Source organism: Microcoleus sp. C2D2 (assembly GCF_036702495.1).
Taxonomy (GTDB): Bacteria; Cyanobacteriota; Cyanobacteriia; order Cyanobacteriales; family Microcoleaceae; genus Microcoleus.
On record NZ_JAUBTO010000055.1, the window covers coordinates 1 to 46,212 of the forward strand.

Genomic DNA, 46,212 nt, shown 5'->3' on the forward strand with positions numbered 1-46,212 from the left:
CTCTCCCCAGAGTTGTCAAGCGTTTTGCGAAAATATTTTAAAGTTTTTTTTGAAGCCATACACTGTAAGGGTTTCGGCCTGTCAGCACTGCTTGGGCCTCCGCTGGCTGATTCCTCTTTAGGGCAAGGGGCTGCTTCTTGACCCCCCAATAGGGTTTTTGGCCGGGGTCTCTGGCGCCAATCGGTAGAATATTTGCACATATAGATGTTCTATATAGAGATGGTCTATATAGTGGATATGATCTATATATGTGTTCGATCGCCCGCTCATGAAAAAACCTGCTCCTCGCCCTAGTGCCTTGTTCGTTACCTGCGCTTCACTGCTGATGGCTTGCACTCAGACGAACACTCCCCAGACATCGACTACAGTATCTCCAGGTACTTCGCCATCTCCGGCAACTTCGCCACAGGGTTCGGCTGGGGGGAACTCTACCGCTATTCCCGTTGGGGTTGGGGTGGCGCAAACTAGCAATGTGGCTTTGCTCGGTCAGGAACAGGTGGCTGGGGCGAAAATTGCTGAGAAGTATTTCAACGATAAGGGCGGTGTGGATGGGACGCCGATTAAACTGGTGTTCCAAGATACGGGTGGAGATGAACAAGGGGCGATCAATGCCTTCAATACTCTGATCAATCAGGATAAGGTGGTGGGTATTGTGGGCCCTACTCTCTCGCAGCAGGCTTTTAGTGCCGATCCGATCGCCGATCGCGCAAAAATTCCCGTACTCGCACCATCCAACACCGCTAAAGGCATTCCCCAGATTGGCGATTATGTGGCCAGAGTCTCGGCGCCTGTCGCCGTGGTAGCACCTAATGCGGTTAAGGCTGCCCTGAAGCAAAATCCCAATATTAAGAAAGTAGCCGTGTTTTTTGCTCAGAATGATGCTTTTAGCAAATCTGAGACTGAAACTTTTCAGACAACGGTTAAAGATATGGGACTGGAATTGGCAACGGTTCAAAAATTCTTGACTACTGATACAGATTTCCAATCTCAAGCCACTAATGGGATAAATGTCAAGCCCGATTTGATAATTATTTCTGGGTTGGCCGCAGATGGAGGCAATTTAATTAAGCAGTTGCGGGAGTTGGGCTACAAAGGCGTTATCATTGGGGGCAACGGTCTGAATACTTCCAATGTATTTTCGGTTTGCAAGGCTCTTTGCGAGGGGGTTTTAATTGCCCAAGCATACAGCCCGGAATATCAGAATGAGATTAATAAGGCTTTTCGTGATGCTTATCGCGCTCAATTTAAGAAGGAACCGCCTCAGTTTAGCGCTCAAGCTTTTACTGGCGTACAAGTTTTTGTTGAGTCATTAAAAGAAATTAATGCTAAGTCGAAGGTTAGCCAAAAGCCTTTGGCAGAATTGCGTACAGATTTGAATCAGCAGTTGTTGAGTGGAAAATACGATACGCCTCTGGGGGAAATTTCTTTTACGCCGGAAGGTGAAATCAATCAGAAAGAGTTTTATGTGGCAAAGATAAAAATGGATGCTGATGGAAATAACGGTAAATTTGAGTTTTTGAAATGAAGTCAGAACACGGATTTTGACACGGATACACGGATGAGTTATTGAGTGTGACTCTGAAGCCACCCCCCTGCCCCCAAGGGGGGAAGTCAGAAGTCAGAGTAAAAATTGTATGTTTTTTGTTGTTGAATGATTTCGGTGTGAGGCTCAATTCTTAACTGGTGATGGACTTAACTCTGTTTCTGCAACAATTTTTGAATGGTTTGTCGATCGGCAGCGTGTATGCTATTTTTGCCCTGGGATACACCCTAGTGTTTTCTATTCTCGGAATTATTAATTTTGCTCACGGTGCAGTGTTTACTTTGGGTGCTTATTTCACTTATGCGCTGATGGGCGGTGCTTTTGGTTTTAACGGGTTGTTGGCTAATGCGAGAATTCCCGTACAGTTTCCTTTTGCTGTGGCACTAATTTTGGGCAGTACGCTGGCTGGTTTGGTGGGAGTAATTGTTGAAAGAGTTGCTTTTTTGCCTTTGCGCCGCAGACACTCAGATCCTCTGCTGACGGTGGTTTCTAGTTTGGGGGCGGCGGTGGCGATCGCCAATATCATTCAGTATCTTGTCGGTGCAGAGATTTACACTTTTCCTACTAATAGTTACGGGAATTTGCCTGCAGCTATTAACTTTGGTACGGCGGATAAACAGATTCCTATTCGCACTGTTCAAATAGTGATTTTTGGCGTAGCTATTGCGATTGTTAGTCTTCTAACTTACTTAATAAATTTTACTAAATTTGGCAAAGCAATGCAGGCGGTGGCTGAAGATGCTACTACTTCTAGTCTGTTGGGTATTGATACTGACAGATATATTGTTTTGACGTTTTTTGTGAGCAGTTTTCTGGCTGGTTTGGCGGGGAGTTTGGTGGGTTCTAGTGTTAGTATTGCTGGGCCGTATTTTGGGATTGCTTTTGGTTTGAAGGGTTTGGCGGTGATTGTGCTGGGTGGGTTGGGGAGTATTCCTGGGGCTGTTTTGGGTGGGTTTATAATTGGTTTGGTGGAGGCTTTTGTGCCTGGTGATTTTTCGGCTTATAAGGATGCTGTTGCTTTTGGCATATTGTTTATGATGCTATTGGTTAGACCGCAGGGTTTGTTTGGACGGCGTTTAATTCAGAAGGTGTAAGTTCGTTGCCCGGTTGATAATTCGGTGATTGAAATCAAATCGCTTAAAAGTCAAACTTTCGTCCCAGGAGAGGGGGACTGAGAAATAGAAGCGTTTGAGTCAAAAGGTGTAAGAGGTTTCGGATATTGAAATCGCTTATTGTCAAACTCTCGTCCCAGCAGAGGCGGACTAAGAAATAAAGAAAGTTATGACTGCATTTTTTACTACTTATGGGTTTCTGATTGTCTCGATGTTGCTGGGTGCAATGTTGGGAATGTCGCTGTATTTGCCTTTAATGACTGGACAGTTATCTCTGGCTAGCCCTGGTTTTTATGCTTTGGGTGGGTATATTGCGGCGATTTTGTCTACAACGGTGTTTCAACAGACAGAAGGTTTGTTTCCTCTGCCATTGCTGTTATTAGAGATGATAATTGCAGGGATTGTTTCGGGGTTGCTGGGGATTTTGGTGGGAATTCCGGCGCTGCGGTTAAGCGGGATTTATTTGGCAATCGCAACTATTGCTTTTGTGGAAATTTTGCGGGTTTTATCGCTAAATTTAGATATCACTGGCGGGGCTGTGGGCATTTTTGGGATTCCGCAACCGTTTGCGACGCCGATCGAATATTTGTGGATTGTACTACCTTTACTGTTGGTAAGTATGGCGATTGTCTACCGGCTGGAACGGATTCGGGTGGGGCGCGCTTTTGCTGCGATCCGCGCTGATGAGTTGGCGGCTGATGCGATCGGCATTAACCCAACTTTTTATAAGGTTTTGGCTTTCACGTTAGGTGCTGTTTTAGCTGGGGTTGTGGGTGCAGTTAGTGCCCATTTTCTGAATACTTGGAACGCCCGTCAAGGTACTTTTGATGCTAGTATTATTTACTTGACTTCTGTGTTGATTGGTGGTAGCCGAACTTTTTTGGGAGCAGTTTTGGGTGGGATGGTGTTTACTGCTTTACCGGAGGTTTTGAGGGGAATGGCGACTATTCAGGGATTGCCGGTTTGGTTGGCGCAATTTCTGCGGGATGGACGTTTAATTATTTTTGGATTGCTGATTGTGTTGGGGACGATATTTTTTCCGCAAGGTTTGGTGACGCCGGAGTTGTTGAAGAGGTTTAAAAAGGGCGATCGTACTTCTGTTTAAAATTTGATTTTTGCTTATGATGGCTACCAGTCACCTGTTTAACGTCTAGACCAAAAGTGCGATCGCCCGATCGGTGAAAAAAGATAAAGGGCGATCGCCAACTTTATGACTTAAAATAGAAGAAACAGTTTGAGTTTGAAATTTTTAATGCTATGTCTTACAGCGATTTCACTTCATTTGAGAAATTGATTCCTTTGGGAATTAGTCAGATTATAACTGTTGAGAAATTGGTTGATTTTGAGCCAATCGCTCCCAGCGCATTCTTGACTGAAGCCTTAAAGCGATTTGCACCGCTTGCTATTGCCATCAACACCGAAAAAGCTCGCTCTGAATATTTAATTGCTCCCATTTTAAGCGAAATTGTCACCTTTAACCCTCATGTTTCCTTATTTTCTGGTAAAAACTTTACAGCCGATCCCAGTTTGGGTTTGAATGGATTTGTTGATTTTTTACTCACTGCTAACTCTGACAAGCTGGCAATTAAGGCTCCTATTGTTACGGTAATTGAAGCTAAAAATGAAAATATTAATGAGGGTTTAGCACAATGTATTGCTACTATGTATGCGGCTTTTTTAGTCAACCGACGCGACCCTAAAATTGGTGATAAAACGGTTTACGGATCGGTTACTACAGGCCAAGTTTGGCGATTTTTGTCACTGACACCCAATCTGGAAATTGCTATAGATCTCAAAGACCGCTATCTTACTCCGATCGATGAACTTCTTGGTCTATTGAATGCTCTTCTAACACCTTAAGGGCGATCGGAACTGGTGTGATTTACCTTGGAGTCTGACCTAAAACTGTGAATTGATTCACAACGAACTAGCAAGAGTTATACAAACCTACTCTGAAGTAGAAATAAACCTCCGATCACAACATTGTAAAAACTAATTTACAGGCAAAACCTTCTTCTGTCAGTTCTTGACCTGGTTTCCAGTCGTAACTAATGGGATAATATCCTTCAAAAAAGTCAACATAATCATCGCTTTTGGCTTGAAGGATATAACTAACAGCAGTTGCCAAATCTGCCGAGCCTTGGGCAATTAAATTTGTAGTAGCTATTGTTACACCTCCGGTCGCTAAAGAAATAAGATTTAAGAGATTACTCAATTGACTATTTTTCACGGTGTTGGCAACCTCAGTCATTGTTTTGCCAAAATCGGATGTCTGTCTGTCACTTTCCCAAATCTGCATTCGCACATTGATCCCTCCAACAATTTTTCTTGAACCTAGCAAGTTAATTCCTACTCCTCCAAAAGTTCTTTCTTCTGAAACTTTTACAGAAAAAATACATTTTTGAGGATCGAAATTTCCCTTTGAATCAGGTGAAGGATATAAAACAGGAGGTTCACCACTCAAATCCCATACCCAAGCAACGAAATAAATATCGTTTTCAAACAGCTCGCCGACTCTTTTAGTAAATAGTTTTTCAATAAACCCTTCAAAATCCTTCTTCAAGGTAATTGATTTTAAAGCAAGTCCCCGTTGTTCATTGATTGATTCCGGGATCACCAGAGTAGGAGGTTGAATACTACGGTTTGCTTGCCGAACAAGCCTTACGTTATTTAGCCGACGGAGAGAGCCTGCATTAGCCATGTGTGCTATTGCATCTTCTTTAAAAGTTACAGAAAGATCGCCAAATGAACCCCGCTGAAGGATAGCCGCCATATTTCCTCCTTGTTTAACGCCTTACAAACAAATAAAGTGAGGATTACCCACCCTGCTGCTAACTAGCAATTGCAATTCATTTATACTTCACATATTCCCCTGTAACTTTGACCTTTGACCAACCTCGACCGACCCAACCTATTCCCTTTGGACTCCGTGCATACGTCCGAATCTTGATTGTTTGTGGAAACTTAATCCCTGTTCCTGATATGAGTTCGACAAAATTTTCATAAATTATCTCGTGCGTATTTTCCGATCCGTTGTCGGAAAGCCATTCCACCTTTACCTCATTTTGCTTAATTACGTGGTCAGCAGGAGCAGTGTTGGAAGTCCAATCAGACCAAGCATCATGCCTGGTGCCATCGAAATCAGTTTCTCTAGTAGACACTTCAGAGACAATTTCAAAACCAGCCATTGTCAGCTTCTCCTTTGTAACCTAAATAAAAATTGAATAACCCAAACTCGATCGCTCTGTAGGCGAAAAAAATGAGTTACATTACAGAAACTCAACTAAGATAATTTAGAAGTGGGATCGCAACTCGCCAAATAGTACAGTAAATATCTATCGCTAACTCCTGATGAGTCGGATTCGATCCACAGCAGCTTCTTCTAGCAAAGCTGCGTTTTATCCTTTTCCGTATCATAGACCGATCGCTCAAAACTGAAAAGAGAAAAAAGACGGAAAAAGACGGGTATTTCTAAAATTGGGATGTAAGGCGGATAAAGACGGATAAAGACGGATGAAGTCGGCTATACTAACTATAGTTCTCTGACAATCCTACTGATGGAAGCTGCCGACATTTTGAAATTTGTAGATGAAGTAGTCTGCGCGAAGACAGGCAAACGTCTAAATGACTTGCAGCGCGGAATTATCGAGGGAATACTGAAGCGACAAAAGTATTCTGATATTGCAAATACTTATGGTTGTACGGCGGGTCATGCTAAGGATGTAGGTTACGAGCTTTTGCATATGTTATCTGATGTTTTCGGCGAACCAGTGGATAAACGTAATCTTAAATCGGTCCTAAAACGGCAATCAACTATAAAGATTGCTTTAAATAATAGTAATAATATTGAGGGTAATAGCAACACCATTAACTATATCAATGGTTGCTCAGAACTACCCACTCCTACTCCAGATAAAAGTCAGCCTGCGACTCCTGACTACCTGGATGGCACTAATCAAGTTAAAATTGAAATGGTTGGTAAATTACGACAGTGGGGATTAAAGGATGAGCAAATTGCAGAGGTGTTAGGGTTAGCCTTGGAGGTCGTGAAGCAGATGGATTGAAAAAAATGAGTTTATTAAAAGTGTAGTAAGGGTTCATCAGCTCAATTGTTGTACGCTAACCGCATCTGTATTTCTGTAAGGAATTTCTGCTACCCCTTTTAAGTATGCTTTTAGCTGCTGTTTATCTGAGTGTGTCATTTTCTTGATATCATCCTTTTTTTACAATTTTACTAGATTTTTCATTTGAGCCATTTTTTCAGGGATTTGCCAAACTGAGATGCACCCTTTTTGGATTTTTGGATATTCGATCGCTCTTCTCAATGCAATCACTAACTTGGACCCATTGAGAAGAGCTTTGTATTGTTTTCAGGAAGCAGATAGAAAATGCTTAACCTTGATTTACTGCGCTGGGTTCCATGAACATAGTTTCCCAAATATGGCCATCTAAATCCTGAAAGCCATGACTATACATAAATCCGTAGTCTTGCGGTTCATTGTAGGTCGTTCCGCCAGCAGCAACTGCGTTGCGAATCATTTTATCCACTTCTTCTCTGCTCTGGGAAGACAAGCACACCAGCACTTCTGTACTCTTGGTGGCATCGCAAATTGGGTTGGGTGTAAATTCCTTGAACTTGGCTTCTGTCAAGAGCATGACGAAGATGTCTTCGCTCACAACCATACAAGTGGCCGTTTCGTCAGTAAATTGGGCGTTAAAACTGAATCCAAGTTTAGTAAAAAATTCGACAGACCGATCGAGATTTTTGACGGGTAAATTCACGAAAATTTTAGTAGCCATGTTTTCTCCTTTTTAACTTCGATCGCAAGGTGAAACATTAACGATTTTTCGCTAATGTTTGAATTGAAGGGTAAGACCTGTGAGCAAACTTGAAAGAGTTAGGTAGCTGGCTGGACATTAATCATCCACGGTGTGCCAAATCGATCGACAAGCATTCCAAAACGGGTAGACCAGAAGGTCTCTTGGAATGGCATCTTTACCGTTCCGTTTTCTGCCAATTTTTGAAAGATCCGCTCCGCTTCGACCCGATCGTCAAATTGAAGATTCACAGAGAATCCCTGTGGTTTTTTAAAGCCATCGGGTGGAGTGTCAGAACCCATCAATACCATTCCACCAACAGTTAAGTTGGCGTGCATGATTCGATCGCGCTGTTCGGAGGGAATTTCCTCAGACATGGGCGCATCCCCATAGGTCATCATCCCGTCGATTTTGCCACCTAAACACTGTTCGTAGAATTTAAATGCAGCTTTGCATTCACCGTCAAAAAAGAGATAAATATTCGATTGCATCATGTACTCCTTTGGTTAATAGTCGATCGAGCAATCTATTCACGGGAAATGATGTGGCTGCCGGACGAAAAGTTAGGCAGTATTTATGCCCTCAAGAACGCTTGAGTTGTTCTGCCCCCGCCCGAATGCGTTCTTCCTGTTCCCTGAGTTCGGGCGTCAAGCATTCGCCGAAGTCCTCTGCTGCAAAGATCGGGCGAATTTCGATCTCGGATTCTCCTGGCATCGGGTTGGGGCAGCGTTTGACCCAGGCGATGGCTTCCTCCATCGACTGCACTTGCCAGATCCAGTATCCGGCAATCAGTTCTTTTGTCTCTGTGAACGGCCCGTCAATCACGCTCCGATTTGTGCCTGAAAACGTCACCCGCGCTCCTTTTGAGCTGGGATGTAGCCCTTCGCCAGCGAGCATAATTCCCGCCTTGACCAATGCTTCGTTGTACTGCCCCATTTCCGTCAGAAGCTGTTCGCTGGGCATGACGCCTGCCTCTGAGTCTTGGGTAGCTTTGACTAGAACTATGACTTTCATCGTGAAATCTCCTTTTGTTTATGGTTGTTGAGCTGGGCTAAGGTGCGATCGAGAAAACGGCTTTAGACGTTTCTGGATCGAAGGGGACAGAGCAATGCTCGTGCACAATCTGCCATCTGCCCTGCTTCCGCTGGCACGCAGAGGTGATTCGCATCCACATCTGCGCCGCTGGGTGATCTTTTGGCATCCCTGTGAAGTGAAAAAGCCAGTGCGCGATCGCTACATCACCGCTAACGGTGAGGCTGAGGTCTCGCATCTCAATCCCGAAGGAGTCTGGGAAGCAAGGCAGGCACGCCTCCCACGTCCGTCGAAATTCATCTGCACCTTTGGTTTGGAACGGCGGTATTGCATCGAAAATAATCACATCTTGGGCGTAGTGCGCCATGATGCGATCGAGGTCTTTGGCGCAGATGGCACTGGCCGTATCTGCGATGATTTGTCGAATCAGGGCTTCGTCTTGTGTTTTGGTGGTTTCAGTTGTCACAGTCATCGTGGTTTCTCCTTCTTGATGTCGATTGGTTTTCCGGGCGCAGATTGAAAACTGCTAACCCTTGCTCTACCATCTAGTCGAATAGAGGTGCGCGCGATCGACAAGTTGAACATTTTTTCTGGAAAAGTTTGTCCGTGCGGATGTGAAAGTTTGCGTTGAGCGGTATTGACGGCAACTACTGGTCTGATGGCAAGCCCGACAGTTCCACGATCGGGCGAATTTCAACCGTACCTTTACTGGCGCTTGGTATGCGTGCTGCGATCGCGATCGCTTCGTCAAGATCCTTGGCATCGATCAGAAAGTAGCCGCCGAGTTGTTCGCGCGTCTCCGCAAACGGCCCATCGGTGACAAGTTTTTTGCCGTCACGCACTCGAATACTGGTTGCTGTGGCGATCGAGTGTAGCGGCGAAGCACCCAAATATTGACCGTTCGCTTGCAGTTCTTGGGTTAGCTGCAAAGACTTTGCGTAGCATTGCTGCAGCTCGCTTTCAGTCCAGGCATTTTCGTCGCTGTAAATCAGCAATATGTATTTCATCGTTACTCCAAAATTCGATCTGAGATAGTCGCCTTCATTTAGTAGTCGTGCGGCGAGGCTGCAAATCGACAGCAAAGCAAAAATTTTTTTCAGCCTAACTCGCGAAGGCGTTTTTCGAGAAAACGACGCTCTGGTTCCTGTTTCACGATCGCCAGCGCCTTTTGGTAGGATTCTCTGGCATCAGCGGTTCTGCCCAGCCGCCGACACAAATCGGCTCGCGCGGAGTGTGCCAGATGGTAGTCTGCCAAATCGCCACGCGCTAATATTTGGTCGATCGATTGCAGTCCCGCTAAGGGGCCATCGCGCATTGCCACTGCCACCGCTCGATTTAAGGCAACAACCGGCGACGGCTCTAATTGCACGAGCAGGTCGTATAAGCCCACAATCTGCGCCCAGTCCGTTGCAGCAGCACTCTGGGCCTCGGAATGCACCGCTGAGATCGCAGCCTGAAGCGTGTACGAACCAAACCGTCCTGATGATAGCGATTGCTGCACCAGTAACCTGCCTTCAGAAATTTGTGCTTGATTCCAGAGCGATCGATCTTGGTCTTCTAGAAGGATGAGGTCGCCTGTGGAGGAAGTGCGTGCGGTGCGCCGCGATTCTTGCAGCAGCATCAGCGCCAGGAGTCCAATCACCTCGGAGTCTGGCAACAGTTCTATTACCAGCCGTCCCAAACGGATCGCTTCGTCAGCGAGATCGGCCCGCGTCAGCGATCTGCCAGATGAGGCCGCGTACCCTTCGTTAAACACCAGGTAGATCGTTTGAAGCACGGTGTCCAATCGATCGGGCAAATCGGTTTTCGACGGCACTTGATAAGGAATCCGTGCGTCGCGGATCTTCGCCTTGGCCCGCACGATCCGCTGCGCCAACGTGGGGGGAGCAATCAGGAAGGCGCTGGCAATTTCCTCGGTACTGAGTCCGCAGACTTCCCGCAGCGTCAACGCCACCTGAGCTTCTGGCGACAGGGCCGGGTGACAGCAAGTGAAAATCAAGCGCAGGCGATCGTCCTCAACGTCCTCGTCATCCTCGATTGTGGTGTCACTCGGATCGAGTTGTTGAGCGAGTTCTGCCAAGTGCGTATCAAAGCGGGCGCGACGGCGGATGGTGTCGATCGCTTTAAAGCGACCCACTGAAACAAGCCACGATCGCGGGTTAGCGGGAATGCCGTCACGGGGCCATTGCGCTAGGGCCACAGCGAAGGCTTCGTGCATCGCCTCTTGGGCGCGATCGAAGTCGCCGAGCAAGCGGATCAGGGTGGCTAAAACGCGGCGCGACTCGGACCGGTACACAGCTTCCACCTGCTGACGGATTTGATTGGCTGCTGTCTCATTCATAAACCCTTCACAAAACAAAAATATATTATCGGCCGTGCCGCAGAGTACGGTGCTCCCATTGCGCCCGTGCAATCCGCCAATCGACCTCGCTCCAACCGCGATCGGACATCCATGATGACCCTGGGCGGGTAGCAACCACCTCTGCTCCTATCCACTGGGCCAACCGAGCAATCCGGGTATTTGCACTCACGGTAGACCCGCAGATCGCCTTCAGATCGAGTTCCGTGAACCCAAAGTCGAGCAGCGCACGCCCCACCTCGATCGCGTAGGCATATCGCCCCCAATAGGCTGGCGCCAGTTCAAGACCAAAGTCCATCTCGCCAGTTTCAGACAATTTTCCCCGCAGTCCACAGCAACCGACAAGCGCGTAAGGTTCGTGTCGTTGTACGATCGCCAGTTGGTAATTGAGTCGAGGGCGATCGCCAGCCCATGCCTGAAACATCTCGAATAGACGTGCGGCACGGTCGGGACTAGACCGATCGGGTTCGTAAAATGTCTGGTTGCGCGGATCGGCTTGATACTCCAAGAATGGCGATCGGTCGGAATCTACAAAGTCACGCAGCAGAAATCTTTTGGTTACAATCTTTATCATAACTTACAACTTTAATTATGGGCAATTAAACAAACATCATATTCTGCCAAATCTTAATAGTTTTGTCACTGCTGCCGCTAGCCAAAAACCCTCCTTCCTGGCTAAAATTAACGGAATAAACAGAGTTATTATGACCTGCAATATTACAGATTTCTTGACCGTCTTTCACTCGCCAAATCTTGATAGTTTGATTGCTGCTGCTAGCCAGAATCTCGCCATCGGGACTAAAAGCAATAGAATCAACATACCAAGAATGTCCTGTGATAGTTAAAACTTCTTGCCAATCTTTGACCCACCAAATCTTAATAGTATTGTCATGGCTGCCGCTAGCCAAAAACTCTCCATTTGGACTAAAAGCTATGCAGCGAACCGAGTCTGTATGACCTGTAATTGTGCGAAGTACCTTCCCATCTTTAACTCGCCAAATTTTGACTGTTCTGTCCCAACTGCTGCTAGCAAGAGTTTCTCCATCAGGGCTAAAAGCAACAAAATAAACTAAATTGGTGTGACCCGCAAGGGTGCGAATTTCTTGCCCGTCTTTGACTCGCCAAATCTTGATTGTTTGGTCCCAACTGCTGCTAGCAATAATTTCGCCATCGGGACTGAAAGCTGCGCCGTAAACTGAGTTACTGTGACCGATCAGGGTGCGGATTTCTTGTCCATCTTTCATCCGCCAAAGTTTGACAGTTTTGTCGTGGCTGCTGCTGGCTAGCATCTGTCCATCCGGGCTGAAGGCTACTGTATAAACCGAGTTAGCGTGTCCTGGGAGGGTGACAATTTCTTGCCCGTCTTCAACTCCCCACAGCTTGATTGTTTTGTCATCGCTGCCGCTGGCTACAACTTCTCCGTTGGGGCTGAAAGCCACAGAGTAAATTAAGTTCTTGTGACCTGTGAGGGTGTGAAGACATTGCCAGTTATAGGTTTGCTGTTGGGGCTGGGCGGGAGTTTTTCCTGGTTTAACTAACTTGGAATTTGTTTGAGGAATTGCTAGATCGATCGCAACTTGGGGATTAATTTCTTTTAATACTTCAACAGCCGTTTGATAGCGGCGGTTGGTAGCATTTTCAATCATTTTGTCTAAAATTTTACCGAGTTGTTCACTCACCTGGTTGTTGGCCAAATACTGCCGCCATATCCAGGCATCTTCACCAGGATCGAACAGGTCAAAAGGGGAAACTTGAGTTAGCAAATACAAACAAGTTACGCCTAAACTGTACAAATCGCTGGTAAAAAATGCTTTGCCTCTAGCTTGTTCGGGGGCGATGTATTCGGGGCTGCCGATGCTGGTTCCTGTTTTGAGTAATGCTGTACCTGTGGCAATTTTTGCGGCGCCAAAGTCTACTAAAACTAATTGTTTGTCGGCGCGGCGGATGATGTTTCCGGGTTTGATGTCTCGGTGAATAACGTTGTGGGAATGGATGAAGTGAAGGACGGGTAATAAGCTATTGAGTAAGTCTTGAATTTGATTTTCTGTAAATGTGCCTTCTGTTTCTACAATTTGTGCTAAATTTTGCCCGTCGATAAATTCTTGGACTACATATTGTCTGCTATCTTGGATGGAATAGGCTAATAGTTCGGGAATTTGAGGGTGTTTGCCCAATTCGTCTAATCGCATTGCTTCTTGTTCAAAAAGTTCGGCTGCTTTTTTGCTGTTGCGATTGCTTGCTGATGGGATGAGTTGGATTTCTGGGGGTAAAAATTGTTTGATGACGCAGCGAGGTTTTGAGGGTTTATCTTCGTCAACGGCGAGGAATGTTCTACCAAAACCGCCTTGTCCGATCGCCTTTATAGCCCGGTAGCGATCGCGCAGCAGCAGTTTTGAACGGCAATTCCTGCAAATTTTGGCTGCGGGAGGGTTTTGTGGCTTGGAACAGTTGGGGTTTAGGCAGTAACTCATTCGATTTTAGATTTTAGATTTTAGATTTTAGATTTGGGATTTGGGATTTGGGAGTACGGATTTTAGATTTTATGTTTTTGAATATTTGCACTAGACCGTAAATATTATAGCAATCCTAAATCATTTGTGAATTTCTTACTCCCTCCCCGAACTCGCGGGGAGGGTTGGGGTGGGGTAAAAAATTTACCACTCATTTAGGAGTGCTATATACCTCTTGCCCGACTCCATAAAATTTATAGGACTTATTATCAGAGAGGTTTTACGCGCTACTTATAGGGGTAAGGTGCGCGCTAATAGCGCACCCTACATATAGAGGTTTTGCTACTCCTGAATTAACTCTTTTAAAAATTCCACATAACGGGGTTATCGTCTAAATGATCGGTGACGGTGCGCCCGATCGCGTCAATTTCTTTTAATTCCTCTTCACTCAATTTTACCTCAGCAGCTTTAGCATTTTCGGCTGCTTGTTCGCCGTCGCGCGCCCCGACAATTGCATTTGTTTGTGGCTGGGAAATCAACCAAGCTAAAGCTAAATTTCCTAAGCTTGTCTGGTGGCGATCGGCAATTGGTCTGAGTTGATTTAATGCTGTTTGCACTCGGGCGTAATTTTCTTTGATGAACAGCTTATTTTTGGCGCGGTGGTCGCCTTCTTCAAACTTGTGTTCTGGCCCGAATTTACCTGTCAATATTCCTTGAGCTAGAGATGAATAGGCAAGAATTGAGATATGATTGTCCACACAATAGGACATAGCATCTTTTTCTACCCAGCGCCAAAACAGAGAATAGGGCGGTTGCAAGCTGTCGATGCGTCCGTATTGGGCCGCTTCTTCTATTTGAACCCGGGAGAAGTTGGAAACGCCGATCGCCCGAATTTTTCCCTGTTCTTTTAACTTGTTCAGGGCGTCCATTGTTTCTGCAATTGGCACTAACTCGGAATTCCAACTGCCGGCGGGCCAGTGGATTTGGTAAAGGTCGATATAATCGGTGTTGAGGTTTTTTAGCGATCGATCGCAGGCTTCGATTAACAAATCGGGTTTCAAGTGGTTGGCGAAAACTTTGCTAGCATAAACTACTTGCGATCGCACATCTGAAAGTGCTTGACCGATAATTTGTTCCGAATGCCCTTCTCCATAGACCTCAGCCGTATCAAAGGTGGTAATACCTGCCTCAAAAGCGGCGCGCATTGCTTTGACAGTTTCAGCATCCTCAATTCCCACCCACATCCGCTTCCCAGCTTGCCAAGTCCCCATAATTATCGGGGTAATCTGAATTTCTGATGTCCCCAATTGTCGCTTTTCCATAACCTAAGTCCTCATTGAAATTTTTAGTATTCAGCCTCAAGCCATCTAATTTTAACAGAAGAAAGTTGCTGTACTTGCTTGAGACTACCGATTTTGTTACTATTGTTAAAACAAGACTAAACTCCTATGAAATCAACTACTCGCGCACTGAAAGAATGGAATGTAGCAGTTAATGCTTTGGAACAAGGCCAAACGATTGTGCTGTTGCGGAAGGGAGGAATTCGCGAACAAGCAGGACAGTTCAATGTCAATGACAAACAGGTTTTGCTGTATCCCACTTTTGAACACCAACAGCCTGATTTATTAAAACCGGATTTTGCGAGTCAGGTAAAAACTGTAGAATCTGGTTGGCATCCGGAAATTATTAGAATTGGCAGTTGGGCTGAGATTACCGATGTTTTTTTGGTAGCTTGGGAACCAGCAATTACCGCGCTGTTTCCTTACCATATTTGGAATGAAAAATTTGTCAGCGATCGCCTGAAATGGAAACAAAATCAGCCAATTTATATTTTATTGCTGCGGGCTTATCGCCTGGGAGAAACCAGAGAAATTCCGTACATTCCTGAATACGGCGGTTGCCGTTCTTGGATCGATTTGGCAGATCCTATTTCGCTGGAGGGAAGCCAAGCTGTTTTGAGTGATGGAGAGTACATTGCACGATCGAATGAAATCCGCAATCTGATCGCGAATCCTCCCAATGGTTCTGGTTTGCAGAAAGTCACAACGCTGAAGGGTTGAATTTTCCGCGCATCTAATATCAATTCCGGTTGCACCGGAATTATAGTTGACTGTTGACTGTTGACTGTTAACTGTCAGTCGAAAAACTGAATGATAGTTGAGTATTGACTGTAGATTCGATTTTACAATTCCGATACTAGCGGAGTTGATATAACTTGTTGAAAATAGATAGAATGTATCAACACTTCGGACAGTTTCAGGGCTTACGCATAAGCGCTTATTCCCGGTTTTTACGAAAATTTGCAACGAGGAACGATAAATATATAGCGATCCTAAATCATTTGTGAATTTCTTACTCCCTCCCCTTAATAAGGGGAGGGCTGGGGTGGGGTAAAAAATTTACGACTCCTGCAAGGATTGCTATAGGAAGAAACCGGGTTTGATCGGTCAGCTGGCGTAAGTCACCTAAAATGAAGCATCCAGACGCTACAGAATGGCTGGTGTGAAATCGCGATCGATCTTCAGAAAAAGGTTTGCTATCAGTCAGATTAAAATTTTATCCGCCAATTTTGTAGTGAGGAATTTAGTCATCATTAAGAGTTTTTAATGTACTTTTCGAGAGGCGCGCTTCTACGAAACCCAGCCCAAAATCCGCAGCTAATGCCATCAAAGCTGCCGGAATTGCCCCAGCCAAAAGTAACTGATTGTTGACTGTAGCAACGCCCCGAAAAATAAATACCCCCAAGCCGCCGGCACCAATTGCAGCCGCAATAGTTGCCAGTCCGATCGCAATTACTGTGGCCACTCGCACGCCCGCCAGAATCACGCCCAAGGCCAGGGGAATTTCCACTTGCCATAACAGTTGCAGATCCGTCATTCCCATGCCTATTCCGGCTTGCGTAATCGCCGGATCGACGCCGACAATACCGGTATAAGTATTGCGGATAATAGGCAGTAAAGAATACAGAGTGAGGGCGATAATTGCCGTGTTATCGCCTATTCCACCCACTACCGGCACCGGGATTAGCAAGCCAAACAAAGCTAAACTGGGAATTGTTTGCATAATATTAGCAAATCCCAAAATGGGCTTTTTCAATTTTGGTTTTCTAGTGACTAAAATTCCGAGGGGAATCCCCACACTAATAGCGATAAAAATTGCAACAGTTACTAAATATAAGTGCTCCGTCGCGCGCTGAATTATCTCAGCGCCATAGCGGTTGATAAAATTTATCATCGGGTAATTGGTTATTCGTGATTGCTGTCAATCTTATAAATCATTTTGCATTTCAGGACTTGGTTCACCAGGATAGAAGCGAGAGTCCAGAATTGCCTCTAAGCTGTAAAGGCCGTTTTGAGGAAATGTTTTGAGAGGTAAAGACTGTGCATCGTTTGATTATCAGCTTAGTTACTAAAACAATAGTATCAAACTTTTGCTAAAATCCTTCAAATCTAGCTACTTGCAAACATTCAAGAAATGCGCGAGCTTCTGGATGCTGAGATTTTAGAAAATCATCGGGCGATCCCAATTCAACCAACCGTCCGTCTTGCATCAAACCAATTCTAGAAGCTAACAAAAAAGCTTCTTGAATGCCGTGAGTCACAAAAATCACAGTTTTGCCCAGTTGCTGCTGCAATTGACCGAATTCCCGCTGCAATTCCAGACGAGTAATGGGGTCTAAAGCACCAAACGGTTCGTCCATTAACAGCACCGGAGGGTCAGCCGCCAGTGCTCTAGCGACGCCTACCCGCTGCCGCTGTCCCCCGGATAACTGATGGGGATAGCGTTTGGCGAAGTGCTGGGGATCGAGGTTGACTAATTCTAACAGTTGGCGGACGCGAGATTGAATGCGATCGCCCTCCCAGCCTTCCAATTTCGGCACTAAACCGACGTTTTGCTCGACGGTAAAATGGGGAAATAAACCGATTTCTTGAATCACATAGCCAATTTTTCGGCGCAGTTGAATTGGCTTCCACTGAGTTGTGGGTTTTCCCATGACAAGAACTTCGCCGCTGCTTGGCGTTAGTAAATTGTTAATCAATTTCATGGTAGTAGTTTTGCCACTCCCACTTCGTCCCAGCAATACTAAAACTTCTCCTTGCAGCACTTTGAAATTGAGTTTGTCTACTAAATGCCTGCGGTTCATGCGATATGTAACCTCAAGGCATTCGACAGCAAATTCATTATTGAGAGGCATTATTAGTTTCGGTGATGTTGGTTTTCAGGAACTTTAGGACTTACACGCAAGGGGCTAGAAACCCGATTTTTTTTTAGATAATTTGCTGCATAACCCAATATTTGTCATAGAAACCGGGTTTATGAGCGTAAGTCCTAAAATTCAAATCAGCGAGCATCGGGGGACAATTCCCCATCTAAAATCTAAAATCTAAAATCTAAAATCTACTTGATTTTGCCATTCTAGCAGTAAAGCTCGACATTGCAGTGCAGGCAAGTTAATTTTTTGAGCAAGTCGCGAATTCCGTCTGGGGTGACAGCATATTCAGCACCGATAAGTTCGGGGTTTACTGTTGCTGTCGGGTGCAATTCTGCAACAAAACCGTAGAGTTTTTGATTCGAGAAGGAACTGTTTATTGCCCAGCCGACGGTGTTAATCGGTTGGATGCGGGCGATCGCACTTTCTGTCACGCCTAGTTCCCTCTTGATTATAGCTAGAACTGCCGCTGCTGGCGTGACTTGGTCTGGTACGCGACCGCCGGGAAAATCGAGGGTGGCGGATGCTACGCCGGGACGATACATCGGTGTGGGAAACAGAAATTTTTTAGCTTTAATTGTCAAGATTACAACTGAATCTGCTCTTTCTACTCGCCAATATTCTAATATTTGCCCTTCGGTTGTTTCGAGATGTTCGGCGATTAGTTTTACCCAATGAGATTGGATTTCTACAAACCGATCTAGAGTTTTCCACTGGAATTTTGCAGTTTGGTTCATGTGGGACTTTTTGAAATAAATCAGATGTTTTTTGCTATAGGAGGCGATGGTTACCGAACGCAACAATAGCCGATCGACCTTTTCAGCTTTGAACCCGTTTTCTCCTCTCGATTGTAAATTTTTGCTACAACCTTACACATTCGCCTGGGAAATTCGGTAGCATACACTACATAATCAAAGTTTATCTGCGCCTTCGCCCTGCCTTATGGCAGCCCCGCCCCGGTGCAGACTCTTAGCCCAAAAGGAGTTTTTATGAAGCTGCAAACAGATATTCGTACTTGGCAATCCCAACCAATCCCCGGAAGCTTCGCCACTGTCCGCGACTGGGAAAACTTTGGCTGCGCCTATCCTGCACCCAAATTGGTTCCTTCTATTTGGGTTAAATTGTTCAATCCGCCAACCGCATTCAGCTTTGAGGAAGCGTGGCTGCTGTGTGAATGTTCGGATGAAAAGTGGCTAGCTTGGATTCCTGATTATGGCGAAATTTTACTGAGTAAAGATGAATTTTGCGCTACTAAATCCTGAATTACGCAGACAAACTTTCATAAACCGCGTGTTAAAATCCATATCCCTCGCGTTCCACGGGATATTTGGGAAAAAAGCTGGTTTCTGCGTAATTATGTCGTTTGCAGTGAGGAATGCAAGTCCTCAAAGTTAGATAAGGACTTGCATTCCTCACTACAAACCTCTTATATGAGGTCGTTCCCGCGGACATCATACAAGTTCTAATAGATATTAGACCTCTTGCAAAAATAACTTGGACGGGCAAGATGCCCATCCCACAAAAGTTATTTTTTCTTGTGGGATGGGCATCTTGCCCGTCCAATAAATTTATAAAAAGGACTTTTGCAAGAGGTCTATTGATTGAAATTTCGGTAACAAAAAGAGCAATAGGTTTTCTATTGCTCTTTTTGTTCAAAAACACTCTCTAGTTTTTTTATTCAGACACCGGAAGTTAGATCGAGTGGGGTCGATTGACCACAATATCGTCGCGGTGAGGGGTTTACTGTATCGATGCTGGCATCGGAGATATTAGTGAACCCGCCCCTACAGCAATTACGGTCAATTTAGCCGCCGTGATATTGCTGGCTTATCTGCAAACTGCACGGTTATTTGCGTTTCTAACAATCGTGCCTACTGTACCATTAATCTGAATCGGGTTCTTGGTGCTGGCTCGAATCAAGCGGGGCTGTTTTGCCAGACATTCTCTGATTGATGCTGCCCAGGAGGTGAGAGCTCCGGTGTATTCTGTACGACCCGCTGGGGCGCGAAACTGCTCGGTAATTAGGTAATCCGTGGTGATGCTAGTATCAGTAGCAACATTGGTAATAATTGGAAAATCAAAGGCTTTGGGCAAGGCTCTGTCCTGTATTCTGCCCGGTAGCGTTTGGTATTTCATCGAGCCGCCTTTGTAGTCAATACCTGCTTGAGGGCTGGTTGGAGGGCTTGTTTGAGCGAAGGCCGGAATAGGCAAGCTTGCTACCAAAACGGTGCAGACACTCCAAAATAATTTCGATTTCATCCGATTCATCTCCTCAGCTTTATGACGATTAGCACTAATTTAGGTAGGATCAAAAGACACTAGCTTTTATTGAGAAAGCGCCTGATGATATTGAGCTTTTGAGTTTGAGTTCAACGCAGCTAATTTATTACCAAACATCTTCAAAAATGTTAAAAATGGTTTGCCTGACAAGCTGTAGAATAGTTTCAGTTGAGTGAGATATTTACACATCTGAAGTTGTTACAGCATTGGAGAGTCGGTTTTACCAGGATTATTCATTTTCGATCGATGTCATTGGAACTTTATCAAATTTTGTCTCAGATATCAAGTTTTGCCGATCGGGTATCACCTTTTAACACTGGTTGGCGGCTCGATCGAGGTTTGAGTGTTGCGGGCTATAGCAGGACGAGAAAGATGCTAGAGTGCATCGATGGCCGTTTGAGTATTTTCAGGCGACAATAGACAGAGAAGGGGCTTGAAAATAGGTGATTTTGGTGGAAGATAGTAAATTTATCGACGTATCGGACATTATGGGTGTTCCCGCAGCTCCGGCGGGTTACAAATCGGGCTTTGTGGGTATTGTCGGACGCCCGAATGTCGGAAAATCAACGCTGATGAATCAGTTGGTGGGGCAGAAAATTGCAATTACTTCGCCGGTGTCTCAGACGACGCGCAACAGGCTGCGGGGCATCCTGACGACACCTGAAGCACAAATTATTTTTGTAGATACTCCCGGAATTCACAAGCCGCACCACGAATTGGGCAAGGTTTTAGTGCAGAATGCCCGCACCGCGATTAAGTCGGTGGATGTGGTGCTGTTTGTGGTGGATGGTTCGGTGGAATCGGGAGGGGGCGATCGATATATTGTCGAAATTCTCAGCAATATCGGCATTCCGGTGATTTTTGGGATGAATAAGTTGGACGAACAACCGGCGGATTGCGTGTTGATCGATCGAACTTACGAGCAAATTGTCAATCCTGAGTGGCCTGTAGTGAAATTTTCCGCTCTCACGGGCGAGGGTGTCGAGTCGCTGCAAAAATTGTTAATCGAACATTTGGAGGTTGGGCCTTATTATTATCCGCCCGATTTGGTGACTGACCAGCCGGAACGCTTTATTATGGGCGAATTGATTCGGGAACAGATTTTGCTGCTGACGCGGGAAGAAGTGCCGCATTCGGTAGCAATCGCGATCGACATTGTTCAAGAAGAAGCAAAAATTACTCGCATTCTGGCGACAATTCACGTCGAACGGGATTCCCAAAAAGGCATTTTAATCGGTAAAAGCGGCAGTATGCTCAAGTCGATCGGCAGTGCGGCCCGAGAACAGATTCAAAAGTTAATTGAAGGCAAAGTGTATTTGGAGTTATTTGTCAAGGTGCAGCCGAAGTGGCGGCAGTCGCGCACTCGTTTGGCGGAATTGGGCTATCGGGTAGAAGAATAAAACTTTATCTGTTGGCAGTTTCCCTCTCTTAATCCTGATGTGCTCAGAAGCAGATTAAAAACAAGATTGACAACTTTGCCAGATCCGCAGCCATAGGCTAAGTTTTTGCAAAGGTCGAGAACACAATGACGATAATTCCAACTATGAACTACCGAAACCACATCACGATCGAAGCAAATAAACGCGGTGGTAAGCCTTGTGTGCGCGGCTTGCGAATTACGGTTTATGAAGTGCTTGAGTACCTGGCTTCCGAGATGACCGAAGCAGAAATTCTCGAGGATTTTCCCGATTTGACGCGAGAAGATTTAAAAGCCTGCATTGCTTATGCTGCTGACCGCGAGCGTCGGTTTATTACCGCGACCTTATCCGCATGAAATTACTGTTTGATGAAAATTTGTCGCCCGAGTTGCCGAATCGTTTGAGCGATATTTTCCCAAATTCCCTTCACGTTCGAGATGTGGGAATGATATCATGTCCGGTCGAGCAACCGGGATTTTTGTAGGGGCGGGTTCACCAACAATACCTGCCAACAATCTCCCATCTCAAAAACCCGCCCCGACCGGGATATTATGGTTAATCGATCGGACATGATATGAAAGCAACGATCGACCTAATAGTTTGGGATTATGCAAAAGATATGACTGCGCACTTCTTAGTGCAAACGCAGTCAGCCTGGGAACCCTACCAATAGGGATATTTTGACAGAAATGTCTTAAGAATCCCCCTACCGACCGGGCGGGGAGTGTCAAAGGATTTCTACATACCCTTCTGTTCCATGTACGCGAATTCGTTGCCCATCTTCGATCAGTTTGGTAGCATTTTCTACTCCGACAACTGCCGGTAAGCCATATTCACGTGCAATAACTGCTCCATGGGTCATCAGTCCACCAACTTCGGTGACTAGACCTTTTATGGATACAAATAATGGTGTCCAGCTAGGGTCAGTAAACGAAGTGACTAATATATCTCCATCTTTTAAATCGGCGTCTTCCATGTTTAGGATGACACGTGCTCGTCCCTCTATAACTCCGGAAGAAACAGCCAGGCCTACAATAGCTTTGGCCGGGAGATTTTCTCGTTTATACTCACCTGCAATGATTTCACCATCAGACGTGATAACACGTGGGGGAGTTAGTTTTTCATGTAATTTGTACTCGTCTTTTCGTTTGCTGACGAGCTGGTAATCCAGTTTATTTGTGCGTACAACTTCGTGAAGTTCTTCAAAAGTGAGGTAGTAAATATCTTCTTTTTCATGAATAACATTGGCTTGTACGAGTTGTTCGGCTTCTTTCAGTAAAGCCTGCTTATAAACGAAGTAGCGACTAACTATGCCGTATTTTGGATATTCACGATAACCGGCGAAATTCCGGATCAGGTCGATCGTTCGTTTTGTTTCTTCGGCTTTTTGTTCACCATCCGGCAGTTGCTTCAATCGGTCTAATAACTCCTGTTCTCTTTTCAAAGCTTCCTGCCGCCCTTGCTCAAATCGAGCCTCGCCGGCACCAGGCTCAAAGTTTTTGATATTACTGAGAATTATGGGCACAAGTGTAGTTGGTTTTTCGCTCCAACGGGTTTTAGTAATATCGATTTCTCCAGCACAGCGCATTCCGTATCTGTTGAGAAAAGCGTAGATAGCGTCTTGGGTTTCTTTTCCACCATCAAACTTAACCAGTTCATCCAAAAAGTTATCATCTTTTACATGATGTAAATACTCAATAACTTCCGGATAAGGACGAATCACATCTGCGACATCCAGTAGTGCCAGGCCCATTTCCGAAGTAATATTGTTTGGCACAGATCGAGATAGCGTGTCTGCTGCGTTTTTCTCACCCAACCACTCGTTCATTTTTTCATTGATCCATGATGCAGCATCCATAGCAGCCATAATCACAACATGACTTTGTGGATCGAACAAGAGCTTCTTCAATTGCTGGATATCTTCCAGGATAAAATCGAATAAATCCGCTCCTGATTTCGTCTGAATGTCTTGTCTTAAAGCTTCTATCGAAGTCTGACTGCGCTCGATCAAATCAGCAGCGATGGCCGGATCGTTTTCGATTTGCGTCCGAAAACCCGAAGGCGAAATAGCCCTATTGCTCCTACTGGGACTCTGCTCTTTCGTATCATCCGGTGACGACTTTATAAAACCTTCTCTCTCTACGATGGTCGTAAGCGCGTCTTTTAACAGCGGATCGCCTTGTCCCAGGGTATTTATTACCGTTGTTCTGGTGACAGGCGAAGCCAGCATAGGGGTAACATCAACAAACAGCCTTCCGCCAGCCTCACGCATGGGCGCCCTCGTCGTTAAGAGGAAAAAAGACAACCCCAACGGTTTCATGGCGTCGGTCATCATTTGTCCGTGACCGACAGATACATAGACGTGGTTTTCCCGATCGTTCGCTTCAGGGATGGGGTATAAAGTAGTGATTGGCCGACTCTGGACAATATAAAATGTATCATCAACCAAACACCATTCGATGTCCTGGGGACAGCCGAAATGTTCTTCGATCTTTCTGCCCGTGCGCTCAAGCTGTACAATCTGCTCATCCGTCAGCGCTTGCCTGTTCTGTCTCTCAGGCTCAATTTCCTGTTCTTTCGTACCGCCATCTTTTAAGGCATAAATAGCCAGTTTCTTGGTAGATATCTTCTTATCGACAATTGTGCCGTTACACACTTTATAGTTATCGGCATTCACCAGGCCGGAGACCAAGGCCTCGCCAAGTCCGAAGCTGGCATCAATGGATAACACTTTTCTATTAGAAGTGACGGGATCGGCAGTAAACAAAATTCCTGCCACCTGCGGGAAGACCATCTTCTGAACAACCACAGACAGGTGGACTTTACGGTGGTCGAAGCCGTTTTGAAGGCGGTAAATTACTGCTCTCTCAGTAAATAGCGATGCCCAGCACTTGCTGATATGCTGATAGATTGCCTCCTTTCCGATAATGTTCAAATACGTATCCTGCTGGCCTGCAAAAGAGGCGGTCGGTAAATCCTCTGCTGTTGCGCTGGATCGTACTGCACAGGCATTTTTTTCATCAAGCCTGGAGAGGAGGCGGGCGATCTCTTCATTAATGTCTTGAGGAATGGCTATCCCTTCGATGACCCTACGAATCTCACCGCTAAGTTCACCGATTTTATCCCGGTCTTCCACTTTTAGAAGGGATAAGCGATCGAGTAATTCGTTAATCGACGGCGTTTCCCCAATGATTCTTTTAAAGGCTTCAGTAGAAATACAGTAGCCATCCGGTACGCGGATTCCTTCAATCTTGGAAAGTTCCCCCAGGTTTGCGCCTTTACCCCCAACAAGCATGATTTTTGTTTTGTCAATGTCCTGAAAACCAAGCACATAGGAACTCATATATTTCCCTCCTGTGGCAATTCCTTCTTTGATAATTTTGATGACATCCTTCGGGCTAAAACGATTTACCGGAGTATTGTACTTCAACTCGACTTTAGCCAATCAGAAAGAGGATGCGAGCAGTTGAATTAAGTGTTCGCGTTCTGCCTCAAGCAATAAAACCGGAGTGGGGTTGAGAACAAGTCGGGAAGTCGAAATCGCCTCCTCGCCCAACAACAATAGAACCCGATTCCAACAACAGTAAAGTAAACTGAAAGCAGTCCCATTCCCCCCAGTTGACGTATGCCGCGTTGGTTCAATACTGCTGGCCCATGCCAAGAAGACATTCATTACGCACTGTCGCCCACGGTACGCTTACCAAACTTAGAACGGTTAATCGCTCAACGCAACTATTTCGTCATCCATGCACCCCGGCAAGTGGGGAAAACCACCGCTATGCTGGCGTTAGCCAAACAACTCACCGAAAGCGGACAATATACAGCGGTGATGCTGTCGGTAGAAGTGGGGGCACCCTTCAGTCAAGACATTGCTGGTGCAGAAGAGGCTATTTTGGGGGCTTGGCGACGGGCGATTTCGATTCGACTTCCCCCAGAATTGCAGCCGCCTGCTTGGCCCTCGTCGGAACCGGGACAGCAAATCGGCCATGTACTCAGCCTGTGGGCACAATCTTCTCCTCGTCCTTTGGTCATTTTCATCGATGAAATTGACGCATTGCAAGACCAAGCGTTGATTTCTATCCTGCGACAACTGCGCGATGGTTATCCCAATCGCCCGAAAGCTTTTCCTCAGTCTATTGGCTTAATTGGTTTGCGGGATGTTCGCGATTACAAAGTGGCTGCGGGGGGAAGCGATCGACTCAATACATCCAGTCCGTTTAATATTAAAGTGCGATCGATTACTCTCAGAGATTTTAATGCCTCAGAAGTCGCCGAACTCTACGCGCAACATACCCAAGATACCGGACAAGTTTTTACACCTGAAGCCGTAGCCTTAGCTTTTGAACTGACTCAGGGACAACCTTGGTTAGTGAATGCTTTAGCTAAGGAAATTGTAGAAGAATTAGTAACAGATGAATCTATAGAAATTACACCAGAACATATTTTATCAGCTAAAGAAATTTTAATACAACGGCAAGATACGCATTTGGATAGTTTGGCAGAACGACTGCGAGAAAACCGAGTTAAAGCCATTATTGAGCCGATGCTAGCCGGACGAGAATTGCCAGAATCTTCTAATGACGATCGCCAATATCTCCTAGATTTGGGCTTGCTCAAACGAGATCCAGCCGGGGGTTTAGTCATCGCCAATCCGATTTATCGAGAAGTGTTGCCGCGAGTTTTGGCGCAAGGGCCGCAAGATAGTTTACCGATTATCAGTCCGAGTTGGTTGAACGATCGCGGCGAACTGATAACCGAGGCACTTCTGCAAGCGTTTCTCGCGTTTTGGCTACAGCATGGCGAACCGTTACTCAAAAGTGCTTCTTATCCCGAAATTGCACCGCATTTAGTGTTGATGGCGTTTCTGCATCGGGTGATTAATGGTGGGGGAACGTTGGAAAGGGAATATGCGATTGGACGCGACAGAATGGATTTATGTTTGCGTTATGGTGAGGTAACATTGGGAATTGAACTGAAGGTTTGGCGGACTCGGAAAGTCGATCCGTTGAGTAAAGGATTGGAACAGTTGGATGGATATTTGGCTCGATTGGGACAAGATGAAGGGTGGTTGGTGATATTCGATCGACGCGAGAATGCGCTCGAATTAGAAGAACGATTGAATACTGAAATTCATCTGACACCAATGGGGCGAACCGTTACAGTTATTCGTGCGTGAAGGAGTTCTGATGAATGTCTCGATTTTTGCGATCGCCGAAAGTGTGCGATCGACTCTAAATGCTCTCTAATCTAAAATCTAATAGAGATAGGTTTTTTCAGTGCGACGGCTTAAGTGATTGAGTCGAATCGTGTGGCGAAGTCGATCGAGAAAAGGAGATTCTGATGGGGAGTAAGAAGGGGTTGACATACATCCTCGATCTGCGGTATTATTCGACTACATCCAGTATTGTACCGCAACTGCGATACAATTATAAGTTAGGCTGCTTTAATTATCGTGAGGTCTGGTCTTCAAGTTCGTCTGCTGAGTGGCAAATCTTGAAAGCTGTAGTACACTTATCCAAAGAAATCTACAATTTCGATAATCATTAGAATACTCAATGTCAGCTCTCGATTTTAAGGAAATTCCTCAAGCCAACTTAGCTAACGGCAAACAAGATGAGTTCGAGTTGTTTGCAAGAGATTTTTTCGCATATTTAGGCTACAACATCATTTCTGAACCAGATCGAGGACAGGATGGAGGGAAGGACATTCTAATCCAGGAATCTCGAATTGGTATTGGTGGCCAAACAACGGTTCTCTGGCTTGTGAGTTGTAAGCATTTTTCCCACTCAAATTCAGGAAAGGGCAAGGCGGTGGGTGTGGACGACGAGATAAATGTTGCAGATAGATTAAGCTCTAATAGATGCGATGGTTTTATTGGTTTTTACTCAACGATAGCTAGCTCTGGTTTAACCCAAAAACTACAAGGTTTATCAGAAAACAAGCGTGAAGGATTTCAAGTTTTTCATCGTGGGAGCATTGAGACGTTCTTGTTCAGAGATCTAGAAGGACTACAAATAGCTCGAAGGTATTTCCCAAAATCTATGCAGTTATGGGATGAATCAAGTGAAACTACTAACAATCCTTTGATACATAGTGATAGTGAATTGGATTTGAAAATAACACGCCAGAAATACTATGAAGAATACATCCACAGGAAAAGAAAAAAAGAAAGTTAAATCTTTCATATATTTGGACGACTACAAGATGTATTCTATATCTTCACAAATATTTGAGGGATTAACAGAATATGTTATTAGTCACTCCAAAAATTCTGATAAGGATTTAGAGAGCCAAGAAGGGCCTATTGGGTCAGGCAGAGTATTGGCTGACATAATTAGTCGGGAGTCCTCTACTGAGGAACGAAAATTTTTACATGATTATTCCTACAACCTCTTTGAAGAAAAGCTTTTTGAAGAAAAGAAGGTTTTGCAAATCGATGCTGAAAGCATTGTTGAATCCCTCAGCGAGCTTGATGCTTATGAATTTGTCAAAGTGAAAGGGAGATTATTATTCAGCGATGTTAAACTAATCAACGAGACAATCGATGAGTTTAATAAGCTAGGAGAAGCTCTTGTTTACCTCACAAATTTTCCTAATTTGGATCAGCTAAAGCAGCAATATAGTGCTACCTCGTCCCAAGCCACAAATAGAAATGATAAAGCTTTTGCCAAGCAAACATCTAAGAGATTAGATGATCTTTCTGCCATAGCAAAGCAACTTGGAATGAACATGGATCAGGGATTTTTAGATAGACTTCGGCTTGTACTGAACTATGGTTACAAAGATCAGTTAGAGTTAAAAATATACTTATCAAATAACAGTGATGAAATATTTTTATTTAGTGCTCCACTGAAAAGAGCATTTCTCAAAGAAGAAGAGCATTTAATAGTTAGTAAATTCTCTAGATATTCAGAAAAAGAATTTTGCATTTTTGGGATGATTACACAAAGTAGAGGAAACCAGCCTGCTTTACCTGTTAAAGAGAATGCAAATCCTAAAGATATCAAGCAAGCAATTTCTCAGCTACTTCTGGGACTTTTAAATCTAGAAAAACAATTTACGGGCAAAATCGAAAATGAAATAATGATTGATCCGATTGCTGTTTATAGAGAACTCTAGCTCCAATTCAAGCACAGCCTAACAATTCAAATGCAGCGGACGGTTGAGCCTGCTGCTAGTGAGTTCGAGGTTATCTACCGTCGCTGATTTGAGCCGTTATCTCGCAAACGCTGCCTGACCTTGGAGATGATCCGGAAGCTCGATCGAGAGCTTGACCTACAGAAACTTGGTAGAATAAATAGACACGCTTCGATCGCGCACCATGCAACAAGCTAGTAGATCCAATCTTTTCGCCAAACCTCGAACGAGGAGATTCTCAAATGCCATTAGCTGAACTAATGTCACAAATCCAGGAACTTTCAAAAATTGACAAGCTTCGGCTGATGCAGTTTCTGGCAACAGAACTGGTCAAAGAAGAAAATGCAACAAACTTTTTTGTTGCCGATCGAGAGTATCCAGTCTGGTCGCCTTACAATTGCTCTGAGGCTGCCAATGTTTTAATGAATCTTCTGACGACAAAACAACAAGAACAGAATGATTGACGCTCAGAGATTTCCCTACAAAATCATTGACACCAGTCTTGGGATGGTCGATCGAATGCCGTATCTGCCATTGACACTCAGCCTGAACGGTCAATCTTTGAACGCTGAGGGCTTATTAGATACAGGCGCAAGCGTTAACGTTTTGCCATACGAGTTAGGGCTACAACTGGGCTTAGTCTGGGAAAATGAGACACTCTCAGTCGTCTTGGCTGGGAATTTGGCTCGATTTGAAGCCCGTGCCGTCGTTGTTAATGCTCGAGTTAGTTCATTCCCAACGCTTAACCTGGCATTTGCCTGGACACAAGCAACCAATGTACCTTTGATTTTGGGGCAAGCTAATTTCTTCTTCGAGTTTGATGTCTGTTTCTTCCGGGCACGTTCAGAATTTGAAATCCGTCCTAAGCAGAGTGAATAGAAATGAAGACACTCTAACTATACCGTTATCTCGTAAACACTGCCTGACCTTGGAGATGATTCGGAAGCTCGATCGAGAATTAAGGATTCCGGTGGATAAATGTCGCCCTACATTACCAACACTAATTGCTGCTTTATTCTAAGATTTATCAACCGATAAAGAAATCAAAATCCCTTCAATCGGTGAAAAACGGGAAGGGGAATTGCGGTCTGGAGTGATTGTGATTGCGATCTCCTACAGCTAGGACTTGATAAGCTGTTCGGGATTTAAATTGTATGTCAAAAAACAATAAAACTCTTGTGGGGTGGGCGTCCCGCCCGCCCCGAATATGCAATTTAAATGCGCGACAGCTTATGACATCTACCAGCCAGCCAACTGGTTGAGCCAACACTCCCGGTACCTTTAGGTCGGGGAGTGTCAACAACAACTATCAAGGCAACTCAACGGAACTCGGTTTAGCAATGTGAGGCAAGCCCCAGCCCAATTTTTCCCGCAAAATGTGGAAAAACTCAAAAGATTGCACCCGAATAAAGCGGGCTGGGTACGGAGCTCGCTCGACTTGCACCCAATCTTCGGGCAGAACATAACATCCGCCGTTCCCGTCAACCACCATTACCAGGCGGTTCGGACTTGCCGGCAAAATCTTGACCGGCTCAGTGTTGGAAAACACCAAAGCCCGCGAAGCCATTGAATGCGGGCAAATAGGCAGCAACTGCAGCACCGGCACTCCCGGAATGATGACAGGACCACCCGCAGAAAGGGCGTAAGCTGTCGATCCTGTCGGAGTCGCGATGATGACTCCATCTGCGGCAATGTCCACAGATGCGTGCTGACCGATCGCCACTTCAAAATGACACATACAAGTCAGCGGTTCTCGGTGCAGCACCATTTCATTGAGACAAAGGGCTTCCCAGAGGCAGTCGTTTTCTCGAAACAGGCGCACCGCCAGCATCGATCTTTCTTCTATTTCGTATTCTCCGGCGATCGCCTTTTCCAAAGCTTGCGGCAGCAAGTTCAGGTAAGTTTCTGTCAAAAAGCCCATGTGACCGGTATTGACAGTCAGCAGCGGCACTCCGATGGGAGCAACTTGGCGAAATGCCGACAGCACCGTACCGTCGCCGCCCAACACCACTGCAAACTCCATGTCGCTGTCAAAACCGGGGGGGACGAGTTGGTCGATCGGAGTGTGGCACATCGGGCGAGTAGGGCTAGAATAGCCCAAAATTCCTCCGGAACCAGAAACCGAGCAGACCTCCCAGCCGCGGGCAGTCAGCTTATCTTTCAACTCTGCGGCGATGCGACAAGCCACAGGTTTAACGTCGTTGTATATAATCCCAGCTTTCGGCACTTTAAAATGTAAAGGGCATCTTTTGTTTACTCCGTTTTTTCGTCTTAAGCTGCTCGTACTCTATTTCCTTGAGCTTCTTCATAATCAGATTAAAGTATTCTTCGAGATAAGATTCCAAAGTAGTAGTTTCTTTGGGGTCGATTCCGAAGACACTGTAAACATCATCCATCGGAGCTTTCAAGGGTTTTCCGGCTGCCAAAACTTCTGAAAAAGCCAATCTGTCAGCTACGTTCCAACTCCACTGAAAGAAAGTAGCTAATTTACGAGTAGCCTGCAACAAGACGTCAGGGGTGCGCGTAATTTTGGCTTCCTTCCCTGACAGCCGTTCGCACAACCGCACGATTTCGTCAGCATCCCAAGCGCGATTCCCCACCACCGGAAAGCTTTTTTTCACGGTTTCGGGAACCGAAAGGGCCCGGATGGCAAATTTAGCAACGTCCTGAGTGTTCATGTAGGCAAGGGCGGACGGCTTCTTGGGCAGCCAGACTGCCTGATTGTCCAAAATCGGCATTGCATACAGGCTCAGCAGTCCTTGCAAAAAGCCGCAAGGTCTCAATATTGTGTAGTCTAAACCGGATTCGGCTAAGAACAGCTCGGTACAGCGCTTAATTTCCAACAAGGGGACTTGGGGATATTTCTCGGCGTCGAGAAAGGAAAAGAATATGTAACGCTTGATGCCTGCTGCTGCTGCTGCTTGGATCAGCGATACTTTTCCGTCCCAGTCTACTCTTTTGATGCTGACAGAATCGCCGGCACTGGCGGTTGCTGCATCGATGATAGCACTGACGCCTTCTAGCGCCGGAGGCAGACTGTCTGGTTGGCAAAGGTTCCCGGGTACGAGTTCGGCGCCCCATTCTTTCAAAAATGCAGCTTTTCTGTAACTTCTGACTAAACAGCGCACTTGGTAGCCCTCGTCTAGGGCGCGGCGGGCTATTTGGCGGCCGAGAGTGCCGGTGGCACCTACAATCAATAAAGTCATCTAGGGATTAATTTACGAATCTTAAACTTTCTATAAAATAGTATCAGGTCTTTCTCAGTTTTTTATAAAAACTTAACAAAAACCTGAAATTTTCTCATCAATCAAACATCGGGGCGCTCCCAGGCGCAAGGTGGAAGTGCCTTGCGCGTCCCGCATCGGGGATGAGACAAAAGTCAGTCGATTTGAGATTTGAGATTTGAGACTTCGGGCCAAGACGTTCGGCTCGCGCGAGCAGTCGAAGGATTTTAGATTTATTCCACAGATAAATCTGGGATATTGAACAAGAGTCGAAAATTTTGGGCTGATGGCGGCTCCTGTCGTTCACAAGTATCCGTTTTTGGGCGGAGTCAAGAAAACATCTGCGAGAGCGAAATGCCTGCTTATTTATAGCCAGCTAAAAATTTTGCTTTGGGCCTTGATATTTATGTCTTCGCCACGATGTGTTTAGATAACTCGGGAATCTGAGACTAAATTTGAATAAACCGGGTTTTTCTAATCTTGCCAAGGCGGTTGCATGATTTTTATGTAGAAAAACCCGATTTCTGCCTCCGGTATGACTTACTCTCCGCCGCCTTGGAGTTTGAGGAGTAGGAAGCCTCCACCGATACCGACGAAAATTAAGGAAAAGGACAAAAAGGCTGCGTTGAAAATTTCAGGGTTCATTGATTTTAGATCTCCTTGACGATGCCAAATAAACATAATTTGACACTCTCCGCTGCGTTAGAGACGGGGATTCTTAATTCAGCGCTCTACCTTAAAATTAGCTATCTCTTGCGAGCAATTCCTGAACTATTTGACCGTACCAAAGTAACAACCAAACAGTCTAGTTTAGACAATCTGTGCGGGCCCAGCTGAATCAAGCCTACTAGGATACTGGCCTAGAGTTTGGGCGTGTCGCGCCCTACTTTTTTATCCTATTTTTATCAACTCTCTAGCTCATACCGGATGGCATGGGTCTAGAGACTGTTTGTTAATATCCCAGACAAAAATGTAGATTATTGTTGTCGGCTGTGTAAAACTTATCTAAACTTATCCAAAGTTTTCTTTAGATAATTAGTGTTTACTGACAACGCTGTTGGGTAGACGGCTAATCCCAAGATAAGTAGGCTATCTCCCGATCGCCAAAGCTTATCAAGTAAAGATAACACTGCGTGCGATCGCTAGTCAACTTACCTAAAGTAAATAAGTATAGGCAAGTAACGATAGCTTTTTGCCACTTAAGTCTTACTCTTGCTTTCGCCGTGAAGTTAGCCTCGCCAAAGTTATCGCCGGCTTGTTGGGTCCCAAGCACTGGTTTTTCCCAATAGCCTGTTTAACTTCAGACGACACAGCTTTAAACTGGCACGCATTTAAAGCTGTCTTGACCTGCATAACATAGATCCCGGAAAGCAGGAACTGAGGCCCGTCAACAAAGCTTATGGTTTTCCACAAGCCCACATTGTACCCTACGGGTTAGTGTGGGTAGTTGACTCGAAATTACTACTTCTGGCTCGATCGTTCCACTTGCCGATCGTGGTTAAACGTATCAACGGTTTTACAGCCTGTGTGATGGTAGGTATTTTACTGGATCGAGCTACTAATATCAACAATCAGCATCCAAGAACTTAACAGGGAGTGTGAAGCCGGCGGTTCGCTTTCATGCCTGGTGTCGCAATCGTGTGGTTTTGGGCATTTTTCGGCTGTTTTTGGCAAACCAGCTAGCTAGATGCTAAGATTTCAGTGCGGAAATTCCTGTATTTTGTTGGAGAGAACTGCCTTGAGTCTCGATCGGGAATCAAAACTAGCTGTAACTCTGGGAGATCCGGCGGGAATTGGCCCGGAAGTGATTCTCAAGGCATTGGCAGATCCCGCTGCTGCTTTGAAGGCGACGGTTATAGGCTCTAGGATAGTTTTGCAGCAAACTTACGATAAGTTGCGATCGAGCAATCCAGCAGCAAAAGCGGCAAATCCCGAAACCTTAAACATTATTGATATCGAACCAGACAGCAAGTGGGGCGAAATTGTCCCCGGTGTCGGGAGTGCAGCTAGCGGGGCGGCTAGCTTTGCTTACATGGAAAGCGCCATCGCCCGTACCATCGCCGGCGAATTCTCCGCGATCGTCACAGGCCCGATTTCCAAAACTTGTTGGCAGGCCGCAGGTTACAATTATCCCGGACAAACAGAACTCCTCGCAGAAAGGGCAAAATCGCAGCGGTTCGGAATGCTGTTTGCCGCCACATCTCCCCACAGTGGCTGGACGCTGGTAACTTTACTCGCTACTACACATATTTCCCTCCGTCAAGTCCCCGATGCTTTGAGTCCAGAATTGCTGAGCGAAAAACTAGAATTGCTGGTAGAGTGTTTGCGGGAAGATTTTGGGCTGGAAAGACCGAAAATTGCGATTTCTGGCTTAAATCCTCACAGCGGTGAAAATGGCAAACTGGGAAATGAAGAGCAAGACTGGATGATACCTTGGTTGGAAACGCAGCGCGATCGCTTTCCTCAAGTGCAGTTAGACGGGCCAGTACCCCCCGATACCCTGTGGGTAAAACCTGCTAAAGTTTGGTACGGTTTAGCCACAGAAGCTCACGACGGTTACTTGGCAATGTACCACGACCAAGGGTTGATTCCAGTAAAATTGATGGCTTTCGACAAAGCTGTCAACACTACAATTGGCTTGCCTTTTGTCCGCACATCTCCGGATCACGGCACAGCTTTTGATATTGTAGGTCAAGGGATTGCAGATGCCTCCAGCATGAAGGCAGCATTGCAGTTGGCGGCCCAGTTGGCTAGTCGCAGAACAGCACTTAAAATAGGGCGCTAGCTTTAGTAAGCCTGACGCTGGCTGCGAAAAATTGTGTCCTTCCTATTGATGTTCGCTGGCGCGAGGCGGCAAGCAAGCTGGTCATTTGATTCGATCGGTTAAAATCAGATTTGGGTAGCACAGTATGGCAGCATTTAATGATAATTCAGACCAAAGATCTCAGTCAGGAAAAGAGGTTTCTGATGCAACTTTGGCAAGTCCTAAAGCTGGAGAGCAACTTCAGGAATTCCTAACCATACTGAGTGAATTGCAGTTATTGAAGAAATCTAAAAAGGAAGCCAGCAAGCTGAAGTTACCGCTTTCTGACAAGTCGGTCCAGCGACTTAAGGACGAGGAAAATCGGCGCAATCAATTGTCTTTTCTGATCGAACCATCGGCTATTGTACCAGAAGTATTGACTAATAATGAAAATATCCCATCTCAAAGACGAGAAAACAACAATGAGGAATCCGGTTTATCTAGAACCGCAGATATAGCAAAAAAATATCGACCGTCGGAGGAAGAATTAGAACAAGCGGTGGAGGAGTTTAAGCGGTTGCACCAACTGCTATTTGAAAGGGATTTGCCGGAATTTGACAGTAATGTTTTGAGCGTGGAACAAAGGTTAGAAAATTTTGAGAAGCTGATGTCTGAACCGAAAGAGTTGATGAATTTACTGAGAGCGTTAATTCCTGAGTTAGTGAAAGAAGAGTTAGAAGGGTTGAAGTCTGAATTGCAAAAGGCGATCGAACTCGCGAGCAATAATAAAATTAATCGCCTCGAATTACAGACAAAAATAGCGGATTTGGAAAATCAAATTGCTAATTTCAACCAGCAGCAACTGCCGAATGCAGAACAGTTAATGCAACGGCTGATGTTGGTGATGGGCGAGGTGCTCAACCGCAAGCTAGAGGAGTCTAAGTTAGAGGTAGCTTCGGCGATAGCACCAAAAGTTAATCAAGTAATTTACAATCAAACCGGACTTGAAGAACACGTAGGAAGAATTGAAGATAGAGTTGCGAATATTCAGCAGCGTAACCAGCAGCAACCAGAAGATTTAATCAAGCAGCTAGTGCCGATAGTTAGCGAGTTGCTGAACCGTAAAATTAGTGAATTAAAATCAGAGGTTATAGCAACTGTCGCACCCTCCGTACAGGTAAGAATAGCTTGGGTAGAAATAGAAGAAAAAGTATTGAACATCATCGATCGCAGGTTGGCTGCGCAACAGTCGCAAATTCAGAAGCCAGAAGAGATAATAGCGATGCTAATGCCAGCAATAACTGATTTGCTGAACAGGAAAATCGATGAATCAAAATTAGAGGTAGCAGCGGCGATCGCACCTTTGATAGAATCAGCAATTCTTCCAAGAGAAGTTCACGGAAAATTGAGCGACGTAGAAAGTAGACTAAATAATCTTCAGCGACAGCAAAAGTCTCAGCCGGAAGAAATAATGGCAAGGTTGATGCCTTTAATGATTGAGTCGCTGAACCGGAAAATCGACGAGACAAAGTTAGAGGTGAGAGAGGCGATGGCGCCGGCTGTCAACACCGCTATTCAAAACAGCGGTATTGCAGCACAAATACTAAAGAATGAAAGTAAAATTGTCGAAGTTCAGCAGCAAGTTTTAGCCGAGATAGAAGGGTTGATGGCAAGAATAATGCCAGTGATTGTAGAAATGCTGTCCCGAAACATAGAGGAAGCAAAGCTAGAGATAGAATCTGCGATCGCCCCAACTGTCGATGCAATCATTCAGCATAAAAATATCGATCGAAGACTCGGGAAGATCGAACAACAGATTGTGGCTATCGAACACCGGATTTATGAATCGACAGACTTGTTTACAGATTTACTGAAACCTTTGATTGACGAGCTGATGGTTAGCCATCACGCCCAGCTAGAAAAGTCGGTCATCGCATCTATTTTACCATTGTTAGATGAAGTTGTAGGTTATAATTACAGACTAAACGATAAAGTAGGGGAACTCGATCGCAAAATTACTGATGCTGAATGGGGAGGCAATCGGGAAGAATTAATCGCCCGAATTAAAATCATGTTTCCCGAAATGATGATCCAAACAATTAAAAAGTCGAGAAAATCGTTTGCCGAAACCATAAGTCCGATAATTGATGAAGTAATTAATACCAAAACCCGAGAAAACAGGCAATCGATGGGAGTAGCCATATCGCCGGCTCTTCCTGTGGGAATCAGCCACAGAATCAGTGAATCGCCCGATGAAATTGCAATGGCGATCGCGCCGGAAATGGCCGCCGCTATCAAACAGCAAATTCATCTCAAGCGAGAAGCAATGTCGGATGCACTTTATCCGATCGTCGGCAGCACGATTTTAAAATACCTCTCAGAGATGATGCGGGAGATTAATCAAAAACTCGAATCATCTTTAAGTCCCGAGAGAATTAGTCGCAAAATTAAAGCCAAATTGCAGGGAATTTCTGAAGCTGAATTGCTGATGAAAGAAACAACACCACTGAGTGTAAAAGCTGTCTTTTTAATTCAAGCAAAATCGGGCTTAGTAATTTCAGCAGTGCAGCAGTCTGAACGCGAACAGCTAGAATCAGACATGGTAGCGGGGATGCTGACTGCTATTCGCGCTTTTGTCAATGATTGCATATCTCAGTCGGGAAATATTGCAGAGATTGATGCTAGAGAATACGGCACATCTAAGATAGTATTGGAAGTAGCGGGTTCGTGTTATCTGGCAGTAGTTATGCAAGGAGAAACCCGCCAGTGGTTTAAGTACAAAATGCGATCGATATTCAAAAAGATTGTTCAAGAATACGGGGCTCAAATCCAGTCATTTAAGGGCGATCCAGCCACTGTGCCGGCAGAAGTAAACTCGAACTTGCAAAAATTAATCGATACAGAGGTAAAAGTTAAATCTCCTAAACTGCCAATTTTACCAATTATCGGTTTGGCCGCGTTAGGTTTAATTGGCGTACCTTGGGGAATTCATCAATACCGCAGCGGAGTTGAAGCGAGCTTAGAAGCAGATACGAATTTAGCTTTACAATCTGCTCCGGAGTTATCGGTTTATCGCCTCGCGGCAGATGTTAAAGATAAAATATTGGAGATTTCGGGACGAGTGCCGAATCAAAAGCTGCGATCGAAAGCGGAAAAAATCGCTCAGCAAGCGGCTCCAAAATCAAGAATTGAAAATAAAATTATAGCCGTTGAAGTACCTCCCGATCCGGTTTTAGTCGAGGCCGATGTCAAGCGGACGGCAGCTCTTTTGAATAAAGTAGAAAGCATTGAGATCTCGGCTCGCTATGCAGAGGGAAAAGTCGCCGTTGCAGGCAGTGTGAGCCAAGTGCCAGATGCTCAGAAAATCACTCAAGCTTTTGAGAAAATTCCGGGGGTGAAGTCTGTAACAAATACAGTGATAATAGGAACTCAACCGCAGCCAAAAAGAATGGCAGTTCGCGTGTATTTCGATGCCGGTTCGGCAAGTTTGCAGGCGAAAGACGTAGCACAAAAGCTTAGCAAAGTCAAGGAATATATGGAGGGAAATAGCACGAAGAATTTAAGGGTAATTGGCTACAGCGATTTTAAAAGCACTCCGGCCGAAAATCAAAAGTTGGCACTGGAAAGGGCGACAAATGTGAAAGGTATTTTGGTTAAACAAGGGATAAATGGCAACAGAATACAAGTTGCTTCTACTAAGGGTCGTCCCGAAGGTGTGGAACCAAATCAACCGCTGTGGCTGAGCAGATTGGTAGTATTTGAGGTGATAAATTAAAATAGGGAATTGGGAATAGGGAATTGGGCATCGGGCATCGGGCATCGGGCATCGGGCATTGTTAATTGGGAATTTTCCCTAATGACTAATGACTTATTTATCTTAATTTATAGTAACGGGCAAGAAGGTTAGGACATTTTTAATCGCTGAAAATATTGCTCTGACTGCATTTCCCTTCTTCCTTCTTCCGACTTCCATCGGACTGACATCCGTTACATCCGTTACAGAATCCGTTGCCGAACTTCCTGACATCCGTGACATCCGTTACATCCGTTACAGAATCCGTTGCCGAACTTCCTTCTTCCTCTTAAATTAATCTAACTCGCCCGGAGGTAAAGGCTTGTATTCGATCGCCCGCCAAGCATACTAACAAGCAGCCGCTTCCGTCAATGCCGGCGGCTTCTCCGCAGATGGTTTCGGAGGAAAGTTCGATCGCCACCGGGCAGCCAATCAACGCATCGCGGCGGCGCAATTCGGGTAAAAGTAGCGCTAAACCGGACTTGGAGGCTGGCTTGTCTGTGGTAGAAAACATATCGGCTAGTTCGAGTAAATAGTGCCGCAGTCGATCGACCAAACACAGTTCATCTGGTACTGTACTAGCAATAGAATGCAAGCTTACCGCATTGCCGAGATCCCTTTCATCCAATCCCGCAGCCGCGAAATCTACGCAGCGGTTGACTCCAATTCCCACAACGGCGCGAGTTTTGCCCAAAGCATTGCCGTTGGTAGCTTCGCAGAGAATTCCGGCTAATTTGTGGCGATCGATCCAGACATCGTTTGGCCATTTCAGGCGCAGCATATCGCGACAGTCGGGCACCAAATCTTCGATCGCGTAAATCACCGCTAAACCGGCTGCTAAACTGAGCCCGGGCAACAGAGTGGGGTTGAGGTTGTCGAGAACAAAACTAACAGTCAAGACACCGCTTGGGGCGTGCCAGGTGCGCCCGTGTTGGCCGCGCCCGCTGGTTTGCCGCCTAGTAAATACTGCATCTCCGTGGTGGAGTTTGGCCGCGCGGGCGATCGCCCAACTGTTGGTACTCGGACAGCTATCCAAGGAGTGTAGCCAGTGATGGAGGTTGGGGCGATCGGGTTCTGTGGTTGCGGGCACGGGAGTTAAGGGCAATTCAGACAATGTTGGATTTGTAGTATTTGATATATAAAAGCTGATTATCGCATTTTCCCGAAGTGCCACCTCGCGCGACGGCGAGAATTCAGAGAAATTGGAGTGTACTACAGTTTCAGCATCAGATTCACCTTACGCCACAACATCAGTTTAGCCGCAAAATCTCTTGATTTATAAGGGTTTATGGGAACGCCGAGGGTTGGTAGGAGCGATCGGCACCCCTTTAAAAAACCCAATTTTTAAAAAAGTTGTATTACCCCCTTGACAGTCTTGTATTATGCAATGTAGTATAAATGTATGGCGAAGGGAAAGAGCTTCAAAGCCTTTTCCCACGAGCAATATGAACCTTGAAAACAGAATAGGAAGTTAATCGTGTCACATAATTGTGGACATCGGCGGTGTAGACTCCGGCAACAATAGCCCGATCGGGTTGTAGTACGCGGAATCAACCGCCACCCCGTCCCAACTTGAGTAATTCAAAGACAGAATATTGTTCATTTTCGCGGGGGTATAGCTCAACCGGTCAGAGCAGTCGCCTGTCGAGCGAAAGGTTGCGAGTTCAAATCTCGTTACTCCCGTCAGTCGATTTTAGATTTTAGATTTTAGATTTTAGATTTACTCCACAGGAGAAGAATCTGGGAATTGGAACTTTGGTCTAAAATCTACACCTCCTGTCGGAAAGCAAGTATCCGTTTTTCGGCGGGGGTCAAAGTCCCGTAGGCAAAAGTCAAGCCGTCTCCCCCTCAAGGAGAAGATTGCGAGTGCAAACCTCGTCGGGACTCCCAGGTTAGGTGGCCGAGTGGTTGAAGGCGTCGGTCTGCAAAACCGAATTGCGCGGGTTCAAATCCCGCCCTAACCTCTGTTCCCAATCAGAAATTAAAAAATAGAAATTAAAAGATTAAACTAACAGTCTTTTAATTAATTTTTTTAACTTTGAAAAGGAACGAAGCGAAAGTGACATTGCAGCGTAGCTTAATCATAAAGCCCCAAGTTCATACCTTGGTCAATGCGGGTATCGCTTCGCGGAAGCAAGCTACAAATCCCGCCGCTGCCACCACAAGCAGGGATGGTGTAACTGGCAACACTCTGGTCTCCAAAACCAGCATTCTGAGTTCAAATCTCAGTTCCTGTGCCAATTTATAGTGCTGTAGGCAAATGGTTTAAGCCGCTTGGTTTTCACCCAAGTGATTGCGGGTTCAACTCCCGTCAGCACTTCCAAACTGGGTCGGCCCTCCTATTGGTGTGGGTACCTGTCTGTAAAACAGTAGCTTAAAGCGTTGCTGGTTCAATTCCAGCCCGACCCATTTGTAACTGCATTTAATCCGCAGTTGCAATTTTGAGAACGTGGTGTAGCCGGATAACATCTCAGTTAATAAAACTGAAGATTGAGGGTTCAAATCCCTCCGTTCTCGCGCTCGGAGAGGTGGCCGAGTGGCTTAAGGCGCTTTCCTGCTAAGAAAGAGCGGTTTAACAACCGTCGTGGGTTCAAATCCCACCTTCTCCGTTTTCCCCCGATAGCTCAGTTGGTAGAGCGCTTGTGTGAAGGACAAGAGGGCGTCAGTTCGATACTGACTTGGGGGATTGCGTTGCCTTATAGCTCAATGGTAGAGCAAGCGGTTGTTAACCGCTAGGTTGTAGGTTCGAGTCCTGCTGGGGCAGCCATTTTTTAAATTGCCGGGTAGACAAATTGGTAAAGTCGCCTATCTCTGAAATAGGAGTTTCTGTAGGTTCAAAGCCTACCCCGGCACCCAATTATTGGGAAGTCGCCTAATCGGTATGGCACCGCTCTTTGAAAGCGGCAAAATGCAGGTTCGATCCCTGCCTTCCCAGTTCTGCTATTACCAAAGCAGATCAATTACACTCCTGTAGCCCAATTGGCAGAGGCCGCAATTTCAAAAATTGTGTGGTGTGAGTTCAAATCTCACCAGGAGTACCAAATTTTTAACTAAGTTTCTAGTTGCTCCTGTGGCGGAATTGGCAGACGCGGCAGACTTAAAATCTGTTTTATTTTGAGTGTGAGTTCGAGTCTCACTAGGAGCATAAACGGGATGTAATTCAGCGGCCAGAAGCCATGCTTTGGGAGCATGGAGTCGTTGGTTCAAATCCAACCATCCCGACTTTACCCCTGTGATGTAATTGGAAAACATCACTCGCTTAGAACGAGTGTTTTTTGCAGGTTCGAGGCCTGTCAGGGGTATGAGGTTTTATTCAATCTCAAATCTCAAATCTCAAATCTCAAATCTCAAATCGGTTTTGCCCCTGTAGCCCAATCGGTAGAGGCGCTAGATTTAGGATCTAGTTAGTGCTGGTTCGAGGCCAGTCAGGGGTATTTGGTGACTTCGCGGGTGAAGTAGCCTGGGTAGGCTTGGAGGTCTCATAAGCCTCTTAATAGCAGGTTCAACTCCTGCCCCCGCCACCAAAAATGCAGGTGTGATGTAATTGGCAACATGAGGCTCTTGTAAAGCTTTCTTGCAGGTTCAAATCTCGCCATCTGCTGTGCTGGTGTAGCTCAATTAGGCAGAGCAACTGATTTGTAATCAGTCGGTTGTAGGTTCAATTCCTATCACCAGCCCCACAATTGCGGATATGGTGTAACGGTAGCATTCGAGTCTTCCAAACTCTAGGCACGAGTTCGAGCCTCGTTATCCGCTTGGGCAAACAAGAAGTTTGTTAAATCTCACATCTTGCACCATTCTCAAGAACAGGCAAGATGCCTGTTCCACAAAGAGTAGATTTCCTTGTGGAACGGACCGCAGCCTGTTCATAAAATGCTTATTGACAATGGCGCAACATCTCAGTTAAATTCAAAATCTCAAATTTTAAATCCTCAAGAACAGGCAAGATGCCTGTTCCACAAAGAGTAGATTTTCTTGTGGAACGGGCATCTTGCCCGTTCAAAAGGCTTATTGACAAGGGTGCAACATCTCAGTTAAATCCAAAATCTCAAATCTCAAATCGGTTTGCGGGTGTGATGTAAAGGCTAGCATCTGAGTATGCCATTCTCAGCGCATGGGTTCGAGTCCCATCATCCGCTTTTGTAGTCCTGAGCTTCGATGGTAGAGCGTTTGCCTTACAAGCAGACGCGGGGTAATCTCCTGTCAGGACTACCAATTTATGGGAGTGTAGCTCAATGGATAGAGCGCCGCGCTTCGGACGCGGATGTTGTGGGTTCGAGTCCTACCACTCTCGTTGTTTTTGCTTTAATTTAAGGAGGTTGATTCCATTGAATGGATAATTTTTTATATTAAGAGCGATCGCCCTTTGCGTGTCCGAATCTTTGGAGCCTACATACTTTAGTACGAGAGGAAAGGTAACGCTGTCAAAATCAGCGGGCGTTTGCGAACGAGGAGTGCGATGAACCCGGCAGGTTGGCTTAAAGGTAGCCATCCTTTAAAGAGTGTGTAATAACTCATCGGCCCAGTCCCTCTAGTAACTGAGAAAACGCAATGCTCTGATAACTTGCACGGAAAGTGCGCGCGTGCGCAGCTATCCCGTAGGGAATCGCACATTAACAAAAAACATGGGAGCGTAACTCAACTGGATAGAGTGTCGAGCTTCTACCTCGAATGTTGTGGGTTCAAGTCCTACCGCTCCTGCTGTCTGGGGTTCGTAGCTTAATTGGTAAAGCATCTAACTGGCTGTTAGAAAGATATCGGTTCAAATCCGATCGCAATCCACCACACCAATTTTAGATTTTAGATTTTAGATTTTAGATTTTAGATTTTAGATTTTAGATTGACTCCACAGATGAATCTGGGAGCTTGAACATTCATCTAAAATTCGATTTCTCCACAACTTAAGTCGGAGGGTTATATTCGTTTCGGGGTCATAGCTCAATTGGTAGAGCGCTTGCTTTGCACGCAAGAGGCCAGGAGTTCGATTCTCCTTGACTCCACTTGTGGTGTCTGAAGTCGAAGCGGTCGAGACGCTAGCCTGTGAAGCTAGTTATTAGCGGGTTTGAGTCCCGTCGGATACCCCTTGGAAGATGCCGCTAAATGGTTGGCAACCAGTCTTGAAAACTGGGGTACAGTTAACTGTAAGGGTTCGATTCCTTCATCTTCCTTTTAATTAACCACCGGAGGTCGAAAAGCGAGACACCGTGCTGATAACGCGGCTATAGGAGGGGCAGTACCTCCTCGGTGGATGGATTGGTTTATAATAAGTCTAGATTTGCTAGTTATTCAACATAGAAGCCATGAGCATTCAAGTTCTCAAATTAGAATGGATTCAGTAGATTTTGTTATTAAAGGATATTCAACTTTTAAACGAAATCCAAAAACTGAAATAAAATTAACCCGAAAAGACTGCTGTTCTCAAACCTCGTCAATTTGGCTGTGGTCAAGGAATTTTTACTTATATAGCAGATGATTTTGATGAAACACCTCCTGGTTTTGAAGAATATGCGTAAGTCATCAATATAGGGCTTACGCATGGGGTTCAGAAACTGGGTCTTTTACTGAATCTGCGGGCTGTAACGAAATTTTTTCGTAAAAAACCCGGTTTCCTTGGTGGGAGCGCCCGAGTCAGAAATATATTATGTGAGGTTTAATTTATATGAATTTACAGCATTACAATTACTATCTGGTGGTTGACCTTGAAGCAACTTGCTGCGATCGCGGAAATATCAGAAAAGAGGAAATGGAAATTATCGAAATAGGAGCGGTTATGGTGCATTCAGAATCTCTAAATATTGTTGATGAGTTTCAAAGCTTCATCAAACCTATTCGCCATCCTATCCTGACTGAATTCTGCAAATCGCTAACCTCTATTTCTCAAGCACAAGTCGATCGAGCTCCGACTTACCCGGAAGCGATCGCACTTCTGAAAAACTGGCTGTCTGGTTACTCAAATGGTGTATTTGGTTCCTGGGGCGATTTCGATCGCAAACAATTTCAACAAGACAGCAACTTTCACAAAGTACCTTTTCCCATTGCTTATCCTCATGTCAATCTCAAAAAATTGTTTTCGGACAAGCAAGGTTTGCGAAAACGTCATGGCATGGCAAAAGCTCTGACACTCGCGGGTTTACCGCTAGAAGGAACTCATCACCGAGGTATTGATGATGCGAGAAATATCGCCAAACTGTTGCCTTATATTCTGGAGCGAAAACACTTGTCCTGATTGGCGATCGTACATACAGCGAGCAAAATTATGGGGAGGTCGCCTAAGTGGAATGGCACCGTAAAAACTTTGGAAAAGCGGCTCCCAAAAGGACGATCGGGTTTGTTGAGTAGGGTAAAAAGTTGCTTCGCGACGTTCCCTGAAAACGCCAACGGGCAACAGGTTGCGGAAGCACTGAAAGGAATTAACAGTCCGAGATGGGGGCAGTTCTCATCTGCTTGCGGGCAGTAAGGAAGCGCGTTTCCTGAAAGTTGCTGTCGATCGATGCGGGTTCGAGTCCCGTCCTCTCCATTCAAGGTTCAAGTCCAAATCGAAGAGTTTCAACCCGTGCCCTAACAGTTAAAGCATACATACTCGGCTGTTAACCGACTAAAACCAATGCTTTACGCACTTGCACGGGTTGAACCTCAGAACCTCAGTTGTTCTTGAGGTCTAAATCGCGATCGTAGCTGCCGATTGGCCGCAGTCTGGTCATCAACTGCTTCAGCAAGAAGCCGTTGCTGTTCCAAGCGGTATAAGGAGTAGCCCCTTGTCCCTTCAGGCACAAGGTTTGTCGGGCTTTGTTGTGGCAGATATTGGCCAGCAGGCTGACGACTGACACTAAGCCGAGTTCATCGACAAGGGCTTCGAGTTCATCTTGAGTCACAAGCAAACCTCCAGGGTTGACTATTTCCCTGAATAATAGCTTAATGGGGTAAGACTGGGTACTAACTATCCCTAGTCAGGGGTATGTATGTCGTCAATGAGCTTATATTCGTTGATAGTTGCCAGCAGCATCAGTTTAGACATGGATATTCCTGACTCGTCAGACAGCTTCTTCAGCTTTTGATGAATTCGGTTGGGCATTGTGACTTTTATGGTTTTGGAAGCTTCCTCTTGTTCAGTCATTTCAAGCAGTTATGTTTAATTGAGACTAGCTTATCCTCTTTCCGAGTAACGATCGCACCTTGCTGCGATCGTCTGTAGGGATGCGGGCGCAGCGCGATAAAATGGCTGCTGCTGCGAAACTGTGCGCTAACAAATAAAAAGGTCGATCGCAAATCTCTAACCAAGAGAGCGATTGGATATATGAGTTACATTCAGAAGCAAGCAGTAACCAAACAACTTAATAAAAAAGGTGAAACATGAGAAAACTAAAATATTACGTTGCTTGCACCGTTGACGGGTTTATTGCTCGCGAAGATGGCTCATTTGATTGTTTTCCTATGTCAGGGGAGCATTTCGCTGATTTGTTCGATTCCTTTCCTGAAACTTTTCCGGCTCACTTTCAGGAAGCACAAGGCATTCGTGCAGAGAACAAGCAGTTTGATGCGGTTTTGATGGGACGGAAAACCTATGAGGTAGGGCTAAATGTTGGTGTAACTAATCCTTATCCCACCTTGAAGCAGTATGTCTTTTCGCGCACTATGAAAGCCAGTCCCGATGAGAATATAGAACTCGTTTCGGACAATCCTGTCGCAGTGGTTAAGGAATTAAAAAAAGAAACGGGTAAAGACATCTGGCTCTGCGGTGGTGGCGCTTTAGCGACCACTCTTTTTTCTGAGATTGACGAGATGATTGTAAAGTTGAATCCGCTAGTTATCGGCTCAGGAATTCCTCTTTTTTCCCGTGCACTCGCTCCGACAAATTTGGAACTTGCCGATCGCAAAATCTATAGCAACGGTTTCATGTTGCTTCATTATCGATTGCAGAAATGAGGTGTGTGTGCCACTGAAAGAAACCTAGTTTTTTACCGTTGATGCGGGCGGTAACGAACTATTATCGCAAAAAACCCGGTTTCTGACCACCCGTGCGTAAGTCTTATAGGAATGATAATTAAATAACTTCCACAAGTTTGTGGGATGGGCGTCCCGCCCGGCCGTTTTGG

The 46,212-nt window shown here is 45.4% G+C and carries 43 protein-coding genes and 27 tRNA genes; 46 read left to right on the forward strand and 24 right to left on the reverse strand.

From position 1 onward, the window contains the following. Positions 1-268 precede the first annotated feature (268 nt). From QUB61_RS18395 to QUB61_RS18410, 4 genes are all read left to right on the forward strand, one after another. Positions 269-1,525, forward strand: coding sequence for an ABC transporter substrate-binding protein (locus QUB61_RS18395; protein WP_333127106.1), 1,257 nt, complete (start codon positions 269-271; stop codon positions 1,523-1,525). A gap of 161 nt (positions 1,526-1,686) precedes the next feature. Then, the gene (locus tag QUB61_RS18400) at positions 1,687-2,637 is read left to right on the forward strand and encodes a branched-chain amino acid ABC transporter permease (RefSeq protein ID WP_333127118.1); all 951 of its coding nucleotides are present in this window, start codon (positions 1,687-1,689) and stop codon (positions 2,635-2,637) included. A 187-nt stretch (positions 2,638-2,824) separates the two neighbouring features. Next, positions 2,825-3,760 (forward strand): branched-chain amino acid ABC transporter permease, encoded by a 936-nt coding sequence (locus QUB61_RS18405; protein WP_333127104.1) that lies wholly within the window; start codon positions 2,825-2,827, stop codon positions 3,758-3,760. 152 nt (positions 3,761-3,912) lie between these two features. Continuing rightward, positions 3,913-4,515, forward strand: coding sequence for a hypothetical protein (locus QUB61_RS18410; RefSeq protein WP_333127102.1), 603 nt, complete (start codon positions 3,913-3,915; stop codon positions 4,513-4,515). Between the two features lie 115 nt (positions 4,516-4,630). On the opposite strand, the gene QUB61_RS18415 is transcribed toward QUB61_RS18410, so the two are convergent. After that, positions 4,631-5,428, reverse strand: coding sequence for a hypothetical protein (locus tag QUB61_RS18415; protein ID WP_333127100.1), 798 nt, complete (start codon positions 5,426-5,428; stop codon positions 4,631-4,633). Between the two features lie 76 nt (positions 5,429-5,504). Further along, positions 5,505-5,843: a hypothetical protein gene (locus tag QUB61_RS18420; RefSeq protein WP_333127098.1), complete on the reverse strand. Its 339-nt coding sequence runs from the start codon at positions 5,841-5,843 to the stop codon at positions 5,505-5,507. Positions 5,844-6,212: 369 nt separating this feature from the next. On the opposite strand from QUB61_RS18420, the gene QUB61_RS18425 reads away from it, so the two are divergent. Beyond that, entirely contained in the window at positions 6,213-6,719 is a 507-nt protein-coding gene (locus QUB61_RS18425; protein WP_333127097.1) for a hypothetical protein, read from the forward strand. 328 nt (positions 6,720-7,047) lie between these two features. Here QUB61_RS18425 and QUB61_RS18430 read toward each other — a convergent pair whose 3' ends face one another. The 9 genes from QUB61_RS18430 to QUB61_RS18470 all read right to left on the reverse strand — a co-directional run bounded on the left by QUB61_RS18430 (position 7,048) and on the right by QUB61_RS18470 (position 14,636). Then, entirely contained in the window at positions 7,048-7,455 is a 408-nt protein-coding gene (locus QUB61_RS18430) for a VOC family protein (RefSeq protein WP_333127095.1), read from the reverse strand. 98 nt (positions 7,456-7,553) lie between these two features. After that, positions 7,554-7,967, reverse strand: a complete 414-nt coding sequence (locus tag QUB61_RS18435; protein ID WP_333127093.1) for a VOC family protein — start codon at positions 7,965-7,967, stop codon at positions 7,554-7,556. An 88-nt stretch (positions 7,968-8,055) separates the two neighbouring features. Then, entirely contained in the window at positions 8,056-8,487 is a 432-nt protein-coding gene (locus tag QUB61_RS18440) for a YciI family protein (protein ID WP_333127091.1), read from the reverse strand. Between the two features lie 37 nt (positions 8,488-8,524). Continuing rightward, positions 8,525-8,977, reverse strand: coding sequence for a nuclear transport factor 2 family protein (locus QUB61_RS18445; protein WP_333127088.1), 453 nt, complete (start codon positions 8,975-8,977; stop codon positions 8,525-8,527). A 175-nt stretch (positions 8,978-9,152) separates the two neighbouring features. Then, positions 9,153-9,512 (reverse strand): YciI family protein, encoded by a 360-nt coding sequence (locus QUB61_RS18450; RefSeq protein WP_333127087.1) that lies wholly within the window; start codon positions 9,510-9,512, stop codon positions 9,153-9,155. Positions 9,513-9,601: 89 nt separating this feature from the next. Continuing rightward, a complete protein-coding gene (locus QUB61_RS18455; RefSeq protein ID WP_333127085.1) occupies positions 9,602-10,846 on the reverse strand; it encodes an RNA polymerase sigma factor in 1,245 nt (414 codons plus the stop codon). A 25-nt stretch (positions 10,847-10,871) separates the two neighbouring features. Beyond that, positions 10,872-11,438, reverse strand: coding sequence for a GNAT family N-acetyltransferase (locus QUB61_RS18460; protein WP_333127082.1), 567 nt, complete (start codon positions 11,436-11,438; stop codon positions 10,872-10,874). Between the two features lie 25 nt (positions 11,439-11,463). Further along, positions 11,464-13,335 carry a serine/threonine-protein kinase gene (locus tag QUB61_RS18465; RefSeq protein WP_333127080.1) on the reverse strand — a complete coding sequence of 624 codons (1,872 nt, stop codon included), beginning with the start codon at positions 13,333-13,335 and terminating at the stop codon, positions 11,464-11,466. Between the two features lie 341 nt (positions 13,336-13,676). Beyond that, complete coding sequence (locus QUB61_RS18470; protein ID WP_333127078.1) at positions 13,677-14,636, reverse strand: aldo/keto reductase; 960 nt, start codon at positions 14,634-14,636, stop codon at positions 13,677-13,679. 126 nt (positions 14,637-14,762) lie between these two features. Between QUB61_RS18470 and QUB61_RS18475 the strand changes: the two genes are divergently transcribed. Beyond that, positions 14,763-15,374 (forward strand): DUF1802 family protein, encoded by a 612-nt coding sequence (locus tag QUB61_RS18475; protein WP_333127076.1) that lies wholly within the window; start codon positions 14,763-14,765, stop codon positions 15,372-15,374. A gap of 523 nt (positions 15,375-15,897) precedes the next feature. On the opposite strand, the gene QUB61_RS18480 is transcribed toward QUB61_RS18475, so the two are convergent. The 3 genes from QUB61_RS18480 to QUB61_RS18490 all read right to left on the reverse strand — a co-directional run bounded on the left by QUB61_RS18480 (position 15,898) and on the right by QUB61_RS18490 (position 18,261). After that, a complete protein-coding gene (locus QUB61_RS18480; protein WP_333127074.1) occupies positions 15,898-16,548 on the reverse strand; it encodes an ABC transporter permease in 651 nt (216 codons plus the stop codon). 199 nt (positions 16,549-16,747) lie between these two features. Beyond that, positions 16,748-17,509, reverse strand: coding sequence for an ATP-binding cassette domain-containing protein (locus QUB61_RS18485; protein WP_333127071.1), 762 nt, complete (start codon positions 17,507-17,509; stop codon positions 16,748-16,750). Between the two features lie 221 nt (positions 17,510-17,730). Beyond that, on the reverse strand, positions 17,731-18,261 hold the full coding sequence (locus QUB61_RS18490) for an NUDIX hydrolase (RefSeq protein ID WP_333127069.1): 531 nt from the start codon (positions 18,259-18,261) through the stop codon (positions 17,731-17,733). 252 nt (positions 18,262-18,513) lie between these two features. Between QUB61_RS18490 and QUB61_RS18495 the strand changes: the two genes are divergently transcribed. Beyond that, positions 18,514-18,786: a hypothetical protein gene (locus QUB61_RS18495; protein WP_333127067.1), complete on the forward strand. Its 273-nt coding sequence runs from the start codon at positions 18,514-18,516 to the stop codon at positions 18,784-18,786. 565 nt (positions 18,787-19,351) lie between these two features. On the opposite strand, the gene QUB61_RS18500 is transcribed toward QUB61_RS18495, so the two are convergent. Further along, complete coding sequence (locus QUB61_RS18500) at positions 19,352-19,783, reverse strand: hypothetical protein (protein ID WP_333127065.1); 432 nt, start codon at positions 19,781-19,783, stop codon at positions 19,352-19,354. 509 nt (positions 19,784-20,292) lie between these two features. Between QUB61_RS18500 and era the strand changes: the two genes are divergently transcribed. From era to QUB61_RS18515, 3 genes are all read left to right on the forward strand, one after another. Continuing rightward, on the forward strand, positions 20,293-21,204 hold the full coding sequence (gene era / locus QUB61_RS18505; protein WP_333127116.1) for a GTPase Era: 912 nt from the start codon (positions 20,293-20,295) through the stop codon (positions 21,202-21,204). A 143-nt stretch (positions 21,205-21,347) separates the two neighbouring features. Further along, positions 21,348-21,578: a DUF433 domain-containing protein gene (locus QUB61_RS18510; protein WP_333127114.1), complete on the forward strand. Its 231-nt coding sequence runs from the start codon at positions 21,348-21,350 to the stop codon at positions 21,576-21,578. Continuing rightward, positions 21,575-21,706: a DUF5615 family PIN-like protein gene (locus QUB61_RS18515; RefSeq protein ID WP_333127063.1), complete on the forward strand. Its 132-nt coding sequence runs from the start codon at positions 21,575-21,577 to the stop codon at positions 21,704-21,706. The genes QUB61_RS18510 and QUB61_RS18515 overlap by 4 nt, the downstream gene beginning before the upstream one ends. 243 nt (positions 21,707-21,949) lie before the next feature. Here the strand turns inward: QUB61_RS18515 and ppsA are convergent, their stop codons facing one another. After that, a complete protein-coding gene (gene ppsA / locus QUB61_RS18520) occupies positions 21,950-24,652 on the reverse strand; it encodes a phosphoenolpyruvate synthase (protein WP_333127061.1) in 2,703 nt (900 codons plus the stop codon). A gap of 195 nt (positions 24,653-24,847) precedes the next feature. Here ppsA and QUB61_RS18525 point away from each other — a divergent pair, with 195 nt between their 5' ends. The 5 genes from QUB61_RS18525 to QUB61_RS18545 all read left to right on the forward strand — a co-directional run bounded on the left by QUB61_RS18525 (position 24,848) and on the right by QUB61_RS18545 (position 29,238). Next, on the forward strand, positions 24,848-26,398 hold the full coding sequence (locus tag QUB61_RS18525; RefSeq protein ID WP_333127059.1) for an ATP-binding protein: 1,551 nt from the start codon (positions 24,848-24,850) through the stop codon (positions 26,396-26,398). 379 nt (positions 26,399-26,777) lie between these two features. After that, on the forward strand, positions 26,778-27,398 hold the full coding sequence (locus QUB61_RS18530; RefSeq protein ID WP_333127057.1) for a restriction endonuclease: 621 nt from the start codon (positions 26,778-26,780) through the stop codon (positions 27,396-27,398). Then, positions 27,358-28,341, forward strand: coding sequence for a DUF6414 family protein (locus tag QUB61_RS18535; RefSeq protein WP_333127055.1), 984 nt, complete (start codon positions 27,358-27,360; stop codon positions 28,339-28,341). The genes QUB61_RS18530 and QUB61_RS18535 overlap by 41 nt, the downstream gene beginning before the upstream one ends. Positions 28,342-28,601: 260 nt before the next feature. After that, the gene (locus QUB61_RS18540; protein ID WP_333127053.1) at positions 28,602-28,823 is read left to right on the forward strand and encodes a hypothetical protein; all 222 of its coding nucleotides are present in this window, start codon (positions 28,602-28,604) and stop codon (positions 28,821-28,823) included. Then, a complete protein-coding gene (locus QUB61_RS18545) occupies positions 28,816-29,238 on the forward strand; it encodes an aspartyl protease family protein (protein WP_333127051.1) in 423 nt (140 codons plus the stop codon). The genes QUB61_RS18540 and QUB61_RS18545 overlap by 8 nt, the downstream gene beginning before the upstream one ends. 430 nt (positions 29,239-29,668) lie before the next feature. On the opposite strand, the gene QUB61_RS18550 is transcribed toward QUB61_RS18545, so the two are convergent. The 4 genes from QUB61_RS18550 to QUB61_RS18565 all read right to left on the reverse strand — a co-directional run bounded on the left by QUB61_RS18550 (position 29,669) and on the right by QUB61_RS18565 (position 32,856). Then, complete coding sequence (locus QUB61_RS18550) at positions 29,669-30,586, reverse strand: NAD(+) kinase (RefSeq protein WP_333127049.1); 918 nt, start codon at positions 30,584-30,586, stop codon at positions 29,669-29,671. A gap of 1 nt (position 30,587) precedes the next feature. Further along, complete coding sequence (locus QUB61_RS18555) at positions 30,588-31,565, reverse strand: SDR family oxidoreductase (RefSeq protein WP_333127047.1); 978 nt, start codon at positions 31,563-31,565, stop codon at positions 30,588-30,590. 558 nt (positions 31,566-32,123) lie between these two features. Next, on the reverse strand, positions 32,124-32,264 hold the full coding sequence (gene petM / locus QUB61_RS18560; RefSeq protein ID WP_445300249.1) for a cytochrome b6-f complex subunit PetM: 141 nt from the start codon (positions 32,262-32,264) through the stop codon (positions 32,124-32,126). Positions 32,265-32,652: 388 nt separating this feature from the next. Further along, complete coding sequence (locus tag QUB61_RS18565) at positions 32,653-32,856, reverse strand: hypothetical protein (protein ID WP_333127045.1); 204 nt, start codon at positions 32,854-32,856, stop codon at positions 32,653-32,655. 414 nt (positions 32,857-33,270) lie between these two features. On the opposite strand from QUB61_RS18565, the gene pdxA reads away from it, so the two are divergent. Continuing rightward, complete coding sequence (gene pdxA / locus QUB61_RS18570) at positions 33,271-34,368, forward strand: 4-hydroxythreonine-4-phosphate dehydrogenase PdxA (protein ID WP_333127043.1); 1,098 nt, start codon at positions 33,271-33,273, stop codon at positions 34,366-34,368. Between the two features lie 124 nt (positions 34,369-34,492). Continuing rightward, the gene (locus tag QUB61_RS18575) at positions 34,493-38,101 is read left to right on the forward strand and encodes an OmpA family protein (protein WP_333127040.1); all 3,609 of its coding nucleotides are present in this window, start codon (positions 34,493-34,495) and stop codon (positions 38,099-38,101) included. Between the two features lie 102 nt (positions 38,102-38,203). Here QUB61_RS18575 and QUB61_RS18580 read toward each other — a convergent pair whose 3' ends face one another. Further along, entirely contained in the window at positions 38,204-38,353 is a 150-nt protein-coding gene (locus QUB61_RS18580; protein WP_333127038.1) for a hypothetical protein, read from the reverse strand. A 55-nt stretch (positions 38,354-38,408) separates the two neighbouring features. Continuing rightward, the gene (locus tag QUB61_RS18585) at positions 38,409-39,233 is read right to left on the reverse strand and encodes a biotin--[acetyl-CoA-carboxylase] ligase (protein ID WP_333127036.1); all 825 of its coding nucleotides are present in this window, start codon (positions 39,231-39,233) and stop codon (positions 38,409-38,411) included. Positions 39,234-39,728: 495 nt separating this feature from the next. On the opposite strand from QUB61_RS18585, the gene QUB61_RS18590 reads away from it, so the two are divergent. From QUB61_RS18590 to QUB61_RS18725, 28 genes are all read left to right on the forward strand, one after another. Next, a tRNA-Asp gene (locus tag QUB61_RS18590) sits at positions 39,729-39,802 on the forward strand. Positions 39,803-39,934: 132 nt separating this feature from the next. Further along, positions 39,935-40,009, forward strand: a tRNA-Glu gene (locus tag QUB61_RS18595). Beyond that, positions 40,010-40,083 (forward strand) — tRNA-Cys (locus QUB61_RS18600). 201 nt (positions 40,084-40,284) lie between these two features. Next, a tRNA-Trp gene (locus tag QUB61_RS18605) sits at positions 40,285-40,359 on the forward strand. A 6-nt stretch (positions 40,360-40,365) separates the two neighbouring features. Further along, a tRNA-Glu gene (locus QUB61_RS18610) sits at positions 40,366-40,442 on the forward strand. 4 nt (positions 40,443-40,446) lie between these two features. Then, positions 40,447-40,528 (forward strand) — tRNA-Tyr (locus QUB61_RS18615). A gap of 34 nt (positions 40,529-40,562) precedes the next feature. Further along, a tRNA-Tyr gene (locus tag QUB61_RS18620) sits at positions 40,563-40,636 on the forward strand. Positions 40,637-40,641: 5 nt separating this feature from the next. Further along, positions 40,642-40,728 (forward strand) — tRNA-Ser (locus QUB61_RS18625). A gap of 4 nt (positions 40,729-40,732) precedes the next feature. Continuing rightward, a tRNA-Phe gene (locus QUB61_RS18630) sits at positions 40,733-40,805 on the forward strand. 6 nt (positions 40,806-40,811) lie between these two features. Then, positions 40,812-40,886, forward strand: a tRNA-Asn gene (locus QUB61_RS18635). A gap of 10 nt (positions 40,887-40,896) precedes the next feature. Further along, positions 40,897-40,975: transfer RNA gene (locus QUB61_RS18640), tRNA-Gln, on the forward strand. 5 nt (positions 40,976-40,980) lie between these two features. Continuing rightward, positions 40,981-41,054, forward strand: a tRNA-Gln gene (locus QUB61_RS18645). A gap of 29 nt (positions 41,055-41,083) precedes the next feature. Beyond that, a tRNA-Leu gene (locus QUB61_RS18650) sits at positions 41,084-41,160 on the forward strand. A 23-nt stretch (positions 41,161-41,183) separates the two neighbouring features. Continuing rightward, positions 41,184-41,264 (forward strand) — tRNA-Leu (locus tag QUB61_RS18655). A 4-nt stretch (positions 41,265-41,268) separates the two neighbouring features. After that, a tRNA-Pro gene (locus QUB61_RS18660) sits at positions 41,269-41,341 on the forward strand. A 138-nt stretch (positions 41,342-41,479) separates the two neighbouring features. Beyond that, positions 41,480-41,553, forward strand: a tRNA-Leu gene (locus QUB61_RS18665). Between the two features lie 95 nt (positions 41,554-41,648). Then, a tRNA-Thr gene (locus QUB61_RS18670) sits at positions 41,649-41,720 on the forward strand. Positions 41,721-41,722: 2 nt separating this feature from the next. Continuing rightward, positions 41,723-41,799 (forward strand) — tRNA-Thr (locus tag QUB61_RS18675). Between the two features lie 5 nt (positions 41,800-41,804). Next, positions 41,805-41,875, forward strand: a tRNA-Gly gene (locus tag QUB61_RS18680). Positions 41,876-42,186: 311 nt separating this feature from the next. Next, a tRNA-Gly gene (locus QUB61_RS18685) sits at positions 42,187-42,258 on the forward strand. Positions 42,259-42,263: 5 nt separating this feature from the next. Then, positions 42,264-42,334: transfer RNA gene (locus tag QUB61_RS18690), tRNA-Val, on the forward strand. A 6-nt stretch (positions 42,335-42,340) separates the two neighbouring features. Next, positions 42,341-42,413: transfer RNA gene (locus tag QUB61_RS18695), tRNA-Arg, on the forward strand. Between the two features lie 333 nt (positions 42,414-42,746). Further along, positions 42,747-42,820 (forward strand) — tRNA-Arg (locus QUB61_RS18700). Between the two features lie 7 nt (positions 42,821-42,827). Beyond that, positions 42,828-42,904: transfer RNA gene (locus QUB61_RS18705), tRNA-Ala, on the forward strand. A 142-nt stretch (positions 42,905-43,046) separates the two neighbouring features. Then, positions 43,047-43,119: transfer RNA gene (locus QUB61_RS18710), tRNA-Ala, on the forward strand. Between the two features lie 6 nt (positions 43,120-43,125). Beyond that, a tRNA-His gene (locus QUB61_RS18715) sits at positions 43,126-43,200 on the forward strand. A 4-nt stretch (positions 43,201-43,204) separates the two neighbouring features. Further along, positions 43,205-43,287 (forward strand) — tRNA-Ser (locus tag QUB61_RS18720). Positions 43,288-43,778: 491 nt separating this feature from the next. Beyond that, positions 43,779-44,345, forward strand: coding sequence for a 3'-5' exonuclease (locus QUB61_RS18725; protein ID WP_333127034.1), 567 nt, complete (start codon positions 43,779-43,781; stop codon positions 44,343-44,345). Between the two features lie 415 nt (positions 44,346-44,760). Here QUB61_RS18725 and QUB61_RS18730 read toward each other — a convergent pair whose 3' ends face one another. Next, a complete protein-coding gene (locus QUB61_RS18730; RefSeq protein ID WP_333033740.1) occupies positions 44,761-44,991 on the reverse strand; it encodes a hypothetical protein in 231 nt (76 codons plus the stop codon). A 71-nt stretch (positions 44,992-45,062) separates the two neighbouring features. Continuing rightward, positions 45,063-45,233: a hypothetical protein gene (locus QUB61_RS18735; RefSeq protein WP_333127032.1), complete on the reverse strand. Its 171-nt coding sequence runs from the start codon at positions 45,231-45,233 to the stop codon at positions 45,063-45,065. A 236-nt stretch (positions 45,234-45,469) separates the two neighbouring features. Between QUB61_RS18735 and QUB61_RS18740 the strand changes: the two genes are divergently transcribed. Continuing rightward, positions 45,470-46,042: a dihydrofolate reductase family protein gene (locus tag QUB61_RS18740; protein ID WP_333127030.1), complete on the forward strand. Its 573-nt coding sequence runs from the start codon at positions 45,470-45,472 to the stop codon at positions 46,040-46,042. The last annotated feature ends 170 nt before the right edge of the window (positions 46,043-46,212 follow it).

Bases quoted from the DNA above. Each gene is read 5' to 3' on its own strand.
- era (WP_333127116.1), top strand. From the start codon at position 20,293: ATGGGTGTTCCCGCAGCTCCGGCGGGTTACAAATCGGGCTTTGTGGGT.
- QUB61_RS18580 (WP_333127038.1), bottom strand. From the start codon at position 38,353: ATGTCAGGAAGTTCGGCAACGGATTCTGTAACGGATGTAACGGATGTC.
- QUB61_RS18545 (WP_333127051.1), top strand. From the start codon at position 28,816: ATGATTGACGCTCAGAGATTTCCCTACAAAATCATTGACACCAGTCTT.
- QUB61_RS18445 (WP_333127088.1), bottom strand. From the start codon at position 8,977: ATGACTGTGACAACTGAAACCACCAAAACACAAGACGAAGCCCTGATT.
- QUB61_RS18415 (WP_333127100.1), bottom strand. From the start codon at position 5,428: ATGGCGGCTATCCTTCAGCGGGGTTCATTTGGCGATCTTTCTGTAACT.
- QUB61_RS18740 (WP_333127030.1), top strand. From the start codon at position 45,470: ATGAGAAAACTAAAATATTACGTTGCTTGCACCGTTGACGGGTTTATT.
- QUB61_RS18440 (WP_333127091.1), bottom strand. From the start codon at position 8,487: ATGAAAGTCATAGTTCTAGTCAAAGCTACCCAAGACTCAGAGGCAGGC.
- QUB61_RS18490 (WP_333127069.1), bottom strand. From the start codon at position 18,261: ATGAACCAAACTGCAAAATTCCAGTGGAAAACTCTAGATCGGTTTGTA.
- QUB61_RS18555 (WP_333127047.1), bottom strand. From the start codon at position 31,565: ATGACTTTATTGATTGTAGGTGCCACCGGCACTCTCGGCCGCCAAATA.
- QUB61_RS18510 (WP_333127114.1), top strand. From the start codon at position 21,348: ATGAACTACCGAAACCACATCACGATCGAAGCAAATAAACGCGGTGGT.
- QUB61_RS18535 (WP_333127055.1), top strand. From the start codon at position 27,358: ATGAAGAATACATCCACAGGAAAAGAAAAAAAGAAAGTTAAATCTTTC.
- QUB61_RS18515 (WP_333127063.1), top strand. From the start codon at position 21,575: ATGAAATTACTGTTTGATGAAAATTTGTCGCCCGAGTTGCCGAATCGT.
- QUB61_RS18495 (WP_333127067.1), top strand. From the start codon at position 18,514: ATGAAGCTGCAAACAGATATTCGTACTTGGCAATCCCAACCAATCCCC.
- QUB61_RS18530 (WP_333127057.1), top strand. From the start codon at position 26,778: ATGTCAGCTCTCGATTTTAAGGAAATTCCTCAAGCCAACTTAGCTAAC.
- QUB61_RS18485 (WP_333127071.1), bottom strand. From the start codon at position 17,509: ATGCCTCTCAATAATGAATTTGCTGTCGAATGCCTTGAGGTTACATAT.
- QUB61_RS18410 (WP_333127102.1), top strand. From the start codon at position 3,913: ATGTCTTACAGCGATTTCACTTCATTTGAGAAATTGATTCCTTTGGGA.
- pdxA (WP_333127043.1), top strand. From the start codon at position 33,271: ATGCTAAGATTTCAGTGCGGAAATTCCTGTATTTTGTTGGAGAGAACT.
- QUB61_RS18525 (WP_333127059.1), top strand. From the start codon at position 24,848: ATGCCGCGTTGGTTCAATACTGCTGGCCCATGCCAAGAAGACATTCAT.
- QUB61_RS18575 (WP_333127040.1), top strand. From the start codon at position 34,493: ATGGCAGCATTTAATGATAATTCAGACCAAAGATCTCAGTCAGGAAAA.
- QUB61_RS18500 (WP_333127065.1), bottom strand. From the start codon at position 19,783: ATGAAATCGAAATTATTTTGGAGTGTCTGCACCGTTTTGGTAGCAAGC.
- QUB61_RS18435 (WP_333127093.1), bottom strand. From the start codon at position 7,967: ATGATGCAATCGAATATTTATCTCTTTTTTGACGGTGAATGCAAAGCT.
- QUB61_RS18725 (WP_333127034.1), top strand. From the start codon at position 43,779: ATGAATTTACAGCATTACAATTACTATCTGGTGGTTGACCTTGAAGCA.
- QUB61_RS18405 (WP_333127104.1), top strand. From the start codon at position 2,825: ATGACTGCATTTTTTACTACTTATGGGTTTCTGATTGTCTCGATGTTG.
- QUB61_RS18480 (WP_333127074.1), bottom strand. From the start codon at position 16,548: ATGATAAATTTTATCAACCGCTATGGCGCTGAGATAATTCAGCGCGCG.
- QUB61_RS18420 (WP_333127098.1), bottom strand. From the start codon at position 5,843: ATGGCTGGTTTTGAAATTGTCTCTGAAGTGTCTACTAGAGAAACTGAT.
- QUB61_RS18395 (WP_333127106.1), top strand. From the start codon at position 269: ATGAAAAAACCTGCTCCTCGCCCTAGTGCCTTGTTCGTTACCTGCGCT.
- QUB61_RS18735 (WP_333127032.1), bottom strand. From the start codon at position 45,233: ATGACTGAACAAGAGGAAGCTTCCAAAACCATAAAAGTCACAATGCCC.
- petM (WP_445300249.1), bottom strand. From the start codon at position 32,264: ATGTTTATTTGGCATCGTCAAGGAGATCTAAAATCAATGAACCCTGAA.
- QUB61_RS18470 (WP_333127078.1), bottom strand. From the start codon at position 14,636: ATGGAAAAGCGACAATTGGGGACATCAGAAATTCAGATTACCCCGATA.
- QUB61_RS18400 (WP_333127118.1), top strand. From the start codon at position 1,687: ATGGACTTAACTCTGTTTCTGCAACAATTTTTGAATGGTTTGTCGATC.
- QUB61_RS18475 (WP_333127076.1), top strand. From the start codon at position 14,763: ATGAAATCAACTACTCGCGCACTGAAAGAATGGAATGTAGCAGTTAAT.
- QUB61_RS18450 (WP_333127087.1), bottom strand. From the start codon at position 9,512: ATGAAATACATATTGCTGATTTACAGCGACGAAAATGCCTGGACTGAA.
- QUB61_RS18425 (WP_333127097.1), top strand. From the start codon at position 6,213: ATGGAAGCTGCCGACATTTTGAAATTTGTAGATGAAGTAGTCTGCGCG.
- QUB61_RS18465 (WP_333127080.1), bottom strand. From the start codon at position 13,335: ATGAGTTACTGCCTAAACCCCAACTGTTCCAAGCCACAAAACCCTCCC.
- QUB61_RS18455 (WP_333127085.1), bottom strand. From the start codon at position 10,846: ATGAATGAGACAGCAGCCAATCAAATCCGTCAGCAGGTGGAAGCTGTG.
- QUB61_RS18430 (WP_333127095.1), bottom strand. From the start codon at position 7,455: ATGGCTACTAAAATTTTCGTGAATTTACCCGTCAAAAATCTCGATCGG.
- QUB61_RS18460 (WP_333127082.1), bottom strand. From the start codon at position 11,438: ATGATAAAGATTGTAACCAAAAGATTTCTGCTGCGTGACTTTGTAGAT.
- QUB61_RS18540 (WP_333127053.1), top strand. From the start codon at position 28,602: ATGCCATTAGCTGAACTAATGTCACAAATCCAGGAACTTTCAAAAATT.